This is a genomic window from Stenotrophomonas sp. (genome assembly GCF_050737075.1).
GTDB lineage: Bacteria > Pseudomonadota > Gammaproteobacteria > Xanthomonadales > Xanthomonadaceae > Stenotrophomonas.
This window is the reverse complement of sequence record NZ_JBOHXV010000005.1, coordinates 1-54,849: the sequence shown is the minus strand read 5'-3', so window position 1 is coordinate 54,849 and position 54,849 is coordinate 1. Positions and strand designations below refer to the sequence as shown.

The window sequence follows — 54,849 nt, the reverse complement described above, 5'->3', positions numbered from 1 at the left end:
GGGGCGGTCTGCTGCTGGTGAGCCAGTTCACCCTGGCTGCGGACACCGGCAGCGGGATGCGCCCGGGGTTCAGTACCGCTGCGCCGCCCGCCGAGGCTGAACGTGGATTCAACCGATTGGTGGAGATCTGCAGGCAAAAGCATGCCGTGGGGGTGGAAACGGGGCGGTTTGGCGCCCATATGGTTGTCAGCCTGGTCAACGATGGTCCAGTGACCTTCCTGCTCAGACCCTGACCCCCGGGACCACCGCCCGGGCCGGAGGGGCCTGGGGCTGGTATAATGCTAGGTTCTATTCCTAATCCCTGCCGGTGGCGCGAGCACTACATGGCCAACGAACGTCCTGCCCAGCAAAACGACATCAAGCTTCTGATCAGCAAGGGCCTGGAACAGGGCTACCTGACCTACGCCGAAGTCAATGACCACCTGCCCGACGACATTGTCGACCCGGAGCAGATCGAAGACATCATCGGCATGATCAACGGCATGGGCATCGATGTCCATGAAGTGGCGCCCGATGCCGAAACCCTGCTGCTCAACGACGGCAACACCGGTAACCGCGAAGTCGATGACACCGCGGCCGAAGAAGCTGCCGCCGCACTGAGCGCACTCGACACCGAAGGTGGCCGCACCACCGACCCGGTGCGCATGTACATGCGCGAAATGGGTACCGTCGAGCTGCTGACCCGCGAAGGCGAAATCGCCATCGCCAAGCGTATCGAAGAAGGTCTGGGCCAGGTCCAGGCCGCACTCGGCACCTTCCCGGTGTCGGTCGAATCGCTGCTGTCCGATTACGAAGCCCACAAGGAAGGCAAGAAGCGCCTGGCCGAAGTGATCGTTGGCTTCAACGACCTGGTGGAAGAAGTCCCGGCCCCGGCCGTGGCAGAAGACACCAGTGACGACGCTGACGAAGACGGCGACGACGACGAAGAAGACGGCGACGACGTCGAGGAAGAGGCCGGCCCGACCGGTCCGGATCCGGAAGAAGTCGCCCGCCGCATGCAGGCGCTTGCCGATGCCTACGCTGCCTTCAAGAAGGCGTCCACCAAGGCCGACCGCAAGCCGCTGACCAAGCTGCGCGACGACATGGCCGCCGTGTTCGTCACCCTGAAGCTGCCGTTGCCGCTGACCGACGTGCTGGTCAAGCAGCTGCGCGACGTCATGGCCGACATCAAGGGCCACGAGCGCCGCGTGCTGAACCTGGCCACCGTCACTGCCCGCATGCCGCGCAAGGACTTCATCCGCTCGTGGGAAGGCAACCAGACCAACCTGGAGTGGGTGGAAGACGCACTGAAGCGCAAGCAGAAGTGGTCCTCGGCCCTGCGTGACGTCAAGGACCAGATCATTGCCGAACAGCAGTCCACCATCGACATCGAGAAGAACACCTCGCTGGAGCTGGAAGAGCTGAAGGAAATCAGCCGGGCCATGGCCTACGGCGAAGCCAAGGCGCGCAAGGCCAAGAAGGAAATGGTCGAGGCCAACCTGCGTCTGGTGATCTCCATCGCCAAGAAGTACACCAACCGCGGCCTGCAGTTCCTCGACCTGATCCAGGAAGGCAACATCGGCCTGATGAAGGCCGTGGACAAGTTCGAGTACCGCCGCGGCTACAAGTTCTCCACGTATGCGACCTGGTGGATCCGCCAGGCCATCACCCGTTCGATCGCCGACCAGGCGCGCACCATCCGTATTCCGGTGCACATGATCGAAACGATCAACAAGTTGAACCGCATTTCCCGCCAGATGCTCCAGCAGTACGGCCGCGAGGCCACGCCGGAGGAGCTGGCCAAGGAAATGGACATGCCGGAAGACAAGATCCGCAAGGTGATGAAGATCGCCAAGGAGCCGATCTCGATGGAAACCCCGATCGGCGACGACGAGGATTCCCATCTGGGCGACTTCATCGAGGACACCAACGTGGAGTCCCCGATCGAGAACACCACCAACATCAATCTGTCTGAAACCGTGCGCGACGTGCTGGCCGGCCTCACCCCGAGGGAAGCCAAGGTGCTGCGCATGCGCTTCGGCATCGACATGAATACCGACCACACCCTTGAGGAAGTCGGCAAGCAGTTCGACGTCACCCGCGAGCGCATCCGCCAGATCGAAGCCAAGGCGCTGCGCAAGCTGCGTCACCCAAGCCGCTCCGAGCAGCTGCGCAGCTTCCTGGATATCGATTGATTTCCAGGTGGTCGCGTAAATGAAAAAACCCCGCTTCGGCGGGGTTTTTTCATGCCTGGTCCGGCGGCGGATGCGCAGCCGGGAGACGGCGCACCGCGCGGCGCGGTAGGGGCGGTTCCCTAGCGACTGCCGACTCTGCCCATCGGCACGGTAACGCATGACCCCAGGTGAAGATCGCCTGCATCCACGCCGCACCGACCTGGCGGCCGACGAGGCCGGTGACGCCAGACCCAGTAGCAAGCCCCGGCAGGCCTCCACTACACTGTGCACCCGCGCAGGGCCTATAGCTCAACGGTTAGAGCAGAGGACTCATAATCCTTTGGTTCCAGGTTCGAATCCTGGTGGGCCCACCACATAGACGTCCGCCGACGTCCAGCGAAATCCAAAATCCCCAAGTAAACGCTGAATTCGACTGGATCTACCGTCCATCGGCGTCTAGTGGGGTCCACTTGCATCCAGCGAAAAAGTGAGTCAGGATGTGAGTCAAGGGTAGGGAATTCCTGACCCTGACTCACTGGCGGATGACTCACATGCTCACCGACACCAAGCTGCGTGCACTGAAGCCGCAGGCGACGCCGTATCGCGTCGCTGACGCGAATGGCTTGTGCATCGAGGTCCGCCCAACGGGGTCCAAGGCCTGGCGCTACCGCTATCGGTACGCGGGCAAGGCGAGCATCGTCACCATCGACGAATACCCTTCGATGTCGCTCCAGCAGGCCCGTGCCGAGCGGGACAAGCTGCGCGCGTTGCTCCGTGGCGGCGCCAATCCGGCCCACGTGGCACGCGCCGAGCGCGCCGCCCATGCCGACAGGGTCAATAGCACCTTCGGTGCTATCGGCTTGGAGCTTCTGGCCAAGCGCGCGAAAGAGGGGCTTTCCCCCGGTTCGGTAAAGCGCGAGCGCCGCCTGATCGAGAAGGATCTGGCTGCCATTGCGGGTACGCCAATCTCCGAGGTCACTGCCCCCGTCCTGCTCGCTGCACTGCGCAAGCTGGAGCAACGAGGGGTGGTAGAAACTGCCCACCGGGCTCGCTCCCACGCGGGTCGCGTCTTCCGTTATGCCATCGCCACCGGACGGGCTGAAAGGAACCCAGCAGAGGATCTGGCCGGCGCCCTTGAGCAGCCCAAGACCAAGCATTTCGCCAGCGTCACAGACCCGCAGCAGATCGGTCCACTACTCCTCGCCCTGCATTCCTACCAAGGCTCCATGGTGACCCAGGCGGCGCTGAGGTTGGCCCCGCTGTTGTTCGTTCGCCCAGGCGAGCTGCGCAGCGCCAAATGGGCCGATATAGACCTGGCTGCCGGCGAGTGGCGGTACGTCACCAGCAAGACCAAGACTCCTCACATCGTGCCGCTGTCTGACCAGGCCGTACACGTGCTGACAGAGCTGCAGCCGCTTACCCACCGCAGCGAATACGTGTTTCCCGGGGTCCGGAGCGCAGCCCGCCCGATGAGCGAAAACACGATCAACGCCGCGCTGCGGAACCTGGGATTCGACGGGACGATGATCGTCGGGCATGGCTTCCGGGCCATGGCGCGCACCGTCCTGGACGAGGTGCTGGGCTTCCGCCCCGACTATATCGAGCACCAGTTGGCACACGCCGTGCGGGATCCGCTTGGCCGTGCCTATAACCGAGCAACCCATCTGCCCGAGCGTCGGAAGATGATGCAGGCGTGGGCAGACTACTTGGAAGACCTCCGCGAAACCAGCGGAAAAAAGGTTGTCCCGATGCGCAAGAACCGGGCCTGATGGCGCGCTAACGAAGTGGAGAGCAGAAGAGTAGTGACGTAGAAACAAAGCGGCCGAGAAAGGGGCTGGAACCCCTAGCTCGGCCTACCAAAACCGACTATTAGGAGTCGATCATGGATCGCAGCATTATAGAACTTGCGCGTGAACGGGCGCGCATTGCCGACGCAGTTCCCGGCACCCCTGGCATCCCGGGGACCTCTGGGCGCCCGACGTCCCCTCCGTCCCGCTGCCTGCAGCGCTGGCTGGCAATTGGCGGGGAATCCAACCTGTATTGGGCCTGCTGCCTCCTGTTTGCTACGGGCGTGCTACTGGCACTCTTGGGTGACCCCGTAGTGCCGGCCGCTGGGATCGAAGGAGGTGCCTGCCATGGCCCGCTCTGACCACCACCTGGAAGAACAGGACCCGGTAGACCGCCTGATCGCACGTGGAGTGCCGGTGCGCGCCTTGGTAGCGCTGGAACTGGGCGGGGTTGAGTGGCTTGCCCTGCATCAGGATGAGCGATTCCGCCTCTGCTATTACGATGAGAGCGGCGCGGTGGCCACGGAGGAAGTCGATGCAGTGGGGCTGGTGCTGCGGGCGCAAGAGTTGGGCTGGACGGCCATGAGGGATCTGGAGCCGGGCCCCAACCCCTGGATCTTCGACCAGGCGGCCTACCATGTCCTCCGCGGCGTCCATTGGTACGCATCGGCTACCGACAGGACCGATGAAATGCTGCCACTCGGGTTCCCGGCGGCGTTGCTGAAGCGCGCCGCCAAACAACAGGAGCGGGAAATGGCCGCAGCCCGGAAGGCCAGGGCGATCGCCGAGAAGGCTGCAGCCCGCTCACGTAGGCGGGAGAACAGGGAGGCCCGGGCATGGCTGATTGAGTACAGCGCGCAGAAGCACCTAGATAGGGCAAGATCGACCGGACAGCAGCTCACCGTGGGCCAAGCGCGAAAGACAGCCCGCGGCCTGGTAGATGCGGCGGTAGCCCGACTGAATTCACGGAAGCAGGAATAGGAGATCTTCAGATGGCTCGCAATAAAGCCCACAGTCGTGTCCCTAGCTGGTTCAACTTGGCTGCATACGACCGATTGGCCGGCATGGACGCGGCGGGCTGGCTGGAAGTCCTTGAGGCCCTGCTGATGCTACTTGACAGCGATGTAGAGGATCTCGTCGGTCATGCATCTGGATCCACTCCGGACCTAAGTGAACTTGAGAAGCCCTTCCTGCGGTTTCAGGCGAATCCGTCAAGGGGGAGGCTAAATCGCTGGAAACGGAAGTACTCAGTCAACCCGGCGGCCTACGAATTCGGCACTACGCGATCACTCAGCATTGGGGTGGTCGCAAGGATGGGGGCAACATTAGAGCATCTAGAGGGCGGCAAAAAATTCATGAGGGATATGCGGCTATTGGTCCGTAACGAGCAACAGGAGGAGTACTCCTTCGTTGGGATGAGGCGCGCCTACGAGCGATTGGGTGCCTCTCTTGAGCTCTCGGCCACCCCATTTTTTGTGGCACTCAGAGAGTCCTCTTTAAGGGGCGACTCCGGTCCGGGCTTGACGACCAATCGAGCAATTTCCGTAGACATGAGTGCGCCCGACGACATCATTGTGGAGGACTTTAGAAGCTGGCTGGCTGAGATGAGGAAACTGGAGCACCACCGGGCAGCAAGGAGGCGCTTCACCGCAACTGACTACCAGAAATGGGTGAGGAACGGTTATGTGCCCTTACTCGTTCTTGATAAATGGAAGAGGCTAACTGGTGCACGATTCACGTACCCCGACTTCTGCGACGCCGCGTTTCCCCAAGGTCTAAGGGTGGAGGTCGACGACCTAAGGAAGACGCTTTTTCCCAATGCGCGTGCCTGGGCATCGTCGGAGACGATAGAGGCATTGGCCGCACAGGCGGCGCGTGAATCCAATTCACTTAGTCCGGAAAAATAACTGGTATTACTTCTTCCGGAATTTCGGGTGTATCACCGACTTACGGAAATTGCGAGGGCCTGACGGGGCCCTTCATTCGCCCCGCCCCTATGCATACTTTTGTATCCGCCCGGACATTCCCGGGCGGGTGCGGACACCGGTTCGTACTCAGCTAACGGGTACGAACAATGGTCAACTCAACTAGCGCTCTCGACCCCCTGCTTCACCGCATCCCGGACGCTTGCCGCCGGCTGAGCGTCAGTAGGACTACGCTCTACGAACTCATCAAGTCGGGGGAGATCCGGTCAGTCAAGATCGGCAGCCGGTCATTGGTCCCGGAGGCCGACCTTCAGCGCGTTCTCGCCTCCAGGTTGGAGGCCGCGCGATGAGTGGTTTCGACTTTTCCAACCTCACTCCCGACCAAGTACGCCTCTTGGAGAGAGGCGGCTGGACGATGGACTTTCCGCATACCGAGTCCAAGCCGACCCGAAAGGATGCAGTTGGCCTAATTGAGCGCGGCCTGCTCATTGCCGTGAGCGTTCGTCGTCGTGATAGCTATGGCTCGTACACCATGACCGAGTACCGGGTGCCCAAGACGGCTCAACGGGCCTGGGCGCTGCAAAAGGGGGTCCCGCAATGAACGCGGAAAGGATCCCAGCAGGGAACGAGGCCAAGCAAGAGCGAATTCTTATGCGGCTGCCAGCGGTAAGGGGGGCGTGCGGTCTGTCCAGGGCATCTATCTATCAGTGGATCAGAGATGGGCGCTTCCCCGCTCCGATCAAGCTAGGAGCTCATATTTCCGTATGGGATTCGCTGGCAATAAGCGCGTGGATCGAGGCCCGTTGCATCAAGGAGGACGGTCCGAATGTCGAGTAGAACGTCAGAGCTCGTAAGGCATAGTCCGTCCGGCCTGCTAATCGATGTAGTCGGTGGGAAGGTGTTCGGTCCTTCCGGTAGTAGCGTCGAACGGGTGTCGCGTAATGACCCATACATCCGGGTGCTCCAGCGGCTGCCCCGTGGTCGTCTGAAGACTTGGTATGCGCACCGGCTGGTTTGGGAGGCCGCACACGACCTGATCGCCAGCGGGATGCAGATCGATCACCTTGACGGGGATCCCGCCAACAACGCCATTTGCAACCTTGCGCTCGTTACAGGTGCGGAGAACCGTCGCCGACAGCGCGAGCGGTGCCTAGCTAAGTACGGCACCTCCTCTATCAGCGGAAAGCTCACCGTCGAAGAGGTCGAAGCGATAAGAGCGACAGGCGGCGGTGTTCCTGCAGGAGCTTGGGCGCGACGCCTGGGGGTGGATGCCGCAACCATTCGTCGTATCCGGAAACGCGGCGGATAGAGCTGTTTTGATGAACTGGCAAGAGTATTCAGGCGTACTGACCTGGATACCCGCGAGCCCGTTGAACGCCCTTGGGGGGTATATGAAACGAGCAGACAAGTACCGGGTGCGCCCCAGTGGCCGAGGTGAGGGCTATGGGACGTGACCGTGCGCGACGAAGTTCCACCGACAGGCTCGTCAAGGCCAAGGGTCGGTCTGGCCACACCTTTATCCGGCTCAACCACAACATGCTGCGGTCCCCTCAATTCAGAGCATTGAGCGGCACGGCGGTGAAGGTTCTGCTGTTCCTGATGGACCAGTACAACGGAAGTAACAACGGCGACTTGAGCGCCACGGAAAGCATGGTCGAGGGATCTGGGCTGTGTAGCGGCGGCGCTGCTGCAAAAGCGCTTAAAGAGCTCAGGGAGGCGGGCTTCATTCTGCTAACCAGGACCGGGCATAGACGCCGATGCGCGCTTTACGCCGCCACTTGGCATGAAATTCATGAGTGCCCCGGGAAGTGTCTCGAGGTCGCCCTTTCGTTGGTGCCAAGTCACTTGTGGATGGCGAAATCCGTACCCCAAAAAACGGGCCTGTGTACCCCAAAAAAAGGGGTAAATGATCAATGAGCCTAGAGATATGCCGCAAAAAAAGGGGCATAAGTCCAGCTTTGCGCGATTTCTGTACCCCTAATTCTGGGGTCCCTTATATAAATCTACCAAGCGGAGCGGCTTGCGCACTGTCTCTGGCTGTTTTCTTGGAGCACTGCTTCCGGGAGGTCACCTCTTGGACCTGAAGGCAGACTCCGGCATGCGATCGCAATGCGATGGCACTGCGAACGAATCGACTGCGCCGGCTCCAGCCCCGAAGCAGGGCGGTCCCTGGCGGGATGGGTCGATGAACGTGGATCGCGCCTGCAGGGCAGTGGCCGCGGCCTACGGCTGTGGCGCCTGCATGGCGATGGTGTGGCAGGCGAGCTGGGTGGAGGTGCCTGTGGCGGAGGACGGTGCCTCAGATCCAGCGGGCTTAGCAATTCACACCCGAGGCGCCGTTGTGCACGACGCCAGGAAGTACCTGCCACGGGGACGCTCTGCGCGAGCGGCGGCCCTGTCCGCTTTCGATGCGGACAAAAAGCGGACCGTGGAAGAGTTCGACCACGCGACCAACATGCGTGCCGACGCGTCAAATCTAGAATTGCACGCGTCACGGACCCGACGGGTCCACGCCTGGAACAACAAAAAGTTCCCCGGCGTGGTGGTAATCCCGGCAGTTCGCCCTGTCCGGCCCGTCTTGATGGCGCTCGCTGATGCCGAGCTGGGCGGTCCCCTGGAGGATTGGTTGATGCTCTACGCGGCACAGCAGCTCTGGCGGTGGCCTAAGGTTGAGCCGTACTTGGTCGCGCTTGGCCACGATCCTGCGTTCGCCCGGGAGGCTGCAGCGCGATTGCTGGGGCGTGGCCGCAGCTACAAGGATGGTGCGATCAGCGCCGGCACACGCGAATCGGCATACCGCGAGAAGATCCGGGCAATTGAACGGGTCCTGTGGGACTGGCTGGAGCGGGGGAGCTACGCATTGCTGGAAGAGCTGGGCGGATCTGCATCGGAGAACTGGTCTGCTGGAGAGGGCTTGTTGAGCCATGGCGCAGGCAAGCCCATAGACGGAACCCAGATGTAACCCCTGGGTTCTTTGTCAGACGCTCGAAGGGGGATCAGAGGGGTGCCCGGCTCGTTCCGGAATTTCCGGGGCTGGGTCCGGTAATGCGCAACGAACGGTGCATTCGGCATTTCGGCCGGGAGCGGTTTACACCCGCCAAGCGGTGAAAGTAATAGGGGCTCCAACTACCCAAGGGCGGGCCCCGGCGGCGACCACTTCGGTGGCGCCGCCTTCCCTTTCCCGCGCATGTCACGCACCGCTCCGTGAGTACTCAGTGAGTCCTCGGCGAGTACTCGGCGAGCGATGCGCAACTTGAGCATAGGACACCACTTCATGAATTTCAGCCCCCGGAACTTCTTTGGCCGCATTACCCCTGGCTGGCAGGAAATGAGCGAGCAGGACCAAAGCGCGCTCACGCGCCGCGGCCTGCTGGCAGCCGGACTTGGGATGCTCAGCGCCAAGAATGGCGGCAACTTCGGCGCCTCTCTCAGCGACGGCATCCAGTCGGGTTTGCTCGCAGTCGATCAGAGCGTTCAGGGCATGGAGAACGCCCGGTACAAGAAGGAGATTCTTGCGCGCACCCGTCAGGGCATGGAGCGCAACACTGCGATCGAGCAGGCGCAGCAGGGGGCAATGAACCCGGACGGTACGCTTAACAGCGAGGCATGGGGCCGCTGGGCCCAGCTGGATCCGAATGGTGCTGTGGACTTCCGAAACAAGGCCCAGCCGCAGGCGAAGTGGGATCCGATGGAGATTGCCTACAAGAACCCGCGTACCGGTGAGCCTGGCTACCTGAGTGTTCTGCGCAACTTGGGCACGCAGGAGCTGCGGGACCTGCAGGGCAACGTCATTTCGCAAGGTTTCCTCTCTCAAGATCCGTTTGGCACTCAACAGCAGATGCCCACCAGCGGCCTCCTTGCCCAGGACATGGTCCCGACGCTGGAACAGGCTGTGATGCAGGTCGAGTCGGGCGGCAACCCCGCCGCGGTGTCGCCAAAGGGCGCCATGGGCACCATGCAGACGATGCCCGGCACTCTCCGCGATCCGGGCTATGGCGTGGCGCCCGCGCGCGATGGCTCGCCTGCAGAGATGGAGCGTGTGGGCAAGGATTACTTGTCCGCGATGATGAATCAGTACGGTGATCCGCGTCTGGCCTTGGCTGCATACAACTGGGGTCCCGGTAACGTGGACCGAGCGATGAAAACTCACGGTGGCAACGCAGAGGCTGTTCTGGCCAACGCGCCGGCCGAGACTCGGGACTACGTTCCCAAGGTCCTGGCACGCGCTCAGGGTGGGCAGGGCTCGCCCCAGATCGGGTGGAAGCCTGCAAAGGCAGACAAGGAACGCGAGAGCTACCGCACGCTCAAGGGCGACGAGATTGCATCCCTCGGTCTCCCGACTGGAACTGTGGCCCAGATGGGCCCCACCGGACAGATCCAGATTGTTAACAAGCCGCGCGACATGCCAGCAGGTGGTGCGGGACAGGTCATCGACAACGGGGACGGCACCACCACCTACATCCCCGCTGGTAAGACCAGCGAGGGCGAACGCAACGCGTCGGGCTTCTTTAACCGGATGATCGAAGCCAACGGTGAGATGCAGCGACTGGAGAAGGCGGGCTACGACGCAACCAATCGGCGTGATTACTACACGGCGGGTGGCGAGGTCTTGAACCCGTTGGCCTCGGATGAGGGTCAGCAGTACCGCCAGGCGCAGAACAACTGGGTTCGAGCCAACCTCCGCAAGGAATCCGGCGCAGCAATTGGCAAGGATGAGATGGAGCAGGAGCGCCGCACCTACTTCCCCATCCCGGGCGACTCGCCGGCAGTCATCGCTCAGAAAGCGCGAGCTCGCCAGGTCACTGAGCGCGCCATGCGGTCTGCCGCGGGCAGCGCCCTGCCGGCTCCTGCAGGGCAGGGGTCAAACAGCCCTGCACCGGGCACTGTGGAAGGAGGCTACCGCTTCAAGGGCGGCAACCCCGCTGACAAGAACAATTGGGAGCGCATCTGATGGCAGGTCCGTGGGAGAAGTACCAGCAGGCAGCGGAGGCTGCTGGTTTGCCTCGAGATCAGCTCGACCAAGGCACCGCCGAGGGACCGTGGGCCAACTACGCGGCTCAGGCAGACTCGGCGGGCAGCGAGCGGCCGATCACTGACCTTCCCGCCGTGCAGGCCCTGCGGCCTGACTTCAGCGGTGTAACGGCCACTGTTGACTCTACCGCGCAGGAAGTAGCGCCCGATGGCTGGGCGTACGGCGTTGGGCGCGACGCTGCATTCGGTGTGCGCTCGGCGATCCAGGGCGCGGGAAGCCTACTTGGGGCGGTTGGCGGCGATGCCTTCAACAACTACATCGTTAATCCGTTCGCGAGGGCGGTCGGACTGCAGGAAGCGCAACCGTATCGGGAGGAGGCGCGGGCGTTTGCCGATCGCGTCGGTCTTCCGCAGGCGCAGACTTCCGGCGACCGGATAATGGGGGATGTGGGCGAAGGCCTGACCGGCACTGCACTGACCTTGGGCGCAGGCGGCTTGGCTAGCGGGGGGCAGGGTCTTGTGCGGCAGGCGGGTCAGTTTTTTGCCTCCAACCCAATCTTGCAGACCGCGGCAACCACTACCGGGACCGCAGCAAGCTCAGGGGTCAAAGAGGCCGGCGGCGGCACTGGTGCCCAGTTGCTCGCTGGCCTTGTCGGCGGATTCGCGCCTGGCACGCTCGCTGCGACTGTTCCGGGAATGCGCGGTGGCATCGTTCCGGCAACTGTGGCGCAAGGCACGCGCGGTGCGTTGAGGGGACGGAACGCCCAAGGCGCGCCGGTCACGCCGACCGAAATCCAGCAGGCCCTTGCAGACTTCGCATCTGTGGGAGCCACCCCCAGCGTTGGGCAGGCCACTGGCGCGCGCTTTCCCCAGGCGATGGAAACCATGCTTGGAAATGTCCCGGGCGGTGCGGGTCCGATTGCGCGGTTGGGAGCAAAGCAAGCCACTGCCACGGGTCAGGCCGTCGAGCGCCGCGCAGAACAACTGTCTCCTCGCGGGCGCCCGATGAGCCCTGAGCAGGCCGGCAGGACCATCCTCGAAGGGATTGAGGGTAAGAGCCCTGTGGCGTTCGTACCGAAGACCGCGAAACGGGCGGAGGAACTGTACGACCGGGTGTCGAAGCAGATTCCCGCAGGCGCGCGGGTGCCGGTTGAAAACACCAAGCAGGCCCTGACCGAGCTCAATGCCTCCATTGAAGGCGCCCCCAACGTCGCCAAGCTTTTCCAGAACGCCCGGATCCAAGGAATCGAGTCGGCCCTGGAGAAGGACATTGGTGGTGCGGCCGCGGCGCTGCAACGGCCGGAGGTTCGTCAGCAGGCGGACGCCCTTCGCAAGCAACTCAACGCCCAGGCGCAGCAGGCAAGAGCGGAGAACATGCGTCTCCAAGCGCTGGGCATGCGTGCCTCGCAGCCGGTCGCAAGTCCTCAGCAGATCGACGAGCAGGTCAAGACGGCAATCGCGGGCATGGCGGACAACCAGATCCCGTACCAAGCGCTGACCAAGCTCCGCACGGTCGTGGGCAAGGAGCTGGACAACTACTCCTTGGCTGACAGCGTGCCTCGGGACAAGTGGAAGGCACTCTACGGCGCCCTGACACGCGATATGGAGGCGGCCGCGACCACCCCGGAGGCGCAACAGGCTTGGAAGCGAGCGAATGCCTACTACGCGGCCCGGAGCAATCGCATTGATGCCGTTGCCCATGTGGTGGACAAGAGTGGCGGACCAGAGGCCGTCTACAAGGCTGCTTTCGGCAACACGAAGGAGGGCGCGACCACGCTCCACGCTGTCATGCAGTCGCTTCCGAAAGAAGCGCAGCGGGAAGTGTCAGCGTCCTTTATCCGCCGAATGGGCCGGGCGACTGGTAGCCAGCAAAACGCCGACAACGACGTCTTCAGCATGGAAACTTTCCTGACGAACTGGGCAAACATGAGCCCAGAGGCAAAGCGGGTGTTGTTTGACCGCCACGGGTTCGGCTTCCGCCAGGACATGGACAAGATTGCTCGTATGACCGACAAGATCCGTCAGGGAAGTGCGGTATTCCGCAACCCCTCTGGTTCTGGCCGGCTCATCTCGCTAATCACCCAAACAGCAGGCACGGGCAGCAGCGCAGCAAGTGCCCTGGTGGCGGGGAGACCACTTTTGGCTGCGGGCATCGTCAGTAGCTCGGCCTCGCTTGCGGCGGCCTTCAACGGTCTAGGCCGCCTGATGACCAGTCCGGGCTTCGTACGGTGGGTGGCGCAGAACGGTGAGAAGCCTGTCGGCGAGCTGGTTTCCCAAGCGCAGACGCTTCGACGTATTGCCGAGTCGGAGGGAAATGACGACGTGGCGCAGTTCGCCGATCAGCTAGAGGCTACGAGGCAACCGCAAAACCCGCGTACGCAAGCGTGGCAAGCGCAATGAGCAGCACCGGGATGCCGACGACGAGCGACAGGAACGCTAGCCCGTAGCCGGCGCCCTTGCGGTCGTCAGATGCAGCCCCGCTGTCCCAAGACTGGGGCAGGGGGTACTGGGTCTTTTTCCAGGCGTCCATCGCAGTAGGTCCACGGGAGGGCGGGTCCAGCATACACCTGGCCCGTCCGATGAAATCAAAGACAAACACTGAATGGGCTCAACCTGTAGCCCAGGGAGATGCACGTGGCACAACGCAATTGGTTCGGCCAGGCGACCGGCAGGGCAGGGGAGCGCATCCTGTTGGGCTCGAACAACTATGACCCACGGACCGGGCAATACCGGAACGTGGTCCCGGGGCTTATTGGCCGCGCGGCGCAGACGGTGATCGGTGCCTTTGGGGGGCCGTTGATCGGCGCGGTAGCGGGTAGGGGCATCAGCAAGCTTGTCGATCGGTACGGGAAAGACCCTCAGTTCGTCCAGCCGGAAGCGATCCCGATTCCCGTGGACTGGGGCGCCCCGCAATCAGCAATGACCGCCTTCACTGCCCCGACCCCGATGGCTGCGCCCCCCACGAGCAACTTGGGCCTCGGTCCGCAGGCGCCCGGCAACACCTGGGCTGGATACCTGCAGAGTCAGGGCTCCGTCAACAACTTCGGCAACACGCAGTTCGGCAGCGGCATGGCCAGCGTTCCGGGCAGCTGGTCGCCTTCCAGTCAGTGGGGTCAGCAGATCACAGCGCAGCCCGCGGCGCCTGGCTCGAACCTGGGCTTCGGCAACAACGCCCAGCAGTTCGCTGGAGGTGGTGGCGGAGGCGGTGGTGGCGGCTCCTCCATGGGCGGTAGCCGTATGGGCGGCATCGTCGGTGGACGGCTGGCAAACGATTCGATGCTCGACGTCCAGAGGCGTTGGGCGAGCAAGTAGCTGCTCCTCGGCTGACGGCCAGTTGAGCGGATGAATTAAATCCAAGATTCAAGCGGGAGCGGACATGGCATCGCAGAGCACAGGGGAGGAACTCTCCCCGGACGCAGTGAAGGGGATCGCCGCAGTGCTGCTGCGGGCCAATGCCGGCAGGCGGGTTCACTTCGGCGGGCTGGACCTCACCGAGATGGCTGGGCGGTTCCTCGCTCGGCACGTCGAAGAGGTCGGTTTCGAGGCGGCTGATCGGACCTTTCGTAAGCAGGGCCTCGCATTAGTAACAATTGAAAACAATAGGTGAGAGCTATGCCATTTGCACCAGGGCAGTCGGGCAACCCGAACGGGCGGCCCAAGGTGGATTTCGAGGTCCGGAAACTGGCTCGGGAACACGGCCGGGAGGCGGTAGAGAAGCTGGTGGAGATCATGCGGGGCGAGAACCTGCCTTTGGCCCGCGCGGCCTGTGAGTCGCTGCTGGATCGCGGCTTCGGGAAGCCGGTGCAGGCTGTGGGCCTCGAAGCCGGCGGTGTCCCGATCCAAGGCATTACGGTGACCTTCGTGAAGCCAGACGGCTCGGAAGTGGAGGATGGCCGTGGCTGAGGACCAGGAACCCATTTCTACTGTAGAAGTAGATAGCTCCATGGAGGGCTGGGACGGGGTCACCTACGTCATCTTCGCGGCCGAGCGGCAGTGCCTGCCGGAGGACTACGAGGGGCGTTTAGCCGTCGCCACACAGGCCATAGGCCAGCCATGGCGCCACTTCGACCTCCACGACCCCACATGCCCCAGGATCGACGGCGGTCCCTGCTGCTGCGGCTTGGTGAGCGTCTTCACGAACGATCGGTGGGTGGCCTATGTAGACATGTCCCACGCGGTACAGGCGGTCCACTCCATTCAATGAGCCAGTTTGGGGTATGGCCAGATGGCACCGGGCGCTTGACAGCGTGGTGCAAGGGTATGGAAGCTACGCCGACGTGAGGAATGGAGCTCCTATGTACGAGTATCAAAAGTCGCTGGATGAATGCTCGGCGCTCGGGGCGACTTGCCCGCCTGCAAACGCGCTGAGCAAAGATGCGACTGCATGGCGTTGGGTGCGAAATCCGATGACTGACGAATGCTTCTTGCCACTGGCCGAGCGAAACCCGAAAAGGTTGCACCAGCTCAACTCGTCGGCGCAGGTGTGCTTGTCCTGGGGGCTTTCGGTGTATGACACGGAGGCGCACGGGATATCTGCATTCCAGGCTCTTGAAAAAACGATTAAGAAGGCCCGATCGCATATAGGCGACCATTTGGCAGTTGCGAACCTCGTTCCGGCGCATGGGTCCACAACTCCCCCATCCGGTCAGAACGGTCATTTCACATTTTTCTCAATGAAAGGAGTCAATGTGAAATCGGTCTTCCAGCTCCATGGGCAAATACCATGAGCAAATTGCCGGTCCTCCCGGGCGCTCTCATCCCGAAGAACGAGAAGTTGAACTTCATCTGGAATGCGGACTTAGTCTTCTATGACGGCCCGCTGGTGAGTCTGTTCAAAAAGGACGACGACGACTTCATCTTCTTCTGGGTAGACGCGGATTCCCGGCATAACAGGTGGGTGGTGACACCCGTTGGGCGAGCTGACCTTGCCCAATATTTGGAGAAGACCCTTTCTCTAAGGTCCATCATCGATAGGGCGGAACTACTACTAGTCTTCGAGGCAACTAAGCAGGCTCAAAGGAAGAACGCACGAACCATAGTGCCGTCCAAACTCCTGCAGGAGTATCTGCCAGATCAAGACTCATTTCTTTACGACAATATTGCGACCGACGCGGCTTTGCAGCTGGCGTCTGCCGACGTAGGAAAGTACAGAATCGGCTTGGATGGAGAGCTCTACATCGATGACATCGCCGCCGTGCCTCGTGTTTACCAGCAGCTTTACTCTTTCCATTACGGCCTCGGTAATTTAGACCGTGCGGCAGTGCGCTCTGCGCTCAACCGGTTTCTCACATCTTGGAAGGGCGGCATCAACGCCGTCAACATGTTTACGGGCCTGCGGGGTGTCACCCCCTCGATCCATCGGGCGCGTGTGCTCGAATTGCACTACGCCTCACCAGGCCATATTGAGTTGGAGCTGCTGAAGGAGTTCGCAGCGGACATCGCGCGGACCTGTCAGCAGATCGTGCCCGCAGCAAGCTATGGGAAATCCGAAAAGCTGTACTCGGATATCTATGTGTACTTCCGAAAGGAACAGCTCAGTGGGTTCGATTCAGATGGCGGTTCCGCCTCCCAGCGCTTGACGTCGATGCAACGGAAGGCACTTTCGAAGTTCGTTGATCAGTACTTCGAGATTGTAAATTGGGCGCACTACAAGGACGAGTTTCAGGGATTGGGGCTCGATCCGCTTACACAGTTGCGAATGCTGCTTGCCTACTACCGGAGGCTACGCGTGCTTCGCCGCTACTCTGTGGAGGGCAAGATATCCCTGGTATAGCGTCGCACCCAGTACGCCGATAGGAGGAGGTAGAGGTGAAAGGTTTTCACCCATTTTGCGGTTTGCCGGTGATCGTTACGCTGGTCGGGTGCTCGCTTGGGAACGGGGACGCTCAGCGGAACGAGGGCCGCTTGGCCGATCTTGAGAGGCGCACCGCGGTACTGGAGTCTCAGTCAAAAAGCCTGGACACTAGGCTGACGACATACATTCAGCTCAACGGGGACCACAAAGCGTACCTAGACCCGTCTGGCAACGGCGGGTACGGCGCGGTGCAGACCAATGTCGGAATTTTGCTTGTCTCCGTGTCCCGCGTTTCGCCGAAGGCTGATGGTACGGAGCTTGTTCTAGAGATTGGCAATCCGTCATCCGCAATCTACGTAGGTGCAGAGGCTCAGATTGACTACAACGTTAGGTACGTGGGCTCGGCAGAGTGGAGGAACGGTCTGCGAACGACGAGGACGAAGATCCTAAAGCCCCTCCTCCCCGCGTCCTGGAACACAATCACGACCAGCTTGCCCGGTATCAGACCGGATGAGCTGGGCTACTTGGCTGTCAATGTTGACCCGGACGAAGTGCGGCTGAACAAATCAATCGAATGAGGGCCTTGCCGTTGGGCGAGCCGTAGCTAGTGCCCAGCAACCGTTGCAGAACAGTTGCAAAACGGTTCCGGCGCCAGCACTTCGCCAATAGAGTCACCGCTACGGCACGCTTTGACGCGGCGCCCCCCCTAAAGAGTTGATGCGATGGCGTAAGTAGCCCTCGGCCTGAATACAAATGGATGGACCCGAATGCAAATAATTGAGCGGAGTAGCAGTGCTAGCATTTCCGTGATCGCGGTCAGTGGGAAAAAAGGGTTTCGCGACGCCCTAAAGCTCGTTGCGGCCATCCGTTATGGAAGCTCTGTCCGTCCTGCGGTGAAGACGGTGCGGACGTCAAATGGAGAAGAGGTTGTGGTTGAGTGGCGTTTCGATTGGCATAACACGGATGACCGAATTTTTGCCAGAGATCTCATTCGAGGCGTAACCGTCAATTCTGGGAATGACTCCCGCGTCACAGACAAAGGAAGGAAGAGGCTTGATGCCATCCAAGGGCGAGAATGGATGCGTGTTGGGAAGTGGCCCGATGGCGTTCTTCCGGACATACCTTGAGGACCAACGCGACCTCGAGGCCACGCTGGCCCTCTCCCCGGGCAACTGCTGGCCATATTGACGGGCCCAGACTGCGGTTGCGAAGCCAGCGTTGAATGGACTGGGGCGATACTGCTTCGTTTGGGGAGCAGTCGCAGGGCTCCCGCGATTCCTGCGAATGGAGGACCCCAAGCAATTGAGGAGCTGGGCCGTGTTCTCATTGCCTTCACTGTTGCAGAGCGATCGTTGCCCCGACAACGGGGGAGACGCCGCCCAACGTGGGCGGGCTCCAGCTGGACGCGGCGCGGATCCGCAGGGCGAGGTCGGTAACAGATTCGGCCTTTTTCCTGCGGGTCCGCGGCTCGGACTAGGTTTGTGCCCCTGTCGCAGGATCTGAGAGCCGGATCAGTAGGATTCCGCGCCATGCTCCCTCCCGACTTCCACTGGCGTTCCGTTGCCTCCCGCCCTGACGGGAAGGACGACAGCGTATTCTGCGATGGCATCCAAGTGCTGCGGCTCTGCCAGCGCATCAACGGCGGCGGTTGGTTCGTAGACCTCAACACCCAGCGGCCCGAGAGGGCGCACTGGACGGTTCGGGAATGCAGCGGCTACGAGAAGGGGGCTATGGGCGCCGAGATGTGGGTTTCCCGCTACCAGGACCGTCTGAGGGCAGAGATTGACCGGCTGCGAGCCCAGCGGTCCATACCCAGATGTGACCCACATGCGGCTGCGCCGCGCTGGTAGAGGTCCAACGGTGCTGTCGCAGACCGCCCTAGCTCTGGCCCTTCGCCGCGGCAGTCTTCTTGGTGGATGACTTCGTCGTGGTGCGCGCCTTTGCGCCTCCAATGCCGAGGAGTTTTGCGATACGTTCGTCCGCCGTGTCCAACGGAATATGGAGCGGGGAAGGCTCGGGGAACGAGGGCTACGGCACCACCACTCTAGACAGTGCCCACCACGCCTCCAGGTCGTTGGGGTGAATTCTGTCGGACTTGGCACCCTGTCCGAGGCGGCAGGCCTGCAGCTGCCCAGCATCGATTGCCCGACGCAGCGTCTTGGTGGAGCAGGCGGAAAGCTCGGCTGCCTGGGCCACGGTTAGCAGCTTCCCGGCTTCACTCATTTCCGCCTTCCCATAGTCAGGCCCTTCTTTCTTTCGTACCGCGCCAGCCTGGCCATCGCGTCTGCAAGGTCAGAGGAGATTGGAGCAGGGGGGAGTCCTTGCCGCGTTCCTCTTGCCCAAGGCGTAGCGTCGTAGATCGCCCGGTACAGAGCGGCCTTCTCGTACAGCTTTTTGCCCATGAAATTGCGCGGCGCCAAACCGAGCTCTGGTGCCTTGGCGTAGAACTGCGCCACACTGACGCCGCAGTAGAACGAGGCCTCCTCGACGGTCAGCCAGTCCTTGCCCGAGAGGTTGACCCGGAACACCGCCAGCTCCTTGCGTAGGCTTGCGATCTCTTCCTCAAGTGAGCGGGCAGGCGATGAGGTGTCCATGGGCTCTCCTGGGCGGTATAGCCGAGACTACCTCGACACAGGCATGATTGGCAGGGTCCCTCGTCTGGATAGCTGATGGCCGGAGAATTCCTTTCGCGCGATGAAGTCGAAGAGCTCTGCAGGACGCCGATCAGGGCGCGCCAACTGGCATTCTTTGAGCGGAACAAGATCCGGCATCGCATAGACGAGTACAACCGCGTCATCGTTCTTCGGACGGCGGTCGGAGCACCGGTGCGCCCTGACTCTCCCCGACCAGTTTGGCGTTCCAACAAGGAAGTGCGCTGATGTCAGACAAGCTCTGCTTGACCCGCGACGAGATCAAAGCGATGGCCCGCAGCCCACTGAAGGAGCGCCAGCTCCGCTTCCTCCGGCAAAATGGGATCCGACACTACATCGACGGCAAGGGCTGGCCAGTGGTATTGCGTGCGGCGGTGGGAGCTGATCCTGAGCCGCCGCCGCAGCCGAAAGTGCCCAAGTGGCAGCCCAATAAGGCTTAGCCCGGCTAAGCCCCAGGTAAGTGAATTTCAAACCCATAACACGATAGGGAGAGGCAGCAGCCTCTCTTCTATGCCGGCGCAATGCCGGCTCCCTACTGTCTAGGAGACTATCGTGTTCAACGAACGACCCACCCCCCCCCTTGAGTACCTGGCCGCCTTCGCGGTCGTCTTCCTGGTCGGCCTATTGGTGCAGTCTAAGCTGGATTGATACACCGCGGGGCCCGCCTGCCGGGCTCCGTTCCCACTGAAAGTTGGTTCCCCCCAAAGAAAGCTAGTTCCCCCTCGCAATGAATGGGGACCACGATTCAATGACTTAGGTGGTTTCGGGCACGTATTCGCCCTTGAGGTCTGGCGGGGGTGGCAGTTCTGTTCGTACGCTGGCCTCACTTCCTCCACGCAATGAAGCGCAATGGACAAGCCCTCAACAACAACCCTTCGCATGCTCCGCAGAGCAGAGGTGCAAGCACGGCTGGGCATCGCGCGGTCGACGCTCTATGCGTACCTGGACGAACGCTCGTCCAGCCATATTCCGGAGTTCCCGAAGCCTGTTCGGCTTGGCTCAACGATAGCGTTTCTTGAGCACGAAATCGATTCGTTTGTCATCGGCTTGATGCAGGCCAGGGAGGTCACGCGCGAGCGCTAACTTTCCGTCCAAACGACAGTGAAAAGTCGCTGGAAATGACAAATATTCTTGAGTTTCTAAGGGGTGATGTGGCGAATCGCGGCGGGCGCGATGTAGGAATGAACACTGTTGTATGGAGCTGTATGGGACTGAGTTGTACATGGAACTAACAGGTGTGACGGATGAACAAGGCTAAGGCTAGCGGGCTAATGCATCAGCGGGCATACGTCTGGGGTGAAGATGGAACGATGTACATCACTCATCAGATGACCCACGTGATGGAAGTAAAGCGCATCGTCGACATGATGGCGAAGCTAATCAGGAGCAAAGGGCCGCTATTTAAGGCGGTAGAGATGAGTACGAAGAAGTTTGTTCAGCGTACCCAACTGGGCGACTCGATTCTCCTCTGCATGAAAGCAGACCTTCGGGCTATCGACGAGCATTTCCCGCGTCATCGCCACAGTCCGCTGTACACGCTCTTCAAGCGCTTCTTCGGTCGACTTCAGCTGATGGGGGAGGGTGTGTACCCCGAAGAGCTGCCTCGGGTGAATGAAGCCATCGCGAAGGTGAGGGCCTTCGCGAAGGGCAAGGCGCTTGGCGTACACCTGAAGGATCTGAAGCGCAGCGAGCGCAAGAACGCGGTGGCCTGTAAGGAGCTCCTCGACGATCTGCGAAAGCACTACTCGAAGGTCCTCGCGCTCCGGATCGACTTCGGGTACATCTCGACCTTCTGTCCCAGGGTCGGATTCAGGGGCCAGGCTATGACGTTTGAGCAGGCCAAGGTGCACCGCGACAAGCTGCTCAAGTTTGTGCGGAAGGGGCCGTACTCGAAGCACCTGGCTGGCTACATGTGGAAGATGGAGTACGGCTTTGAGAAGGGCTACCACTTCCACATGGCCTTCTTCTTCGATGGCCAACAACTCCTGAAGGACATCAGCATTGCGGATGCCATTGGTGCGCACTGGAGGGACGAGGTAACTGAAGGGAAGGGGATGTACTTCAACTGCAACAAGAAGAAGGAGGCGTACGAGCACTGCGGCATCGGCATGGTTGCCCGCACTGACGACACCAAGTGGGCATACCTAGAGGAAGCCATGCGCTACCTCACCAAGGTGGACCTGTACCTGCGCTTCCGTGCGGGGGCGCGCGCCCGTACCTTCGGCTGCAGTAACGGCACCTACGGAGGGATCAAGACCCCGCGCCAGGCCACCTTTGCTCCGCAGTTCCGAGTCGCACTCTGACCTGCCGAGCATCTTGGGTTTCTCGCTGCAGCCGACTCAGGGCGCCGATAGGCCCCCTGCCCATCCCAGGCCGCCGAAGCTGACGCTCGGCGGCCTTTTTTATCGCCACCGGGCGACGTCCTCCCACCGCAGCGACCGCCTCTACTGCGGTAACGGCTCGGGCGGGCCTGCCCCATGCCTTTAGGGAAGTGAGTCGAAATGCGAGTCAATCGCCGGAGTGGAAGTCAAGAAAGGTATGTAAATCAGGTCGATAGCGTCATATTGCGGTTGCTGGTGGGCCACCACATTCCCATGCGGTGCAACCGGCGTCAGGCATCACAGCCACGGCGCCTCGTCCTCCACCACCTTCTTGTAATAGCTGATGTTGGCGCGGATGGCGTAGACGGCGCTGAAGCCCATTCCCAGCGCCCGGATCACCTTGTCCAGGCCGAGCGCGTCGAGCATCAGCACCAGCGCAATGCTGATCAGCACGTAGGCAATGGCCTGGCGCCAGAGACCCTTGGCCAGGAAGTAAAGAGGCCCGAAAATGAAGGCCAGCCAGTTGAACTGGATGGAACTGCGCTCGCTAAAGGACAGCTTTTGAAAGTGCGGCAGGCTGGGGCCGCCGGCACGCTCGATCACCCTGAACCGGTCCTTCCATTTGTCCGAGACATCCAGCCCTGAGATCGCATCACGGGTGGGCCGTGCAGGGGGTGCTGCAACAACGGGGGCGGGCACGGTGGGCCCTTGGTACGAGTTGTATGGATCCGTCATGTAACTCTCCGATGGAATGCTCTGCACCTGATCAATCAGGCCCGGCCCATGAGCAATATCCGTGCTCCTGTCCGGGCGTGTGGCACCGCCAGGGTGGCCGGAGAATCGGCAGCCTCGGAAGCGTCAACGCGTCGCGTTGGGCAGCTTAGACAAGCCGCAGGACCTTGAACAGGGGGTGGGTGACGGCCCCTGCGGGAACCCATGTTCGGTGGTCGCGCCATCCCACAACGCGTTCACGACCGGGATTCCACACTGCCTCCAGCCAATCGGCCCGTCCCGGAGAAAGTGCCATGCGTCTGCCCACCCACCTCGCAGTCCTCATTGCCAGCCTTGCGGTCGCCGCAGCGGCCGGGTGTTCCCAGCAGAGCCAGGAGACGCGCGAGAACGGGGTCCGCACCGGCATGGCCAATCCGGCATCTGAGCACTGCGTAAAGCGCGGTGGCAAGGTCGTCATCGAAAAAGATGAGAACGGCGGCGAACGGGGTATCTGCCACCTGCCGAACGGTGACAAGATCGATGAGTGGGAGCTGTTCCGTCGGGACGCTCCGCAGAAGTAGCGTTGATCCCATCCGCCGCAACTCCGGAATGCCATGCGTGCCAGATGCAGTCTCCCCCTCCGCTCGGCTGCACTGCTTGCCATCGCGCCACTGCTGGTTGTTGGATGTGGGAGGACAAGCCACGAGCAGGTGTTTTCGTCAGGCCCGCTGAAGGTGGTGGCGGTGACGGAAAGCACGCTGGACATCAACGTCAGCAAGTACCGGCACTACACCTCTTATGCGCTGTACCTCGATGGTGACAAGCTGTCGGACGAGGGCTTTGCCACGCTGCTGCGAGAACCGGACGCGGCCAACGAACAGTTCGTGCATGACGAAGCGATCGTGCTCGATCCCACGTCGGTTCTGCTGGCATCCAGGACCAGGGACGGCACGCGCTGCTGGAGCACGCGACTGACCGCCAGTGGCGGAACTGCAACGGCGGAAACCATCGACAAGGGCAGCATCGACTGCACCACCCGCACCGCGCCACGCGGATGGCGGGCGCTGTATGACGCGTCCAGCAATCTGTTGTTGGTGCGCGAGCAGCCCTTCCATGTCTACACGATGGCGGGCTACTGGTACCCGCTGTGGATCGAGGGTGACGTGGTCGCGCTGTACCAGGAGCAGAAGGAGCGCGAGCGCCTCGTCGTAAAGCTCGCGCGGATATCCTCTGGCGAGATGCTGGCAGAGCAGCTGCTGCCCATGTCGCAGTTTGCCGAGCCCGAGCTGCTGCGCGCTTCGGCCGAGGAGCGGCAACAGTGGCTGCTCGACAACTTCACAGTGTCCGCGGCACCGACCGCTTCGATCCGCCTTCGCCCCGACAATAAGCTCAAGACGATTTCGCCCGAGACGTGGGCGGCGTACCAAGAGATCGATCGCCACAACCGCGAGGAAGACGCCCGCGCCCGTGCCGCCGGCGAGGCCTGGCACCGGGCGCAGCGCGAGGAGCTGATGAGGGAGGAGGCGGCACGGCAGGGCACTCCGCAATGATTTGCCGGACCAACGGTCCGGCGCGCAGGAGCACGGTGTTGGCGCTCAGGCCACAGGGATGGTGGGGGTGGTCTCCGGCCTACATGGGCGATACTGTGCTTCGCGCCCATCCCCCAGCTGTCGTCAGCTCCGCATGCTTTCGCTCGCCGTCCAGTCTGTTGCCACGCCAGTCCGCTGCCTGACCTGCCGCCATGCGCGCAACCAAGATCGCGCATAGCGCCGGTTCGCTGCTCGGCGCGATCACGCGCGAACTCGGCTCGCGCGAGCGATGGCCACAGCGTGGTCTGGACGAACTCGAAGCGCTGTTGTCGGTGCTGCTTGCCATCGTCATCGCGCATGCGATCGGCGCGAGCAACATCGGCTGGGCGGCCTTCACCGGTTATATGGTGATGCGCGCGCAACTGGCCGAGACCCTGGCACGCAGCACGCTGCGGCTGCTGGGCACGGTATTGGGGGCGGGGCTGGCCTGGGGACTGATCGTGCATGCGGCGGATACCCCGCTGGTTGTGGCGGCGGCGCTGATGGCGGTCGGTTCGGCCACGTTGTACGCAGCGATCGCGCGGCGACACAGCCACGCATGGCTGTTCACCGGATTGACCTTTGCGATGGTGGTGCTGGACAGCCTCAAGGAACCGCACGCAGCAGTGCATGCGTTCGCGCTGACCCGTGTACTGGAGGTTGCGGCCGGTACCGCCGCCGGGATCCTGGTCAACCTGGCCTCGGCATGGACGGTGCGCCCGCGCATCCAGGGTGCACAGCACTTCTTCGCGCGTAGCGTCGCCGCCGATGTGGATGTCTGGCAACCGGCAGTGGCCAGGCACGCGTTGCTGGCGGGTGGCGTACTTGCCCTGTTGCCACTGCTCACACCGTGGCTGAGCGCGGGCGCGCTGACCCAGGCGGCAATCACCATCATGGCCGTGATGACCGTGCCACTGGCCGCGCTGGGTGGCGATGCCAGCGTGGTGGGCACCCGTGTCGCGCATCGCTTTCTTGGCTGTGCGCTGGGAGCCCTGGCGGCCGCGTTTGCACTGTTCGTTTCCCGGCACCATGTACCCACCGCAGTGGCGCTGTTGTGCATCGGTGTGTGGGCGGGCCGCCACATTGAAAACAGCGGCATGTCCTTCGCATATGTGGGTACACAGTTCGCGCTGGTCTTCCTGGTGGTATTCGTTCCCGATGACTACCACCAGCTGGGTAGCGCACCGGGCTGGGAGCGGCTCAGCGGCATCGTGCTGGGCATTGCGCTGTTGCTGCCGGCGCGGGCAGTGGCCCAACAGTTGAAGCGTCGCGGCTGACGGCGTCGGTTCCGAAAGACTACCGCCAGCTCGGTAGTGCGCCAGGGCGGGAGCGGCCCAGTGGCGGACGAAGTCTTGTGCCCCGCACAAAACAAGCTGATTAAATCGATCTAAACTGCAGGCTCATCGAGGCAGTGGAGGCAGGGCATGGTGAAGCGCAGGATGATGATGGCGGCCGTGTTGGCGGCGGCGGTTCCGTTCGCGGCGCTGTCCGCGCCGCCCAGGGATGATGTCCAGATCAGGCAGACGTCCGGCAACCCGATCCTGCCGGGCTGGTACGCCGATCCGGAGGCGGCCGTATTCGGCGACACCTACTGGATCTACCCCACCACCTCCAAGCCCTACGCAGAGCAGGTCGGGTTCGACGCGTTCTCCTCACCCGACCTGGTCCACTGGACCCGGCACCCCAACGTGCTGTCGATGGCGTCCATTCGCTGGGCCAAGCAGGCGCTATGGGCACCGGCAGTGGTGGAGAAAGACGGCAGGTACTACGTCTTCTTCTCCGCCAACGATATCCAGAACGACAACGAGGTGGGTGGCATCGGCGTGGCCGTCGCCGACCGGCCCGAGGGGCCGTACCGCGACCTGCTGGGCAAGCCATTGATCGGCGAGTTCCACAACGGCGCGCAGCCCATCGACCAGTTCGTGTTCAAGGATGACGACGGCACCTGGTACATGATCTACGGTGGATGGCGGCACGCCAACATGGTGCGGCTCAAAGACGATTTCAGCGGCATAGTGCCGATGGCAGATGGCAGCCTCTACAAGGAAATCACCCCGGCGCCGGAGTACGTGGAGGGCTCGCTGATGTTCAAGCGCGACGGCCGCTATTACTTCATGTGGTCGGAAGGCGGCTGGGGTGAGCCGGAGTATTCGGTGGCCTACGCGATCGCCGAGTCACCGACCGGGCCGTTCAAGCGCATCGGCAAGATCCTGCAGCAGGACCCGGAGATCGCCACCAGCGCCGGCCATCATTCGCTTATCCACGCCCCGGGCAGCGACAACTGGTACATCGTCTACCACCGTCGCCCGCTCGGCGAGACCGACCGCAACCACCGGGTTACCGCAATCGACCGCATGGTCTTCGATGCGCAGGGGCACATCCTGCCGGTGAAGATGACCCGCGAAGGCGTCCCGGCAGATCCGATGCGTTCGACGGAGCTTATGCGCCGCCCTGCATCGCGGCCTTGACTCCCGCAAGCAGGTCTTCAATCCGGAAGGGCTTGGCGACGAACGGCACGTCCCGGTGGCGCTGGGGCACCATCTGCGAGTACACCGCAGACGCGAACAGGAACGGCGTGCCCAGCTCCGCCAGGCGGTCGGCGACCGGGAAGACCGTGCCATCGCGTAGTTCGATATCCAGTACCGCCGCATCGAAGTGCTGTTGCGACAGCACGCCCAGCGCGTCCGAAAGCGAATAAGTGGGCACGGCGGTGTAACCGGCGTCTGTGATCACCTCGACGAACAGTCTGGACAGTTCGATTTCGTCCTCGACCACGAGGACATTGCCCTGGAAGTCGGGTATGCCGACAATGCCGCTCACGCGTCCTTGCCCGGCTGCCGTGCGACGCGCACGCGATGATGGCGATGGAACATGCCGATATAGGGCATAGGGTAAGCCTCAGCACGCGGCTCAACGTGGTCAGTGCTGGGTCATATGCTTTATTGCCGTATCAACGATAGAACGGCGCAATGTCAGCATACGGGGCTGCCCGTGAGCCGGAGGTGTTCAAGCCTGCAAAGGCAGGGTCTGATTCCGCAAGACGTTTCAACGTTGGCACGCCATCACCGGGATGGCGTGCCTGTATGAACCTCCATCGCCCATCAGGCTTTCGAGGTGTCGCCCACTTTCTTCACCAGCGCCGCTGCCGCTTCGGCGGACGAGGCCGGGTTCTGGCCGGTGATCAGCAGGCCATCGTTGACCACGTACGAGCCCCAGTCCGGTCCCTTCGAGTACAGGCCGCCGGCGGCCTTGAGTTCGTCCTCCACCAGGAAGGGCACCACGTCGGTCAGGCCTACGCCTTCTTCTTCGCTGTTGGTGAAGCCGGTGACCTTCTTTCCCTGCACCATCGGAGTGCCGTTGGCGGCCTTCACGTGGCGCAGCACGCCCGGTGCATGGCAGACCAGTGCGACCGGCTTGCCGGCTTCGATGAACGATTCGATCAGCGCGATGGAATGAGTATCTTCGGCAAGGTCCCACAGCGGGCCATGGCCGCCGGGATAGAAGACGGTATCGAAGTCGGCCTGGGTCACGCTGTCCAGACGCACGGTGTTGGCAAGCTGGGCCGTGGCGGCGGCATCGGCCTCGAAGCGGCGCGTGTGCTCGGTCTGGGACTCGGGCTCATTGCTCTTCGGGTCCAGCGGCGGTTGCCCGCCTTTGGGTGAGGCCAGCACGATCTCCGCGCCGGCATCCTTGAAGGTGTAGTACGGCGCGGCCAGCTCTTCCAGCCAGAAGCCGGTCTTGCGGCCGGTGTCGCCGAGTTTGTCGTGGGAGGTCAGAATGATGAGGACTTTCATGCGCGATTCCTTGGGTGGGCGGGTAACAGTAGACCGGTCGTCTAGAAACAGATCGTGAAAAAAGGCACTGCAGTACGTGAAGTGCCGAGCGGGTGTTGCTGTCAGGGAGAAAGATTCAGGATCGCGGCGGTGGTGCGCCACGCGTTGTCGAACGGCTGGGGGGTACGCACGATCTTGACCATGATGCTGACACCCAGCCAGAGCTGGTACAGACTCTGCGCCAACGTGTCAGGCGCATCGTCCAAGGTCAGCGAGCCTTCTTCGATGCCCTGCTGGATCGCCTGTGCGAGCCGCGCGGTGATACCCGCAGTGCCACGCTTCAGCGCGGCGCGCATGTTCGCCGAGAGGTCCGCCACCTCGGCCCCCAGTTTCACGGCAAGGCATTTGCCTTGGCAGTCCTCGAAGGACTGGTTGTCTTTCCATGCCTGGAAATAGGCAGTCAGCTGCTGGGCCTTGGTCTGGCCGGGGTGACTGAAGGTGCGGTCCATATCGGCCAGGTACGACGTGAAGTAGTCCTCCAGCAGTGCCTCGCCGAAGGCGTCCTTGGAACCGAAGTAGTGATAGAACGATCCCTTCGGTACCCCGGCGGCAGTCAGCACCTCGTTCAACCCCACCGCCGAAAAGCCTTTGCCGCCCATGATCCGTTGGCCCGTGGCCAGGATCTTTTCGCGGACATCGCTGGATTCAGGGGCGGAGGCGGAGTTCATGGGGCGCATTCTACGCTCAATTAGACCGGTCGTCTAGAGTGGGTCAGGGGTCAGCGGCCAACCACGCGCAACACCGCCTCATGCAGCAGCGCGCGGACCACGTCCGGTGCGAGATCCGGGTCGCGCACCGCGCGCATCGCCAGCCCCTCCACGGTGATGCGGAACAGCAGCGTGCGCTGCCAAAGGGCGGCCTCGTCGATCGGCACGCCGCGCGCCCGGTCGTGCGTGCGCAACCACGCGCAGACGCCCTCGGTGGTGAGCTTGTCGTGCCGGCGCAGCACCTCGGCCACCATCGGATCGCGCTGCGCCTCGGCGGTGATCTCCGCATACAGCGCGACGCTGGCAATGGCGGTGTCGTGTCGACTGATCGACTCCCCACGCGCCCATATCTGGTAGCAGGCCAGCAGCGATTCGACCAGATCGACCGATGCCGGCATCTGCCCGATCGAACGCTGGTCCGCGTCGAGCTGGCGCTCGATCAGCGCAAGAATCATGGCCCGCTTGTTCTCGAAGTAGCGGTACATCAGCCCCTGGCTGATGCCGGCTTCGATGGCGATGCCGCTGACCGAGGCGGCGTGGAATCCGCTCGCCACGAAGCAGCGCTGGGCGGCGTCGAGGATGCGGTGGCGCTGTGCTTCGGCGCGGGCGGCAGCGCCATTCTCGGGTGATGGGGTGAGCGGTTCGGTAGGCGTCATTGTCGGTCTGTGCGGTCATCCATGCGGATAGGGTAGTACACCAGAAAAGAGAATGAACGGTCATTCATTTGTCATCGGGGGTGCGCAGACTGCGCCGGCTTGCCCACCCTTCACGTGACCGGACCCTCATGCGTCTCTCCCTTTCCCGTGTCGCCCTGCGCCCGCAGGTGCTTGCCCTTTCCATCAGCGCGTTGCTGCCCTCGCTGGCCTTTGCCGAGGCGGCGGTGCCGGCCGATGCGGCCGCCGAAGCGAGCGCCGACGCCCGCGACGTCGTCGCACTGGACCAGGTAGTCGTCACCGCCCAGAAGCGCGCCACCAATCTGCAGGAAACGCCGATCTCGGTCAGCGTCATCGACGCCGGCATGCTCAAGGATCGCAGCGCGATCTCGCTGGCCAGCTTCGCGGACGGCTCGATTCCCTCGCTGCGGATCACCCCGTTCGCCACGCGCAGCTCGGCCCTGAACATCGGTATCCGCGGCATCGGTGCCTCAAGCGATGCCAACCAGCCCGCGCGCGATGCCGGCGTGGGCGTGTACGTCGACGGCGTATTCCTCGGGCGCTCGCAGGGCCTGGGTACGATGCTCTACGACGTGGACCGCATCGAAGTGCTGAAGGGCCCGCAGGGAACGCTGTTCGGCCGCAACACGGAAGGCGGTGCGATCAGCATCGTGACCAAAGCGCCCACGGGTGAGTTTGGGGGCACGGTAAATGCCGGTGTGTCCAACTACAGCGGCTATACCAGCGGTCTCCATCTGGACCTGCCCAAAGTGGGCGACGTCAGCGTCAAGATCGACGCGGTGCAGGCCAAACGCGGCGGCACCACCGACAACCCGATGCGCGGCGAGGAAGACTTCAACAGCTACAACAAGCGCGGCGCGCGGATCAGTGCGCTGTGGCAGCCGAGCGACACCTTCTCCGCGTTGTACGCGTTCGACCGCTCCTACGACGCCACCACGCCGTACCACACGCAGGTGCTGGTCCCGGGCCCCTACCTGAGCCCGCTGCAGAAGGCCGGGGCCAGCGAAGACCGCCGCGAAAGCTCGATCCTGGGTGGCCCGCAGGAAGAAAACATCGGGCGCACCAGCGGCCATCTGCTCAACCTGGGCTGGACGCTGGGCGAGAACCTGGAATTCAAATCGATCAGCTCCTACCGCGAACTGGAGCAGGGCCAGTTCGACATGGGCCTGGTCGATGCCATTTCCGCTTACGGCGGCGCCAATACCCCATTCGGCCGCTACAGTCTGGCGCAGGTCTACCAGCACCAGTACAGCCAGGAGTTCCAACTGATTGGCAACACCTCGCAGGTGCAATATCTGGTCGGTGCGTTCTACTACCACGAGACCGCCGGCGACAATGCGCAGACCCCGAACATGCTGCTCTGGGGACCGGGAGGGAACAGCTACACGCTCAATCCGGCCACCAACCCGCTGAACCTGGCCAACGTGCGGATCGACCGCGCCAGCAAGGCCTGGACCGACAGTCTCGGCATCTTCGGCCAGGCCACCTGGACGCCCGCCGCGCTGCCCGACCTGCACCTCACCGCGGGCGGGCGTTATACCCGCGACGAGAAGAACGGCAGCCTGTACACCGTCAACGGTGCCGCCACTGACCTGACCTTCGACGACGCGTGGGGCCGCTTCGACCCGATGGTCAACGTGGCCTACGACGTCGGCGACAACGCGATGGTCTATGCGAAGTACAGCACCGGCTTCAAGGCAGGTGGCGCCAATTCGCGTTCCACCACCTACACCGCGTTCGACCCGGAAGAAGTCACCGCGTACGAGCTTGGTTTCAAGTCGCAGTTCTGGGACAACCGCGCGCGCTTCAACGTGGCCCTGTTCGATTCGAAGATCGACCACAAGCAGATGGACTTCACCTTGCCGTTCGATCCGAACAGCGGCGAGACGCGCACCACCATGGTGACCACCAACGCCAAGGGCAGCACCACCTCGCGGGGCGCGGAGCTGGAGTTCAGCATCATGCCGGTGGACAACCTCACCGTCGGCTTCACCCACGCCTATACCGAGATCGACGCGCTGACCACGCAGGATCCCTTCGGCGCAGGCGTGGAAGTCACCGTGCAGCCGCTGCTCGCGCCCAAGCATGCCAGCAGCCTGGCGCTCGACTACTGGGTGCCGTTCGCGAACATGTCGGCGCTGAAGTTCCACCTGGACGGCAATTGGTCCGATGGCTTCTTCACCAGCGAATACGACCAGATGCTCACCGACAGCTCATTCGTGGTGAACGCGCGCGTGGCCCTGGTCGACGTGCCGCTCAACGCCGACGGCGCCACCCTCGACGTTTCGCTGTGGGCCCGCAACCTGCTGGACGAAGAGCACCTGTTCTACAAGCTCAACAACGCCTCGCTCGGCCAGTCCGGCATCTTCAACGACCCGCGCACCTATGGCCTGGAACTGGCCGTGCGCTTCTGACCTCCTGGAGCCTACCCATGAATGCTTCGCATCCCGTAACCCTGAGTGTGGCCATCGCGCTGGCGCTGTCTTCCTGGATCGCTGCGGCCAGTCCGCAGGCGGCCGCAGCGGCCCCCACCACGGCGCCGCAGAGCGCCGCGCCGGCCGTACGTAACGTGCAGCCGCTTGCCGATGACGCGCAACGCGTGCTGGCACTGGAAGGCGCCTGGAACGTGCGCACCTTCGCGGGCCTGCAGGGGCGCAACGGACCCATTCCGGCCATGGCCTTCGTCCGTACCGCGGACCTCAGCCGCCTGACCGACGCCGACAAGGACAGGCTCGCCGCCGCGGGCGTTGCGCTGGACATCGACCTGCGCACTGGTGACGAGGAGCAGCAGTCGCCCGACGTGCTCGCAAAGGATCCGCGTTTCGACTACCAGCGCATCTCGTTGATGGGCACCGAGAAGATGGACCTGCAGAAGATGATGACCAGCTTCCCGGACACGCTGGGCGCGGCCTACGTGCAGTGGCTGGGCAGCAACCAGCCGCAGTTCCGCGAGGTGTTCCAGCGCATGGCCGCGCAGCGCGATGGCGCGGTGCTGTTCCATTGCACGGCCGGCAAGGACCGCACCGGCATCATCTCCGGCATCCTCCTGGACCTGGCCGGCGTGCCGCGCGCGGACATCGTGCACAACTACGCGGTGTCGGCGCACTACCTGGAGGGGCAGCCCAAGGACAGCGCCATGAACGTGCAGATGATGGCGCTGCTGAAGCAGCATCCGGAGATCGCACGGAAGATGGCCGGCATGGGTGGTACCGCGCCGGAGAACATGGAGATGTTCCTCGACACCCTGCACCAGCAGTACGGCGGCGCGGCGGGCTTCCTGAAGGAAGTCGGCTTGAGCGAGGCTGAAATCCACAGCCTGCAGGTGCGACTGGGCCAGGCCGGCTGAGTCGAACAGGGCAGGTGCCGACCAACGGTCGGCACCTGCCGCCGGTGGCGCTATTCCGATGCGTCCCGTAGCGAACCGCGGATCGAACGCGCCAGGTCGCTGCGGGTGAAGGGCTTGGGCAGGATCGCGATGCTCTTGCCCACCGCGCCGCTGGCATCGATGTCGCGCGGGTAGCCGGAGGTGAACAGCACGCGCAGGTCGCGCTTGTGCGCCAATGCGCGTCGGGCCAGCTCCCAGCCGGACATGCCCGGCATCACGATGTCGGAGAACAGCAGGTCCACGCTCACGTCGGTGCGCTCGAGCAGACGCATCGCCGATGCGCCGTCATGTGCCTCCAGCACGCGGTAGCCCAGCTGGCGCAGGGTCTCGACCGTGTAGGCGCGCACATCGTCGTTGTCTTCGGCGACCAGCACCGTGGCCTCGTCCTGCATCTCGTAGCCGGCCAGGCCGCGGGTCTCCGTCTTGCCGTCCTGCGGCAGCTCGGCGGCCGAGCGCGGGAACAACAGGGTAATGGTGGTACCTACGCCCACCGTTGAATCCACCAGCACATGGCCACCGGACTGCTTGGCGAAGCCGTAGACCATGGACAGCCCCAGCCCGGTGCCGCGGCCGACCTCCTTGGTGGTGAAGAACGGCTCGAACACCCGCGTGAGGGTCTCGGCGGACATGCCGTGGCCGGTGTCCTTCACCCGCAGCATCGCGTAGTGACCCGGTGGCACATCCGGGTTCTGGACGCTGAAGTCATCGTCCAGGTGTGCGTTGTCCACCTCGATGATCAGGCGGCCACCCTCGGGCATCGCATCGCGTGCGTTGACCGCCAGGTTCAGTACCGAGGCCTCGAGCTGGCTGGGGTCGACCTCCACGCACCAGATGTCCGGGCTGTGCACCATCTCCAGCTGGACCAGTTCGCCAAGCGCGCGCTGCAGCATGTCCTGCATGTCGCGCACCTGCGCGTTGAGGTCCACCGGCATGCTTTTCAGCGGCTGGCGGCGCGAGAAGGCCAGCAGCCGCTGGGTCACGTTGGCCGCGCGCATCACGCCCTTCAGCGCGTTGTCCAGGGCGCGCGACGAGTTGCCCGCCGCATCGCCGAGGCGCTCGGTCAGCATCTTGGCGTATTCGACGTTGCCGGCGATCACGGTGAGGATGTTGTTGAAGTCGTGGGCGATGCCGCCGGTCAGCTGGCCCACCGCCTCGATCTTCTGGCTCTGCCGCAGCGCTTCCTCGGCCTGGCGGCGGGCGGTGGTTTCGACCGCCTCGGACACCACCGCAGTGATGGTTCCTTGATGGTCGAGCAGCGGGCGGAACGAGAATTCGAAGGCGCGCTTGCCGGTGGGCAGGCGCAGCTCGAGCTCGTGCCGCGAGGCATTGCCGGCCGCGGCCTCCAGCACCGCCTGGCAGACGATGGCGGGCACGCCCTCGGTATCGGCAAACCAGGCCGACTCGCAGTAGACCGCACCGCGCACGTCCTCCTTCGTGGCCAGAATGGCGGCCAGCGAGGCGGAGTTGGTGTCGATGATGCGCCCATCCAGCGTGAGCAGGTTCTGGTGTTGGAAACTGGATTCGAACAGCGCCTGCAGCCGGCTCTCGCTGCGGTGCAGGGCCGAGGTGCGCTCGTTGACCTGGCGTTCCAGCGATTCGTTGCTGGCCTTCAGCAACGACTGTGCCTGCTTGAGTTCGCTGATGTCGCGGGCCATGGCGTAGTAACCCAGCACCGCGCCTTCGGCGTCCAGCTCGGGCACGAAGTCCACCTGTGCGTAGCGCGGCGGACCGGCGCGACGGGGGGCCAGCGTTTCAAAACTCACCCGCTGGCCGCGCAGCACGGTGTCGAACTGTTCCTGCAGGCCGGCAAAGCCGTCGTCGCCGACCAGCTCGCGGGCATGTTTGCCGACCACGTCTTCAGGCGCCAGGCCATGCCATTCCACATACGCCTGGTTGGCGAAGCGGTAGTGATGGTCGCGGTCGAGGTAGGCGATCAGCGCCGGCAATGAGTCGGTGATCAGGCGCAGGCGCTGGTGGCTTCCGCGCAGTTCGTTCTCCACCTCGAGCAGCCGGCGCCGCTCCTCGCCCTCCTTGATGGCGCGCAGGATGGCATCGGGCAGCCGCTGCAGCCGCGCCTTGACCACGTAGTCGCGCGCGCCACGCTTCAGCGCTTCCACGGCGAGCTCTTCGCTCAACGTGCCGGACACGAAGATGAAGGGCACCCCGGGCGCCAGCTCGCAGGCCAGCTCCAGCGCGCGGTCGCCGCTGAACCCGGGCAGCACGTGGTCGGCGAGGATGACGTCGAAGTCATGCGCGGCCAGGGCGTCACGCATGCCTTGGTCGGACCAGGTGCGTTCGACGGTAAACGGCAGGCCGGCGCGGCGCAGCTGCAGGGTGATCAGCTCCGCGTCCAGTGCACTGTCTTCGACCATCAGAACCCGGATCGATCTACCCGATGAAGCTTCAGCCATCGTTGCGACTCTTGGCGCCGAACAGGGTGCCGTGCGGCGGTGGTTGGTTGGTGATGCCCCAGAACATGCCCAGGCCCTGGATGGCTTCCAGGAATTCCTTGAAGTCCACCGGCTTCACCACGAAGGCATTCACGCCCAGTTCGTAGCTGCGCACCAGGTCCTGCTCTTCGCGCGAGGAGGTGAGCATCACCACCGGCGTACTGCTGATCGTGGCATCGGTACGGATTTCCTTCAGCACTTCCAGCCCGTTGAGCTTGGGCAGTTTCAGGTCCAGCAGCACCACTACCGGGCCGCCGTGCATGGCGCCGGCGTAGCGGCCCTGGGTGCGCAGGTACTCCAGCGCTTCCACGCCGTCGCGCACGTGGGTCACTTCGTTCAGCAGCTGGCAGCGCGCCAGTGCAGCCAGTGTCAGCTCGGCATCCTTGGGGTTGTCTTCCACGAGCAGAATCGGCCGCAGATCTCTCATACGTTGTCTCCAGTAACAAAGGGAATGGTGAAGAAGAATTTGGCGCCCACTCCCAACTGCCCTTCGGCCCACGTCCTGCCGCCGTGGCGGGTGATGATGCGGTGTACGTTGGCCAGGCCGATGCCGGTGCCCTCGTATTCGTCAGCATGGTGCAGGCGCTGGAACACGCCGAACAGCTTGTCCACGTAGCGCATGTCGAAACCGCAGCCATTGTCCTGGACGAAAAACACGTGCTCGGTGTCCGTGCGGTAGTGACCCACCTCGATGCTGGGGTGGGCGGTGTCGCGGGTGAACTTGATCGCGTTGGACAGCAGGTTCTGCCAGACCAGGCGCAGCATGCCCGGGTCGGCCTGCACGCGCGGCAGATGACGGATCGTCCAGTGGATGGTCCGACCCTCGTATTCCATGTCCAGCTTGTGCCGTACGTCTTCGACCAGGGCGGTCATGTCCATGGCGATCTGCCCCATCGTGGACCTGCCCATCTGCGAGAAGCTGAGCAGGTCGTCCACCAGTGTTCCGGCCGATTGTGCAGACTCGACGATGGTGTCGAGAAATCTCTTTTCTGAATCGTTTAGCCTTTCGCCGGCCGAGGCCCAGAGCAGTTCCGAATAGCCCACGATGTGGCGGAACGGCGCACGCAGGTCATGGCTCACCGAATAGGAGAACGCTTCAAGCTCCTTGTTGCTGCGCAGCAGCTGCTCGTTGAGCACGGCCATCTCCTCGGCCTTGCGCAGCACGATGTCCACGATGGCGGTGCGCAGTTCCAGCGCGGCATCGCGGTCGACATCGTTCCACGGCAGCGACTGCCGGCGAACCGTCTGCTTCCAGCCCTCGAACGAGGTGCGCGGCGACAACGGCTTGCCGGTGTCTTCCTTGCGTGGGTCGCCGCCCCAGCGCACCGTGCGCACGACTTCCGGGCGGAACCACAGCACGAAACTGTCGTGGATCTGGGAGATGGAAATGGCCAGCACGCCGCTGGCGACGTCGGCGAAGGCGTCCGCTACGTTCCAGTCCAGCGGCAGCCGGTCGGTGCAGAACAGATCGCCCTCCTGCTGCTGGACGGTCAGCCATTGCACCAGTTGCATCACCTGCTCCTGGCTGGGGCAATCGCCATGCAGGATGCATTCGCCGCGGTGCACGATGGCCGCACCGCCGGACTGGGTCAACGAGAGCAGGTTCTGATGATCGCGGCCCAGCGCGGCCATGAAGTCCGTGTCGCCGGCCATGCGGCCCAGCAGCCGCACCTGGATGGCGCGGCGCGCGACGCGCTCTTCGACCACGGCGGCGCGTTCCTTCAGCGCGATCTGCAGCGACAGGATCTGCCCGATGAACTCGCAGGCGGTACGTACGTGGTAGGGCACGCGCTTGGGCGTTTCGTTGTGGCAGGAGATCAGCCCCCACAGCTCACCTTCGCGCAGCAGCGAGACCGACATCGAGGCGCCGGTGCCCATGTTGCGCATGTACTGCAGGTGTACGGGCGAGACGCTGCGCAGCATCGCCGGGCTCAGGTCCGTCGGCGGCGCGTCCGCGTTGGCGGCGCTGCGCACCAGTGGCACCGCGCGGTAGTCGCTGTCGGCGATCAGGCGCACCCGGTTCTGCCGGTACAGCGCACGCGCCTGGGCCGGGATGTCCGATTCGGGGAAGCGCAGGTCCAGGTAGCTGGGCAGCACGCCATTGCCATCCTCGGCCACCACCGCGCCGTTCCATTCCGGGTCGAACTGGTAGACCAGGGTGCGGTCGAAGCCGGTCAACTCCCGGATCTGCACCGCCGCCAGCTCGCACAGCTCGCGGGTGGTGGCCACCCGCTCGATCGCGCCCATGAAGCGGCGGATGGCCGGGTAAAGGTCTTCCAGCGAGCCGGGCTCGCCCGGTACCGGCTCTTCGAGTTCGATGATCAGATCGTCGCCGATGCGGTGCGCGACCACGTGGTGGCCCCCATGGCTGCCGATGGGGTGGGCACCCAGGAAGTGGGACGTGTCCGGCGCGAGCGCTTCGAGCGCCGGCCTGCAGCTGATCAACGCCGCGCCCAGCGCTACGTCAATGGGCTGGCCCAGTGGATCGCCCAGCGTTTCCAGCAGGTCCGCGCGTGCGACCGCGCGCTCCTTCACGTGGAGGGTCTGTGGATCCAGTACCAGGATGAGGCCGTAAGGTTGGATGGCGCCTGGGGTACGTATTGGTTCTCTGGCACAGCTGTTGAGATCCAAGGCGTTTTCTTTCGTGTTCCAGGACGACATTCGTTGATTTTCCCCAGCAGGCGCGTGCTTGCGCCAATAGCTTGGCATATCCGTGGCACTTCCTTCGTGAGGAAGTGATGGATCTGGACGCAGGGACAACCCTCGGCGATGCCGCCTTCGTTGGCGATCTTCGGCAGGCGGTCACGCGCTCGAAGAGGCGGTTTTATGAACTAGTCAGGATTGTGCATTCGGCCTTCACGCGATAGCCGTTGTCGTGATGGTTCGTCTACCTGAATTCATTTAAGCTCAGGCGCACACAAGCCCTGTCGCGCCGTTGCGCCGGGGCTTTCCCACTTTTTCCTTGCAGGAATCACCCCCATGGCGGCATTGCAGCAGCGCACGATCGACCTTCTTCGCGCCCATCAGGACACCGTGGTGGTGCAGTGGGCCCAGCAGTTGGCCGCCCAAGGCCAGGACGGGCGTCTGGGCGCGCGCGAACTGGACAGCCAGGTGCGCGAGTTCTGGCGCCTGTTCCAGGCCGCCTTGTCCACCGCCACTTCGGGCAGCAGCGTGGCCGGCAACGAATGGCAGGACATCCGCCAGTTCCTGGAACAGCTCTCCCGCGACCGCGTGCTCAAGGGATTCAGCTCCGCAGAGACCGCCAGCTTCCTGTTCTCGCTCAAGCGCCCGTTGTTCGAGCTGATCCAGCAGAACTTCGCCGATGACCCCAAGGCCTTGGGCGATCAGCTGTGGGTGGTCTCCGAACTGATCGATACCCTTGGCCTGCACAGCGTGAAGGTGTTCCAGAAGACCCGCGAGGAAGTGATCCAGCGCCAGCAGGAAGAAATGCTGGAACTGTCCACCCCGGTCGTGAAGCTGTGGGAGGGCGTGCTGGCCCTGCCGATGATCGGCACGCTCGATTCCCAGCGCACCCAGGTGGTCATGGAGTCGCTGCTGCAGCGGATCGTCGACACGGGTTCGGAGATCGCCATCATCGACATCACCGGCGTGCCCACCGTGGACACGCTGGTGGCCCAACACCTGCTCAAGACCGTTACCGCGATCCGCCTGATGGGCGCCGATGCGATCATCAGTGGCGTGCGTCCGCAGATCGCACAGACCATCGTGCACCTGGGCCTGGACCTGCAGGGCATCGTCACCAAGGCCAACCTGGCCGATGCACTGGCGTTGGCGCTCAAGCGCACCGGCCAGACGGTGACCAAGGTCGCCCGCTGAAATGGACCGCATCCCTATCCTGCAGATGGGCGATCTGCTGCTGGTGACCATCCAGGTGGACATGCACGACCAGCTTGCGCTGACCCTGCAGGACGACCTGACCGAGAAGATCCGGCTGACCTCCGCGCGTGGTGTGCTGATCGACATCTCCGCGCTGGATATCGTCGATTCGTTCATCGGCCGCATGATTTCCACCATTTCCTCGCTGTCGCGGATCATGGACGCCACCACCGTGGTGGTGGGCATGCAGCCGGCCGTGGCGATCACGTTGGTGGAGCTGGGGCTTACCCTCACCGGCGTGCGTACCGCGCTCAACGTCGAGCGTGGCATGCACCTGCTGCGGCAGCCTGACGAAGAGGCGCCATGACCAGCGTGAGTGGATCGCTGCCGATCCGCGTCGAACAGGACGTGGTGCTGGCCCGCCAGGCCGCCCGCCAGGCGGCCGTGGCCTGCAAGCTGCGGCTGATCGACCAGACCAAGCTGGTCACGGCGGCCAGTGAGCTGGCCCGTAATGCCGTGATCTACGGCGGCGGTGGCGAGATGACCTGGGACGTGGTGGACAGCGGCGTGCGTCGTGGCCTGCGCCTGGTGTTCTCGGACAACGGCCCGGGCATTCCCGATGTCGCCCAGGCGCTGACCGATGGCTGGACCTCCGGGAACGGCATGGGGCTGGGCCTGTCCGGTTCGAAACGGCTGGTGGATGTGTTTGAACTGGAGAGTGCGCCCGGCCAAGGCACGCGGGTCGCCATCACCAAATGGATCTGAACTTTGCCGGCCGCGTCACCCGGGTCGTGGTTGTGGAGGAAGTGTCGCAGGTGGGCCAGGCCCGTCGCGAAGCGCTGTCCATGGCCGATGCCATCGGCTTCGATGAGATGGATGCGGGCCGTGTGGCCCTGGCGGCCACCGAGCTGGCCACCAACGTGCTCAAGCACGGACGCGGCGGGCGCATGTACCTGTCCGTGGTGTGCGGGCGTGGCGGTGAGGGCATTGAACTGTGCACGCTGGACGCCGGGCCGGGCTTCTCGCTGGCCGAGGCCATGCCGGACGGCTATTCGACCGGGGGCACCCAGGGCCTCGGGCTGGGCGCGATCCGGCGCCAGGCCACGGTGCTCGATGCCTGGTCGGACGACAAGGGCAGTGTGGTGGTGGCACGCATCTACGCCAGCCGCGCGGCCCGCGATGTGGATGTCCCGTACGGCGCCCTGCGCCTGGCGATGCGGCACGAGGTGGCCTGTGGCGACGCCTGGCACCTGCGTGCGGACAGCCAGTCCGTGGGGGTGACCCTGATCGACGGCCTCGGCCACGGGCTGCCCGCCTCGGATGCGGCGCAGGCCGGTGTGGCCGCTGCGGCCGAGCGTGGCAATGCTGCGGCGGCGGACGTGATTGGTGCGCTGCATGCGGCCATGTCCGGTACCCGCGGCGGCGCCGCGGCCGTCGCCACCGTGAATGTGGGCAGCGGCTCCCTGGAGTTTGCCGGGATCGGCAACATCTCGGCCACCCTGTGCGAACCGACCACCACCCGCGGCCTGGCCTCGCACCCGGGCATCGTCGGGGTGCAATTCCGCAAGGCCCAGCCATTCCATTTTCACGCGGCCGCAGGCACGCTGCTGCTCATGCACAGTGATGGACTGCAGGCGCGCTGGAGCCTGCGCGCTTACCCCGGCCTGTTCCACCGCCACCCGGCCCTGATCGTGGCGGTGTTGCAGCGCGATTTCGATCGCGGCCGCGACGACACCGGCATCATCGCCCTGCGGCTTGGAGACCTGCATTGAACGCGCTTTCACCCGAACAGGAACTCGACCAGCTGCGCGCGCAGGCAGAGGCGCTGCGCACCGAGCTGGAAGAAACCAACCAGGGCGTGCTCGCCCTGTACGCCGAACTGGACCAGCAGGCCGAACAGCTGCGCGAAGTGTCCGAGCTGAAGAGCCGGTTCCTGTCCTACATGAGCCATGAGTTCCGCACCCCGCTGGGCTCGATCCTGAGCATGACCCGGCTGCTGGAAGACGGCATGGACGGCCCGCTGACCGACGAGCAGCGCCGCCAGGTGCGCTTCATCAGCGGCTCGGCCAGCGAGCTGTGCGAGATGGTCGACGACCTGCTGGACCTGGCCAAGATCGAAGCCGGGCGCATCACCATCTCGCCGGCCTGGTTCGACCTGATGGACCTGTTCTCCGCCCTGCGCGGCATGTTCCGCCCGCTGGTCGAAGGCAACCAGGTGGACCTGCTGTTCGAGGACCCGCCGCCGTTGCCGTTGCTGTATACCGACGACAAGAAGCTGGCGCAGATTCTGCGCAACTTCATTTCCAATGCGCTCAAGTTCACCCCGAACGGGCAGGTGGTGGTGTCGGCCCGGCTGGTGGACGACCACTCGGTGCGCTTCAGTGTGCGCGATACCGGTGTCGGCATTCCGCAGGACGTATTGCCCACCCTGTTCGAGGACTTCGTGCAGGTCGATTCGCCGCTGCAGAAGCGCCTGCGCGGCACCGGCCTTGGCTTGTCGTTGTGCAAGCGCTTCGCCGAGCTGCTGGGCGGGCGGGTTGGCGTGGTCAGCGCGGTCGGCGTCGGCTCGGAATTCCATGTCATCCTGCCGCTCAACCTGGCCGCGGAGACCGTCGATGCCGATGCGTGACACGATCCTGGTGGTGGACGACAACGCGGCCACCCGTTACTCGGTGCGCCGGGTGCTGGAACATCACGGCTTCAGCGTCGAGGAGGCCGGTACCGGCGGCGAAGGCCTGCTGCGGCTGGCCGAGCAGGACTTCGGTGCGCTGGTGCTGGACGTCAATCTGCCCGACACGAGCGGCTTCGACGTGGTCCGTCAGCTGCGCGCCGATCCGCGCATGCAGCTGCTCCCGGTGGTGCATGTGTCGGCGGCGTCCATCGCCACCGGCGATCTCATCACCGGTCTGAACGCCGGCGCCGATGCGTACCTGATCCACCCGGTGGACCCGGATGTGCTGCTGGCCACGCTGCGCAGCCTGTTGCGCGCGCGCCGTGCCGAAGAGGCATTGCGGGAGGCCGAAGCACGCTTCGGCGAGATCTTCCGCCAGATCTATGCGCCGATCGGTGTGCTCGATGCGCAGTTGCAGGTGCATGAGGCCAACGACGCGTTCAAGCGCCTGCTCGGCGATGACCTGGGTACCGGGCGGGTCGAGTCGCTGCTCGAAAACCAGGTCGCGCCGCTGAGCGCGTTGAAGGTCGCGCTGGCCGAAGGCGAGCGCTGGCAGGGCACGTTCGCGCTGCAGGTGCAGGGTAGCCGGCGCGTGACCGAATGGCGGGTGACGCCCTACAGCGCGCCCGGGCTGGGCCTGGTGCTGGTCGAGGACATCACCGAGCGCCACGTGCGCGAACTGGAGCAGCGCCAGGAACTGGAGAGCGCCACCAGCGAACTGGCGTTCCAGATCGCCGAACGCGAACGCACCGAGATGGAGCTGATGCAGTCGCAGAAGATGGACTCGCTGGGTCAGCTCACCGGCGGCATCGCGCACGACTTCAACAACCTGCTGACCACCATCATTTCCGGGCTGGACATGATCGAGATGTCGGCCAGCGCCGGCAAGTGGGACAAGACCGCGCGCTATGTGGATATCGCGACCGCATCGGCGCACCGCGCGGCGGCGCTGACCCAGCGCATGCTGGCCTTCGCCCGCAAGCAGCCCCTGGACCCGCAGGCCTTCGACGTGGTGGCCCGGGTGCGTTCGCTGGAAGACATGCTGCGGCGGTCGATCGGCGAGAACATCGAACTGGAACTAGAGCTGGGGACGGAACCGCTGGTGGCGGTGGCCGACCCCAACCAGTTCGAGAACGTGATGCTCAACCTGGTCATCAATGCACGCGATGCCTTGGCCGGTTCGGGCCTGATCCGGATCCGCGCCGGGCGCACCCTGATCGAGCGCGACCATGAGCTTTCGCCGGGGCAGTACATCAGCGTCAAGGTGATCGACAACGGCAGCGGTATCCCGCTGGAGTTGCTGGGCAAGGTGTTCGAGCCGTTCTTCACCACCAAGCCGCAGGGCGAGGGCACCGGCCTGGGGCTGTCGATGACCTACGGGTTCGCCCGCCAGTCCGGCGGCAGCGCCCGCATCGCCAGCGAACAGGGCGAAGGCGCCGAGATCGAACTGCTGCTGCCCGAAGGCCAACAGCAGATGAAGGAAGAGGCGGCGTCGCCGCTGCAGGTGCAGCGCGGCCAGGCCGAGCGCATCCTGCTGGTGGACGACACCGACTCGGTGCGCATGATGGTGCGCGAGATGCTGATCGAATCCGGCTACCAGGTGGTGGAGGCGATGAACGCCCAGCAGGCGCTGCTCGAACTGCATTCGGACCGCGAGGTGCAGCTGCTGCTGTCCGATGTCGGCCTGCCGGGCATGAACGGCCGCGAGCTGGCCGATGCCGCGCGCGCGCTGCGCCCGACGCTGCCGGTGCTGTTCATCACCGGCTACACGGAAAGCGCCGCGGTGCGGCACGAGTTCCTCGGCGAGGGCATGTCGCTGCTGCCCAAGCCGTTCAGCGTGCACGAGCTGCTGCGCAGCGTGCGCGCGATGTTCGGTCCGGCGTGATCGCGTAGCGGCCCCAGTGGGGCCGCACTGCCGTCAGTCGCCTGCGGCCAGCCCATGGCCTCCCACCGGCTCGGTCTCGAAGCGCTCGCCGAAACCGGTGATATGCGGCCGGGCGCGGGCAATGGCCTGCTGCACGCCGGGCAACGCCAGCGACGCATGGTGCAGCTCTGCGCTGTCCCAGACTTCGCTGATCCAGATGGCATCGGCGTCGGCGGGATCCTTTGCCACCACATAGCTCCGGCACCCCGGCATGGCCTGGGTACCCTCCAGCAGGATCGCGATGACCCCGTCGCGCTCGCCGGGAGCGATGTTCATCTTGCCGATCAGTCCATACATGGGCGTGCGCCTGCCTGCGGAAGAACGCGCAGCGTGCGCCGCCCGGGTGCGACGGTCAATGCGCGGCAACCTTCGCTGAACCGGGTCAGGATTCGGCGCTCAACATTGCCATGACAGGGCCGTTACCAGCTGATGTCCCGGCCCGCCGGGCCGCAATGGACTGCGTGACGTAGTAGCGGCGCCCACGGCGCGCGCTGTTCTGTACTCCTGCCTGGAACACCCCCATGTCCGCGTCCCGCTCGACCGCTTCCAAGCGCCCCGGCAGCATCGCCAACCGGCTGATGCTGGGCACCGCCCTGATTGCCATGCTCTGCTTCGGCGTGACCGCCGCCCTCAGTTACCGCGAGGCCAGCCAGGCGCTGCTCGACGCCTCCCGGCGGACCATGGAAAGCCAGGCCGAGGCCGAGTCGCGCCGGGTGGGCGCAGACCTGGCGGCGGCGTTCGCCACCAGCCATGCGCTGGCCGACAGCCTGGTGGTGCAGCATCGTGCCGGCGGCCTGTCGCGCGTGACCGCCGCGCAGGTACTTCAGCAGCAGCTGCAGTCCCATCCGGAATGGGTGGGCATGGGCACGCTGTGGGAGCCGGAGGCCTTCGATGGCAAGGACGCGGACTTCGTCGGCACCGAGGCCCACGACGAAACCGGCCGCTTCATGAGCTACTGGGCCTGGCAGAGTGGCACGCCGGTGCAGGATGTCCTGAAGGGTTACGACGTGCCCGGCGATGGCGACTGGTACCTGCGTCCGCGTGCGCTCAAGCGGCAGACAGTGAGCGAGCCGTACGAGTATGAGATCGCGGGCAAGAAGGTACTGATGACCACCCTGTCCACGCCGGTGCTCGACAACAGCGAGTTCCTCGGCGCGGTCACCGTCGACTTCGGCCTGGCGGCATTGCAGGAGCGTCTCGCCGCGCTGCGCCCGATGGGCGAGGGCCATGTGGAACTGATCTCGCCCGGCGGCATCGTGCTGGCTGCACAGGATGCCAAGCAGATTGGCCAGCGCCGCGACGATGCGCTGACTGCGCAGGTGCTGGCGGCGGTCGCCAAAGACCAGCGCTTCGAAGCCTTCACGCCCGATGCCGCCGGCAACGTGAAGGCCTACGTGCCACTGCGCATCGGGGCGAGCGAAGAACGCTTCGCCCTGGGCGTGATCGTGCCGTACGCATTGATTACCGCACAGGCGCGCGCGCTGCTGTGGATCATCCTCGCCGTGGGCTTTGGCGCCGCCCTGGTGCTCAGTGCGAGCGTGTACGTGCTGCTGCGCCGCCAGGCGATCCGCCCTCTGGCCGATGCAGTACGGCTGTCGGCCGAAGTGGCCGAAGGCCGCCTGGACACGCCGCTGCCGCCGCCGCGCGATGACGAGGTCGGCCGGTTGCTCGAATCCATGCAGCGCATGCGCGGACAGTTGCGTGCGGTGATGGCCGCGCAGGGCGAGATGGCGCACCGCCACGACGCCGGCGAGCTGGGCTATCGCATGGACGCACAGGCCTTCCCCGGCGAATACGGGCGCATGGTCGAAGACACCAACCAACTGGTTGGCGCCAACATCGCCGTGACGCGTCGCCTGGTCGAGGTGATGCAGCGGTACGCGGTGGGCGACCTGTCGCAGGACATGGACCGCCTCCCCGGCGAGCAGGCCGTTTTCACTGATGCCATGGATACCACCAAGGCCAACCTGCGCGCGATCAACACCCAGATCCGCGAGCTGGCCGGCGCGGCGGCGCTGGGCGACTTCACCCAGCGCGGCGACGTGGTCCGCTTCGACCATGACTTCCGTGCCATGGTGGAGAACCTCAACACCATGATGCAGGTCAGCGACGACAACCTGCAGCAGATCTCCGCGCTGTTGCGCGCCATCGCCGCCGGCGACCTCACGGCGCGCATGCAGGGGCAGTTCCACGGGGTGTTCGCGCGGATGCGTGACGATGCCGATACCACCGTGACCCAGCTGACCAACATCGTCGGCCGCATCCAGCAGGCCACCGCCAGCATCAACCTGGCCGCCGGCGAGATCGCCTCGGGCAACAGCGATCTGTCGCGTCGTACGGAACAGCAGGCGGCCAGCCTGGAAGAGACCGCGGCGTCGATGGAAGAGCTGACGTCCACCGTGCGCCAGAACGCCGATCACGCTGTGCAGGCCAACCGGCTGGCGGCCGGTGCGGCGGACGTGGCCGAACAGGGCGGGCAGGTCGTGGGCCGGGTAGTGAACACCATGCTGGGCATCGAAGCGTCGTCGAAGCGGATCGCCGAAATCATCTCGGTGATCGATGGCATTGCCTTCCAGACCAACATCCTGGCGCTCAATGCCGCCGTGGAAGCGGCGCGTGCGGGGGAGCAGGGGCGCGGCTTTGCGGTGGTGGCCAGCGAGGTGCGCGCACTGGCGCAGCGCTCGGCGGGCGCCGCCAAGGAGACCAAGCACCTGATCGACGACTCGGTCGCGCAGGTGACAGAGGGCTCGGCGCTGGTGCAGACCGCCGGAAACACCATGCAGGAGATCGTGACCGGCGTGCGCCGGGTCAACGACATCATGGCCGAGATCTCCGCGGCCTCGAAGGAGCAGTCCGCCGGCATCGAGCAGGTCAACCAGACCATCACCCAGATGGACGAAACCACGCAGCAGAACGCGGCGCTGGTGGAAGAAGCCACTGCCGCCGCCCGTGCCATGGAAGAGCAGGCCCAGCATCTGGGCACCGCCGTGGCGAGCTTCCGCACGGCCGCGGCTGCGCCTGCTGCAGTTCGGTTGGCGTCAGCCGCCTGAGCAACAAAAAAGCCCGGTCTTTCGACCGGGCCCTTTTGGGTGATTCCAGCGGCACCGCTTACCAGCGGATGCCCTGGAAGGGATTCCAGCTGGTGTCACCCTTCACCTGTTCCAGGTAGTAGTTGTAGTTGGTGGTCAGCGCGATCAACAACGACCATGCGATGGCGACGCCGCGGCCGATCGCATCAGGCAGGAATGCCACCACCACGGCCAGCACGACGGTCAGGCCGACGATCGTCAGCGCTTTTCGCCACATGCCCAGGATGAAGAGGTAGATGCAGCCAAAGAACAGCGCGAAGAAGTTGAAGTTGACCTTGATCTTCTGGCCGAACGGCAGTGCCTTGTAGGCCGCCTTGAACGCGGGCGAGTTGGGCGCGCCGTGGGTGTTGAAGAAGTCGAAACGGAACTGCCACTTGGGGCTGCGGGGTGAGGCGATGTTGGAATCCATATCCACTTAGCTAGTTTGAAAACGTTTACATGATAGTCGTTGGCTATCAGTTGGCGCCAGTTCTCTGACGCCAGTCAGCGGTGAGATCCCGCCGCCAGGACGACGTCACACATTCGTCCGAAAATTCATATAGGGTTCGCATTCCGCGCGGCAGGGAGCCCCGCGGCGTATTTGGAATGCCACGAGAAACCAGACCATGTCGAGTGTAGTGATCTACCCTGAGCGCCCTCAGGCCGGCCCGCGGATCGCGCCGTGCCCGATCGCCACCCAGGCGCAGCATCTGCTGGCACAGCTGCAGTATTCCCACGTCGGTTCGCGCGCGTTGGCGCGGCCGCCGGTTGAAACCGACGTCGCCGTCGAGGTCACCCCGGCCTGACGCGTGCGCGGGCCGGCGTGCGGCCTGTTGCCGGTCCAGCTGCCCCGGCGATCGGGGTGCAGCCGGCCGGTTCGGCAGGCCCGCATTGCGCAGGGCAGGGGACGCCGTGATCGCGGCGGCTCTCCGGCTCGCCCCTGCGCCGCCACCGGTGCAGCGCACCTGGGCGGGGCGTGCTGAATAGGGAAATCCTTATGCCGCAAGGCCTGCGGCCAATTGTCGCAACTGGCTCCGCCGGCCGTCCGGTTGAATTTGCTGAATGGGGAGAAATCGCCGAGAGACCCCTTCGCGCCCACCTTACATTTGCCCCCCTATGCTGGGCCGCATTTTTCGTCCCAAGCGGTTGGAGAGTTCGTGGGTTCCGGTAGTCACAGACATCAGCGGGGCGCCGACCACGGCCAGGCCCGCGCAGGACACAGCAGCGCCCACTGGATTTGCGCCACGCAGGGTAACCGCGCATGAGTGTGCAGACAGTCAACGCCACGCTCGACGCGGGGCGCTCGGTGCTGCCCGCCGAATCCCCCTTGGGCATGCCCGAACAGACCTTCCGCGACGGGCGGCTGCAGGTACCGCGCCAGCGCACCGCGCCGCGCATGATCGCGCTGCGTCGCTTCTATATCTTCGGCGGCACTGCGGCGATGACCGCGGCCGCCACCCACATGATGTGGAAGGTGCTGTCCATCAACGGCCTCTCCGTACTGGAAGGCTGCCTGCTGGTGCTGTTCGTGGCCCTGTTCGCCTGGATCGCGCTTTCTTTTGCCGGTGCCGTCGCGGGCTTCCTCACGGCCGTGTTCGACCGGGGCTACAAGCTGGGCATCGATCCGGACCAGCCGCTGCCGCAGGTGCACACCCGCACCGCGCTGCTGATGCCGACCTACAACGAAGACCCGCGCCGGCTGCTCGCCGGCCTGCAGGCCATCTACGAATCGGTGGCCAGTACCGGGCAGCTGGAACAGTTCGACTTCTTCGTGCTCAGCGACACCCGGCGCGACGACATCGGCGCCGCCGAAGAGCAGGCGTTCGATGAGCTGTGCGCCGCCGTCGGCGGGCATGAGCGCCTGTTCTATCGCCGCCGTGGCGACAACACTGGCCGCAAGGCCGGCAACATCGCCGACTGGGTGCGCCGCTTCGGTGCCGGCTACCCGCAGATGCTGATCCTGGACGCCGACAGCCTGATGACCGGCGACACCATCGTGCGGCTGGTCGCCGGCATGGAGCACAACCCCGACGTCGGCCTGATCCAGACGCTGCCGGCGGTGATTGGCGGGCGCACCCTGTTCGCCCGCATGCAGCAGTTCGGCGGGCGCGTGTATGGCCCGGTGATCGGCCGCGGCGTGGCCTGGTGGCATGGCGCGGAAAGCAACTACTGGGGCCACAACGCGGTCATCCGCACCGAGGCGTTCGCCGACAACGCCGGGCTGCCGCCGCTGCCCGGCCGGCAGCCGTTCGGTGGCCACGTGCTCAGCCATGATTTCGTGGAAGCGGCGCTGATGCGCCGCGGCGGTTGGGCCACGCACATGGTGCCCTACCTGCGCGGCAGCTATGAAGAAGGCCCGCCGACCCTGACCGACATGCTGGTGCGTGACCGCCGCTGGTGCCAAGGCAACCTGCAGCACGCCAAGGTAGTGGGCTCCAAGGGCCTGCACTGGGTCAGCCGCATGCATATGATGATCGGCATCGGCCACTACTTCACCGCGCCGATGTGGGCGATGCTGATGCTGATCGGCATCGCCATTCCGCTGTTCCAGGGCGGTATCGACTTCAGCGAGATGCTGCACCTCTCGCCGGGCGTGTACTGGCGCCAGCAGGACGAGACCCAGGTGATCCGCATGTTCGCCATCACCATGGCGGTGCTGCTGCTGCCCAAGGTGCTGGGGTACTTCGCGATGCTGCTGGACCCGGTCGAGCGGCGCGGGTGCGGCGGTGGTATCCGCGCATTCGTGTCGATGCTGCTGGAAACCGTGCTGGCGGCCTTGATGGCGCCGGTGGTGATGTACGTGCAGTCGCGCGGCGTGGCCGAAGTGCTGGCCGGCAAGGACTCGGGCTGGGACGCGCAGCAGCGCGATGACGGCGGAATTTCCTGGCCAGCGTTGATCAAGGGCTACGGTGGCCTGAGCGTGTTCGGTCTGTTCATGGGCATACTGGCGTATGCCGTATCGCCGGCCCTGGCCGCGTGGATGGCGCCGGTGGTGATCGGCATGGTGCTGGCCATTCCGGTGGTCGCGCTCACCTCCGGCCGTCGTGCCGGCGATCTGCTGCATCGCCTGGGACTGATGGACATTCCCGAGGAGTCGGCCCCGCCGACCATCCTGGTGCGTGCGGCGCAGCTGCGCCGCGCCGCCGCCGAACGCGCCGCCCACTGATCCGCGCAGGCGACTGGCGACGGTTACCGCCTCGCGCTTGTAGAGCCACGCCATGCGTGGCTGTGCTCCAGGACGCATAATGCGGCCAGAACGTACTGGAGCCGCACGATGTCGCAAACGCTGGAAACCGTAGTCAACGAAACCGCCGCCAACCCCCAATGGGCCGTGCTCTGGCTGCATGGGCTGGGTGCGGACGGCAACGACTTCGCGCCGATCGTGCCCGAGCTGCTGCGCCCGCACTGGCCGGCGATCCGCTTCGTGTTTCCGCATGCGCCGGTGCAGCCGATCACCATCAACAATGGCGTGCGCATGCGCGCGTGGTACGACATCGTCAGCATGGATTTCCGCTCGCGCGCCGATGCCGCCGGCGTAGATGCCTCGGTGCAGGCGCTGGACGCATTGATCGATGCCGAAGTGGCGCGCGGCATTCCTGTCGAACGCATCCTGCTGGCCGGCTTCTCGCAGGGCGGGGCGGTCATCCTCAGCGCTGCATTGCGCTCGACCCGGCCCATCGCGGGCTTGATCGCCTTGTCCACATACCTGCCGGACCCGCAGGCGGCTATCGATGCGGCAAGGCCCAACGGTGCCCGCCCGCCAGTGTTCATGGCCCACGGCATGCAGGATCCGGTGATTCCGCACGCCATCGCTGACGACACCGCCCAACGCATGAAGAACGCGGGCTTCCCGCTGGAGTGGCATTCCTATCCCATGGCCCACCAGGTCTGCGCCGAGGAACTGCAGGCGCTGGGCGACTGGCTGGACGCGCGCTTCAAGGCTCCCTGAGCCATGAACGACCTGCGCCAGCAACCCTGGCTGCCCGACCTGTGCCGACTGCCGCGGCTGGCGGCGATGCTCGGCCTGGCCGAGCTGGTGGTCGTGGTGGTGGCGCTGGTGCCGGATGGCAGCCGGCACTGGGGCGTTTCCGGTTTCCTGTCCGCCAGCGGCCTGGCGTTGTGGTTGGCACTGGCCGTGACAGTGTGTCTGTGCGCGGCACGCGCCACGCTGTCGCGCCTGCCCGAAATGCTGGGCACCGCGCTGGCGGTTGGCATGGCCGCGCTGATCGCGGCGCTCTGCACCGGCATCGTGCACGCGCTGTATGCGGTGCTGGACGTGCAGGGCTTCGCCGGTGTCATCGGCTTCTGGCGGTTCACGCTGGGCTGCGCGACGGTCACCGCATTGATTGTGGCGCTGGCGCTGCGCTACTTCTATGTCAGCGACCGCTGGGGCGCGCAGACCGTGGCCAATGCGCGCGCGCAGGCCGACGCGCTGCAGGCGCGCATCCGCCCGCATTTCCTGTTCAACAGCATGAATCTCATCGCCAGCCTGGTGCGACGCGATCCGGTGGTTGCCGAACGCGCGGTGCTGGACCTGTCGGACCTGTTCCGCGCCGCGCTGGGCGCGGGCGAGGGCGATTCCACGTTGCAGGCCGAGTGCGAACTGGCCGAGGCCTATCTGTCGATCGAATCGCTGCGCCTGGGCGAGCGCCTGCAGGTGCAGTGGCAGCGCGAGGAACCCCTGCCGTGGACGCTGGCGATGCCGCGCCTGGTGCTGCAGCCGCTGGTGGAAAATGCCGTGCTGCATGGCATTTCGCGGTTGCCCGACGGCGGCACCATCGTCATCGCGCTGTCCTGCGACGGCGGCACGCTGCATGTGCGCATCCAGAATCCGGCGCCGGACCCGGACGCCCGCGCGTTGCCGCTGATGCAGGGCGCCGGCCACGCCCAGCGCAACATCGCCCACCGTCTGGCCTGGCGGTTCGGGCCGGCGGCGCGGATGACGGGGGCATGGGACGGCGGCTACTATGCCTGCGACATCTTCGTGCCCGTCCAGTGAGGAAGCCTGCTTGAAAGTGGTGATCGCCGACGACGAGCCCCTCGCACGCGAGCGCCTGCGCAGCCTGCTGGCCGAACAGCCCGGCGTGGAGGTGGTGGCGGAGGCCGAGAACGGCGAACAGGCCCTGCATGCCTGCGCCGAGCTGCAGCCGGACCTGGTGCTGCTGGACATCGCCATGCCCGGGTTGGATGGACTGGAGGCGGCGCGCCACCTGGCTACCTTCGATCCGCGCCCGGCCGTGGTGTTCTGCACCGCTTACGACGCGCACGCGCTGTCCGCGTTCGAGGCGGCCGCCATCGATTACCTGATGAAGCCGGTGCGTCCCGAGCGCCTGGCCGCTGCGCTGGAGCGCGCGCGGACTTTCCTGGCCGGGCGCAATGGCCAGCCCAGCACGCCCAGTCAGCAGGCCCGCACGTTGTTGTGCGCGCGCCTGCGCGGCAGCCTGCGGTTGATCCCGATCGACGATATCCACTACATGCAGGCCGAGGAAAAGTACGTGGTGGTCCATCACGCGCGCGGCGAGGACCTGATCGAGGAGTCGCTGAAATCGCTGGAGGAGGAATTCGCCAGCCGCTTCGTGCGGATCCATCGCAACTGCCTGGTGGCGCGCCACGAACTGGTCGAGCTGCGACGGAATGGCGCAGGCCAGGTCCAGGCCGTGCTGCGGCATGGCAAGGCCCCGCTGGAAGTCAGCCGGCGCTGCGTGGCGAGCCTGAAGCAGGATCTGAAACACCTGTAATAATGGGCGCATGAACACCCTGCGCATCGCCACCCGAAAGAGCCCGCTTGCCTTGTGGCAGAGCGAACACGTCGCCGATCGCCTGCGCCAGGCCCACCCGGGGCTGGACGTGGTGCTGGTGCCGATGAGCACGCGCGGCGATGAAGTCCTGGACCGCTCGCTGGCCGCCATTGGTGGCAAGGGCCTGTTCCTCAAGGAACTGGAACTGGCCATGCTGCGTGGCGATGCGGACTGCGCGGTGCATTCGCTCAAGGACGTGCCGATGGAGCTGGACGCGCCGTTCGCGCTGCCGGCCATGCTGACCCGCCACGACCCTGCCGACGGCTTCATCTCCAACCTCTATGCCTCGCTGGATGCGCTGCCGATCGGCGCGCGCGTAGGCACGTCCTCGCTGCGCCGCCAAGCCCAGCTGCGCGCGCTGCGCCCGGACCTGCAGCTGCTCGACCTGCGCGGCAACGTCAACACGCGCCTGGCCAAGCTGGACAACGGCGGCTACGACGCCATCGTGCTGGCCGTGGCCGGGCTGGAGCGGCTGGGCCTGGGCGGGCGCATCGTGGCGCGGCTGGCGGCGCCGGACTGGCTGCCGGCGCCGGCGCAGGGCGCGGTCACGGTGGAATGCAATGGCGACGATGCCCAGGTGATGGCGTTGTTTGCCGCCCTCGACGATGCCCGCACGCGTGCCTGTGTGGAGGCCGAGCGCGCCATGAATCGCGCGCTGCACGGCAGCTGCCACGTGCCGGTTGCCGGCTACGCGCAATGGGAAGGCGAGAGCCTGTTCCTGCAGGGGCTGGTCGGCGGCGTGGCCGATGGCCGCCTGATCCGCGCCGAGGCGCGCGGCCCGGGAACAGATCCGGACGCGCTCGGTAAGGCGGTAGCGCAGGGTCTGTTGGACGGGGGCGCCGGCGAACTGCTCGCCGTTTAGAGCGCACCGACCAACGGTCGGTACCTACCAACAAAAACGCCGGCCAGAGGCCGGCGCTACGTTTCGGTGCGCTTCGCGTCGGTTATTTGAATTTGTAAACCACGTTCATCGTGGTCAACGTATCGGTCTTGCGCTTGTCTTCGGCCACGTCGCTGTTGTAACGCGCCTGCCAGCCGGCCTTCAGCGCCAGATGTGCGTTCATGCTCACCGACACGCCGAAATCGTTCTGGCCGAAGGTGTTGTACGAGCCCGATTCCACCAGCAGGGTGTTGACCAGGTCGGTGTTCGGGGTCAGCGAATACTTCACATCGAACAGCCCGCGGCCGATCAGGCCGGTGCGGGTTTCATCGTCTTCGGTGTTGTGCGTGCGGCGCACACCCGGGCCGATCTGGGCGTCCATGTAGAAGCGGTCACCTTCCACGAGCCGGGTGCCGTAACCCAGACCGAACGAGCCCTGGCGGTCGTAGGTGGCGAAATCGTCGCGCTCGTAACGCACCGTGGCGGTCAGCTGGCGGTGTTCGCCCAGCTGCAGCGCGCTGCCGGCGCTGCCGGTGTAACGGTTGGCGGTGGTGTTGCTGCGCTTGGTGACGGTGCCGTCGTCGTTGGTTTCGGTGTATTCCGAACGCGAACGCAGGCCGAACAGGTCCAGGCTGTGCACCCAGTCGTCGTCGGTGTAACGCAGGCGCAGGCGGCCGTTGGCGCTTTCGGTGTTGCTGTTGCCGCGGGCCGAGGCGAATCCGAATTCGCCGCCGCTGCCGCTCCACGGCGAGGTCATCGCGGCCGGATCGATGGTGTCCTGTGCAAAGGCCACCGGGGCACTCAGCAACAGGGAGGCAAGCAACGTCACGCGCAGGAACATCAACGGTTCTCCGGATCAGACAGGGGGGAGGAGCAACGGGTGATGATACTTGATGCCTTCACGCCGTTTTTCCATCTCGCCCCCTCGCTTTAGCAGAGGTTCGGACTCCACGCCTGTTCAGGGGACATCGATGCGCAGGCCGGGATCGTTGAAGCGCGAATAGTCCACCGTGGCCTGGAAGGCCTGTCCGTTGGTCTGGCCCTGCCGTTCGATCCGCACCGGCAAGCCCGCTCCGTTGATCCAGTACAGCAGGCCATCCGGCGCCGCCGTGGCGTGCCGGACGCGGTACTTGCGCGCCTGTTGGCCGGCCAAGCGCTCGCTGCCGAGATCCTCGACCTGCAGGTCGGCGGGCGCGGCGTCGGCCGGCAGCGGGCTGCGCCACTGGGCAAGCAGGCCCGGCGGTACCGGCACCTGGCGGACCTCGCCGGCACGCTGCAGGAAGAAGGTGCCGCCGATGATGGTCTGCACGCCCTCGTCGGTCTCGAGCCGGTAGCGGTCGGGCGCCACGAAGTCCATGGCCACCTTCAGCGTACGTGGGCCCTGCATCTGCAGGGTGGCGTGGAAGCTGCGCAGTTCGCCGAAGCGCTGGCTGGCTGCCAGCACCGCCTGGACCGGATCGGCTGCGGGCGGGACCTGCGTCGGCGCGGACAGAGGCGCAGCGCCGGCAGGGGGCGCCGGCGCGCGTTCGCAGGCGGACAGCAACAGGGACAGCACAACGGCAGCAGGCAACAGGCGCATGGTGGGGAAGGGGCGGGGGGCGGTAGCGGGCCTTCACGATAGCCGAAGATGGTGTCAGGTGTGCAGGGGTGAGATATATCAGGGGGACGCACCGAGATATCTAGCCGGAAGAACCCGGAAGAAGACGGTCATGGGCGGAACACCATGAAACGACATTGCGCC

Annotated in this window: 56 protein-coding genes and 1 tRNA gene (1 of these 57 only partly in view); 43 read left to right on the top strand and 14 right to left on the bottom strand. The window is 64.5% G+C overall.

Annotated elements, in window-relative coordinates:
• The 20 genes from dtd to ACREPD_RS02010 form a co-directional block, all read left to right on the top strand.
• Positions 1-233, top strand: partial view of a D-aminoacyl-tRNA deacylase gene (gene dtd, locus ACREPD_RS02105; protein WP_431597753.1) — the 3' portion only. The gene continues 208 nt to the left of window position 1, outside the view; the window shows 233 of its 441 coding nt (coding positions 209-441); its start codon lies off the left edge, out of view; its stop codon occupies positions 231-233.
• A gap of 90 nt (positions 234-323) precedes the next feature.
• Entirely contained in the window at positions 324-2,174 is a 1,851-nt protein-coding gene (gene rpoD, locus ACREPD_RS02100) for an RNA polymerase sigma factor RpoD (RefSeq protein ID WP_431597752.1), read from the top strand.
• 277 nt (positions 2,175-2,451) lie between these two features.
• Positions 2,452-2,527, top strand: a tRNA-Ile gene (locus ACREPD_RS02095).
• Positions 2,528-2,704: 177 nt separating this feature from the next.
• Positions 2,705-3,922 (top strand): tyrosine-type recombinase/integrase, encoded by a 1,218-nt coding sequence (locus ACREPD_RS02090; RefSeq protein ID WP_431597751.1) that lies wholly within the window; start codon positions 2,705-2,707, stop codon positions 3,920-3,922.
• A 366-nt stretch (positions 3,923-4,288) separates the two neighbouring features.
• Complete coding sequence (locus ACREPD_RS02085; protein WP_431597750.1) at positions 4,289-4,921, top strand: hypothetical protein; 633 nt, start codon at positions 4,289-4,291, stop codon at positions 4,919-4,921.
• A gap of 11 nt (positions 4,922-4,932) precedes the next feature.
• Positions 4,933-5,847, top strand: coding sequence for a DUF6387 family protein (locus tag ACREPD_RS02080; protein WP_431597749.1), 915 nt, complete (start codon positions 4,933-4,935; stop codon positions 5,845-5,847).
• 167 nt (positions 5,848-6,014) lie between these two features.
• Complete coding sequence (locus tag ACREPD_RS02075; protein ID WP_431597748.1) at positions 6,015-6,215, top strand: helix-turn-helix transcriptional regulator; 201 nt, start codon at positions 6,015-6,017, stop codon at positions 6,213-6,215.
• Positions 6,212-6,466: a hypothetical protein gene (locus ACREPD_RS02070; protein WP_431597747.1), complete on the top strand. Its 255-nt coding sequence runs from the start codon at positions 6,212-6,214 to the stop codon at positions 6,464-6,466. Before ACREPD_RS02075 ends, ACREPD_RS02070 begins: the two co-directional genes overlap by 4 nt.
• Complete coding sequence (locus ACREPD_RS02065) at positions 6,463-6,702, top strand: helix-turn-helix transcriptional regulator (protein ID WP_431597746.1); 240 nt, start codon at positions 6,463-6,465, stop codon at positions 6,700-6,702. Before ACREPD_RS02070 ends, ACREPD_RS02065 begins: the two co-directional genes overlap by 4 nt.
• The gene (locus tag ACREPD_RS02060; protein WP_431597745.1) at positions 6,692-7,174 is read left to right on the top strand and encodes an HNH endonuclease signature motif containing protein; all 483 of its coding nucleotides are present in this window, start codon (positions 6,692-6,694) and stop codon (positions 7,172-7,174) included. Before ACREPD_RS02065 ends, ACREPD_RS02060 begins: the two co-directional genes overlap by 11 nt.
• An 876-nt stretch (positions 7,175-8,050) precedes the next feature.
• Positions 8,051-8,827 carry a hypothetical protein gene (locus tag ACREPD_RS02055; protein ID WP_431597744.1) on the top strand — a complete coding sequence of 259 codons (777 nt, stop codon included), beginning with the start codon at positions 8,051-8,053 and terminating at the stop codon, positions 8,825-8,827.
• Between the two features lie 312 nt (positions 8,828-9,139).
• A complete protein-coding gene (locus tag ACREPD_RS02050; protein ID WP_431597743.1) occupies positions 9,140-10,816 on the top strand; it encodes a lytic transglycosylase domain-containing protein in 1,677 nt (558 codons plus the stop codon).
• Positions 10,816-13,236: a hypothetical protein gene (locus tag ACREPD_RS02045; RefSeq protein ID WP_431597742.1), complete on the top strand. Its 2,421-nt coding sequence runs from the start codon at positions 10,816-10,818 to the stop codon at positions 13,234-13,236. The genes ACREPD_RS02050 and ACREPD_RS02045 overlap by 1 nt, the downstream gene beginning before the upstream one ends.
• A 234-nt stretch (positions 13,237-13,470) precedes the next feature.
• The gene (locus tag ACREPD_RS02040) at positions 13,471-14,148 is read left to right on the top strand and encodes a hypothetical protein (RefSeq protein WP_431597741.1); all 678 of its coding nucleotides are present in this window, start codon (positions 13,471-13,473) and stop codon (positions 14,146-14,148) included.
• A gap of 64 nt (positions 14,149-14,212) precedes the next feature.
• Positions 14,213-14,443 (top strand): hypothetical protein, encoded by a 231-nt coding sequence (locus ACREPD_RS02035; RefSeq protein ID WP_431597740.1) that lies wholly within the window; start codon positions 14,213-14,215, stop codon positions 14,441-14,443.
• A gap of 5 nt (positions 14,444-14,448) precedes the next feature.
• Complete coding sequence (locus ACREPD_RS02030; protein ID WP_431597739.1) at positions 14,449-14,739, top strand: DUF5681 domain-containing protein; 291 nt, start codon at positions 14,449-14,451, stop codon at positions 14,737-14,739.
• Positions 14,726-15,040, top strand: a complete 315-nt coding sequence (locus tag ACREPD_RS02025; protein ID WP_431597738.1) for a hypothetical protein — start codon at positions 14,726-14,728, stop codon at positions 15,038-15,040. Before ACREPD_RS02030 ends, ACREPD_RS02025 begins: the two co-directional genes overlap by 14 nt.
• Positions 15,041-15,131: 91 nt before the next feature.
• Entirely contained in the window at positions 15,132-15,563 is a 432-nt protein-coding gene (locus ACREPD_RS02020; RefSeq protein WP_431597737.1) for a hypothetical protein, read from the top strand.
• Positions 15,560-16,609, top strand: coding sequence for a hypothetical protein (locus tag ACREPD_RS02015; protein ID WP_431597736.1), 1,050 nt, complete (start codon positions 15,560-15,562; stop codon positions 16,607-16,609). The genes ACREPD_RS02020 and ACREPD_RS02015 overlap by 4 nt, the downstream gene beginning before the upstream one ends.
• 131 nt (positions 16,610-16,740) lie before the next feature.
• The gene (locus ACREPD_RS02010) at positions 16,741-17,208 is read left to right on the top strand and encodes a DUF3251 domain-containing protein (RefSeq protein ID WP_431597735.1); all 468 of its coding nucleotides are present in this window, start codon (positions 16,741-16,743) and stop codon (positions 17,206-17,208) included.
• A 1,450-nt stretch (positions 17,209-18,658) separates the two neighbouring features.
• Here ACREPD_RS02010 and ACREPD_RS02005 read toward each other — a convergent pair.
• A complete protein-coding gene (locus tag ACREPD_RS02005; protein WP_431597734.1) occupies positions 18,659-18,853 on the bottom strand; it encodes a helix-turn-helix domain-containing protein in 195 nt (64 codons plus the stop codon).
• Positions 18,850-19,224 carry a hypothetical protein gene (locus ACREPD_RS02000; protein ID WP_431597733.1) on the bottom strand — a complete coding sequence of 125 codons (375 nt, stop codon included), beginning with the start codon at positions 19,222-19,224 and terminating at the stop codon, positions 18,850-18,852. The genes ACREPD_RS02005 and ACREPD_RS02000 overlap by 4 nt, the downstream gene beginning before the upstream one ends.
• A 75-nt stretch (positions 19,225-19,299) precedes the next feature.
• Here ACREPD_RS02000 and ACREPD_RS01995 point away from each other — a divergent pair, with 75 nt between their 5' ends.
• The 4 genes from ACREPD_RS01995 (at position 19,300) to ACREPD_RS01980 (ending at position 21,584) form a co-directional block, all read left to right on the top strand.
• The gene (locus tag ACREPD_RS01995) at positions 19,300-19,509 is read left to right on the top strand and encodes a DUF4224 domain-containing protein (RefSeq protein ID WP_431597732.1); all 210 of its coding nucleotides are present in this window, start codon (positions 19,300-19,302) and stop codon (positions 19,507-19,509) included.
• Positions 19,509-19,721, top strand: a complete 213-nt coding sequence (locus ACREPD_RS01990) for a DUF4224 domain-containing protein (protein WP_431597731.1) — start codon at positions 19,509-19,511, stop codon at positions 19,719-19,721. Before ACREPD_RS01995 ends, ACREPD_RS01990 begins: the two co-directional genes overlap by 1 nt.
• A gap of 409 nt (positions 19,722-20,130) precedes the next feature.
• The gene (locus tag ACREPD_RS01985; RefSeq protein WP_431597730.1) at positions 20,131-20,364 is read left to right on the top strand and encodes a helix-turn-helix transcriptional regulator; all 234 of its coding nucleotides are present in this window, start codon (positions 20,131-20,133) and stop codon (positions 20,362-20,364) included.
• A gap of 161 nt (positions 20,365-20,525) precedes the next feature.
• Complete coding sequence (locus ACREPD_RS01980; protein ID WP_431597729.1) at positions 20,526-21,584, top strand: YagK/YfjJ domain-containing protein; 1,059 nt, start codon at positions 20,526-20,528, stop codon at positions 21,582-21,584.
• A 315-nt stretch (positions 21,585-21,899) separates the two neighbouring features.
• Here ACREPD_RS01980 and ACREPD_RS01975 read toward each other — a convergent pair whose 3' ends face one another.
• Complete coding sequence (locus ACREPD_RS01975) at positions 21,900-22,205, bottom strand: DUF2628 domain-containing protein (RefSeq protein WP_431597728.1); 306 nt, start codon at positions 22,203-22,205, stop codon at positions 21,900-21,902.
• Between the two features lie 422 nt (positions 22,206-22,627).
• Between ACREPD_RS01975 and ACREPD_RS01970 the strand changes: the two genes are divergently transcribed.
• The 4 genes from ACREPD_RS01970 (at position 22,628) to ACREPD_RS01955 (ending at position 26,349) form a co-directional block, all read left to right on the top strand.
• Positions 22,628-22,894, top strand: a complete 267-nt coding sequence (locus tag ACREPD_RS01970) for a putative hemolysin (RefSeq protein WP_431597727.1) — start codon at positions 22,628-22,630, stop codon at positions 22,892-22,894.
• Positions 22,895-23,056: 162 nt separating this feature from the next.
• The gene (locus ACREPD_RS01965; RefSeq protein WP_431597726.1) at positions 23,057-23,863 is read left to right on the top strand and encodes a hypothetical protein; all 807 of its coding nucleotides are present in this window, start codon (positions 23,057-23,059) and stop codon (positions 23,861-23,863) included.
• Positions 23,864-24,054: 191 nt separating this feature from the next.
• Positions 24,055-25,158 carry an FUSC family protein gene (locus ACREPD_RS01960; protein WP_431597725.1) on the top strand — a complete coding sequence of 368 codons (1,104 nt, stop codon included), beginning with the start codon at positions 24,055-24,057 and terminating at the stop codon, positions 25,156-25,158.
• 147 nt (positions 25,159-25,305) lie between these two features.
• Positions 25,306-26,349, top strand: a complete 1,044-nt coding sequence (locus tag ACREPD_RS01955; protein ID WP_431597724.1) for a glycoside hydrolase family 43 protein — start codon at positions 25,306-25,308, stop codon at positions 26,347-26,349.
• On the opposite strand, the gene ACREPD_RS01950 is transcribed toward ACREPD_RS01955, so the two are convergent.
• The 4 genes from ACREPD_RS01950 to ACREPD_RS01935 all read right to left on the bottom strand — a co-directional run bounded on the left by ACREPD_RS01950 (position 26,321) and on the right by ACREPD_RS01935 (position 29,077).
• Complete coding sequence (locus tag ACREPD_RS01950) at positions 26,321-26,701, bottom strand: response regulator (protein WP_431597723.1); 381 nt, start codon at positions 26,699-26,701, stop codon at positions 26,321-26,323. The two genes, ACREPD_RS01955 and ACREPD_RS01950, sit on opposite strands and share 29 nt — an antisense overlap.
• A gap of 281 nt (positions 26,702-26,982) precedes the next feature.
• Complete coding sequence (locus tag ACREPD_RS01945; RefSeq protein WP_431597722.1) at positions 26,983-27,675, bottom strand: type 1 glutamine amidotransferase domain-containing protein; 693 nt, start codon at positions 27,673-27,675, stop codon at positions 26,983-26,985.
• 101 nt (positions 27,676-27,776) lie between these two features.
• Positions 27,777-28,382, bottom strand: a complete 606-nt coding sequence (locus tag ACREPD_RS01940; protein ID WP_431597721.1) for a TetR/AcrR family transcriptional regulator — start codon at positions 28,380-28,382, stop codon at positions 27,777-27,779.
• A 50-nt stretch (positions 28,383-28,432) separates the two neighbouring features.
• Positions 28,433-29,077: a TetR/AcrR family transcriptional regulator gene (locus ACREPD_RS01935; protein WP_431597720.1), complete on the bottom strand. Its 645-nt coding sequence runs from the start codon at positions 29,075-29,077 to the stop codon at positions 28,433-28,435.
• Positions 29,078-29,205: 128 nt separating this feature from the next.
• On the opposite strand from ACREPD_RS01935, the gene ACREPD_RS01930 reads away from it, so the two are divergent.
• On the top strand, positions 29,206-31,509 hold the full coding sequence (locus ACREPD_RS01930; RefSeq protein ID WP_431597719.1) for a TonB-dependent receptor: 2,304 nt from the start codon (positions 29,206-29,208) through the stop codon (positions 31,507-31,509).
• A gap of 17 nt (positions 31,510-31,526) precedes the next feature.
• On the top strand, positions 31,527-32,441 hold the full coding sequence (locus ACREPD_RS01925) for a tyrosine-protein phosphatase (RefSeq protein WP_431597718.1): 915 nt from the start codon (positions 31,527-31,529) through the stop codon (positions 32,439-32,441).
• A 50-nt stretch (positions 32,442-32,491) separates the two neighbouring features.
• On the opposite strand, the gene ACREPD_RS01920 is transcribed toward ACREPD_RS01925, so the two are convergent.
• The 3 genes from ACREPD_RS01920 to ACREPD_RS01910 are packed head-to-tail and all read right to left on the bottom strand — an operon-like array spanning position 32,492 to position 37,591.
• Positions 32,492-34,891 carry a PAS domain-containing protein gene (locus ACREPD_RS01920; RefSeq protein WP_431597717.1) on the bottom strand — a complete coding sequence of 800 codons (2,400 nt, stop codon included), beginning with the start codon at positions 34,889-34,891 and terminating at the stop codon, positions 32,492-32,494.
• Complete coding sequence (locus ACREPD_RS01915; RefSeq protein ID WP_431597716.1) at positions 34,884-35,357, bottom strand: response regulator; 474 nt, start codon at positions 35,355-35,357, stop codon at positions 34,884-34,886. The genes ACREPD_RS01920 and ACREPD_RS01915 overlap by 8 nt, the downstream gene beginning before the upstream one ends.
• The gene (locus ACREPD_RS01910; protein ID WP_431597715.1) at positions 35,354-37,591 is read right to left on the bottom strand and encodes an ATP-binding protein; all 2,238 of its coding nucleotides are present in this window, start codon (positions 37,589-37,591) and stop codon (positions 35,354-35,356) included. The genes ACREPD_RS01915 and ACREPD_RS01910 overlap by 4 nt, the downstream gene beginning before the upstream one ends.
• Positions 37,592-37,909: 318 nt before the next feature.
• On the opposite strand from ACREPD_RS01910, the gene ACREPD_RS01905 reads away from it, so the two are divergent.
• The 6 genes from ACREPD_RS01905 to ACREPD_RS01880 are packed head-to-tail and all read left to right on the top strand — an operon-like array spanning position 37,910 to position 43,323.
• Positions 37,910-38,767 carry an STAS domain-containing protein gene (locus ACREPD_RS01905; RefSeq protein ID WP_431597714.1) on the top strand — a complete coding sequence of 286 codons (858 nt, stop codon included), beginning with the start codon at positions 37,910-37,912 and terminating at the stop codon, positions 38,765-38,767.
• A gap of 1 nt (position 38,768) precedes the next feature.
• Entirely contained in the window at positions 38,769-39,134 is a 366-nt protein-coding gene (locus ACREPD_RS01900) for an STAS domain-containing protein (protein ID WP_431597713.1), read from the top strand.
• A complete protein-coding gene (locus tag ACREPD_RS01895) occupies positions 39,131-39,532 on the top strand; it encodes an anti-sigma regulatory factor (RefSeq protein WP_431597712.1) in 402 nt (133 codons plus the stop codon). The genes ACREPD_RS01900 and ACREPD_RS01895 overlap by 4 nt, the downstream gene beginning before the upstream one ends.
• Entirely contained in the window at positions 39,523-40,539 is a 1,017-nt protein-coding gene (locus ACREPD_RS01890; protein ID WP_431597711.1) for an ATP-binding protein, read from the top strand. Before ACREPD_RS01895 ends, ACREPD_RS01890 begins: the two co-directional genes overlap by 10 nt.
• The gene (locus ACREPD_RS01885) at positions 40,536-41,396 is read left to right on the top strand and encodes a sensor histidine kinase (RefSeq protein ID WP_431597710.1); all 861 of its coding nucleotides are present in this window, start codon (positions 40,536-40,538) and stop codon (positions 41,394-41,396) included. The genes ACREPD_RS01890 and ACREPD_RS01885 overlap by 4 nt, the downstream gene beginning before the upstream one ends.
• Positions 41,383-43,323: a response regulator gene (locus ACREPD_RS01880; RefSeq protein ID WP_431597709.1), complete on the top strand. Its 1,941-nt coding sequence runs from the start codon at positions 41,383-41,385 to the stop codon at positions 43,321-43,323. The genes ACREPD_RS01885 and ACREPD_RS01880 overlap by 14 nt, the downstream gene beginning before the upstream one ends.
• 33 nt (positions 43,324-43,356) lie before the next feature.
• Here ACREPD_RS01880 and ACREPD_RS01875 read toward each other — a convergent pair whose 3' ends face one another.
• Positions 43,357-43,659: a putative quinol monooxygenase gene (locus ACREPD_RS01875; protein WP_431597708.1), complete on the bottom strand. Its 303-nt coding sequence runs from the start codon at positions 43,657-43,659 to the stop codon at positions 43,357-43,359.
• Between the two features lie 224 nt (positions 43,660-43,883).
• Between ACREPD_RS01875 and ACREPD_RS01870 the strand changes: the two genes are divergently transcribed.
• A complete protein-coding gene (locus ACREPD_RS01870; RefSeq protein WP_431597707.1) occupies positions 43,884-46,412 on the top strand; it encodes a methyl-accepting chemotaxis protein in 2,529 nt (842 codons plus the stop codon).
• A gap of 58 nt (positions 46,413-46,470) precedes the next feature.
• On the opposite strand, the gene ACREPD_RS01865 is transcribed toward ACREPD_RS01870, so the two are convergent.
• On the bottom strand, positions 46,471-46,860 hold the full coding sequence (locus ACREPD_RS01865; protein WP_431597706.1) for a DUF2628 domain-containing protein: 390 nt from the start codon (positions 46,858-46,860) through the stop codon (positions 46,471-46,473).
• Positions 46,861-47,056: 196 nt separating this feature from the next.
• On the opposite strand from ACREPD_RS01865, the gene ACREPD_RS01860 reads away from it, so the two are divergent.
• From ACREPD_RS01860 to hemC, 6 genes are all read left to right on the top strand, one after another.
• A complete protein-coding gene (locus ACREPD_RS01860; RefSeq protein ID WP_431597705.1) occupies positions 47,057-47,236 on the top strand; it encodes a hypothetical protein in 180 nt (59 codons plus the stop codon).
• Between the two features lie 455 nt (positions 47,237-47,691).
• A complete protein-coding gene (gene mdoH / locus ACREPD_RS01855; protein ID WP_431597704.1) occupies positions 47,692-49,596 on the top strand; it encodes a glucans biosynthesis glucosyltransferase MdoH in 1,905 nt (634 codons plus the stop codon).
• A 108-nt stretch (positions 49,597-49,704) separates the two neighbouring features.
• The gene (locus tag ACREPD_RS01850) at positions 49,705-50,379 is read left to right on the top strand and encodes an alpha/beta hydrolase (RefSeq protein ID WP_431597703.1); all 675 of its coding nucleotides are present in this window, start codon (positions 49,705-49,707) and stop codon (positions 50,377-50,379) included.
• A gap of 3 nt (positions 50,380-50,382) precedes the next feature.
• Positions 50,383-51,429 carry a sensor histidine kinase gene (locus ACREPD_RS01845; protein ID WP_421569723.1) on the top strand — a complete coding sequence of 349 codons (1,047 nt, stop codon included), beginning with the start codon at positions 50,383-50,385 and terminating at the stop codon, positions 51,427-51,429.
• Positions 51,430-51,439: 10 nt separating this feature from the next.
• Positions 51,440-52,168 carry a LytR/AlgR family response regulator transcription factor gene (locus ACREPD_RS01840; RefSeq protein WP_431597702.1) on the top strand — a complete coding sequence of 243 codons (729 nt, stop codon included), beginning with the start codon at positions 51,440-51,442 and terminating at the stop codon, positions 52,166-52,168.
• A 10-nt stretch (positions 52,169-52,178) separates the two neighbouring features.
• Positions 52,179-53,090: a hydroxymethylbilane synthase gene (gene hemC, locus ACREPD_RS01835; RefSeq protein WP_431597701.1), complete on the top strand. Its 912-nt coding sequence runs from the start codon at positions 52,179-52,181 to the stop codon at positions 53,088-53,090.
• A gap of 82 nt (positions 53,091-53,172) precedes the next feature.
• Here the strand turns inward: hemC and ACREPD_RS01830 are convergent, their stop codons facing one another.
• Entirely contained in the window at positions 53,173-53,949 is a 777-nt protein-coding gene (locus ACREPD_RS01830) for a DUF481 domain-containing protein (RefSeq protein ID WP_431597700.1), read from the bottom strand.
• Positions 53,950-54,066: 117 nt separating this feature from the next.
• On the bottom strand, positions 54,067-54,687 hold the full coding sequence (locus tag ACREPD_RS01825) for a hypothetical protein (protein ID WP_431597699.1): 621 nt from the start codon (positions 54,685-54,687) through the stop codon (positions 54,067-54,069).
• Between the last annotated feature and the right edge of the window lie 162 nt (positions 54,688-54,849).

Excerpts from the sequence above, each read along its gene's own strand:
- ACREPD_RS01865 (WP_431597706.1), bottom strand. The coding sequence starts at position 46,860 with ATGGATTCCAACATCGCCTCACCCCGCAGCCCCAAGTGGCAGTTCCGT.
- ACREPD_RS01845 (WP_421569723.1), top strand. The coding sequence starts at position 50,383 with ATGAACGACCTGCGCCAGCAACCCTGGCTGCCCGACCTGTGCCGACTG.
- ACREPD_RS02005 (WP_431597734.1), bottom strand. The coding sequence starts at position 18,853 with ATGAGTGAAGCCGGGAAGCTGCTAACCGTGGCCCAGGCAGCCGAGCTT.
- rpoD (WP_431597752.1), top strand. The coding sequence starts at position 324 with ATGGCCAACGAACGTCCTGCCCAGCAAAACGACATCAAGCTTCTGATC.
- ACREPD_RS02085 (WP_431597750.1), top strand. The coding sequence starts at position 4,289 with ATGGCCCGCTCTGACCACCACCTGGAAGAACAGGACCCGGTAGACCGC.
- ACREPD_RS01995 (WP_431597732.1), top strand. The coding sequence starts at position 19,300 with ATGGCCGGAGAATTCCTTTCGCGCGATGAAGTCGAAGAGCTCTGCAGG.
- ACREPD_RS01870 (WP_431597707.1), top strand. The coding sequence starts at position 43,884 with ATGTCCGCGTCCCGCTCGACCGCTTCCAAGCGCCCCGGCAGCATCGCC.
- hemC (WP_431597701.1), top strand. The coding sequence starts at position 52,179 with ATGAACACCCTGCGCATCGCCACCCGAAAGAGCCCGCTTGCCTTGTGG.
- ACREPD_RS01895 (WP_431597712.1), top strand. The coding sequence starts at position 39,131 with ATGACCAGCGTGAGTGGATCGCTGCCGATCCGCGTCGAACAGGACGTG.
- ACREPD_RS01915 (WP_431597716.1), bottom strand. The coding sequence starts at position 35,357 with ATGAGAGATCTGCGGCCGATTCTGCTCGTGGAAGACAACCCCAAGGAT.
- ACREPD_RS02035 (WP_431597740.1), top strand. The coding sequence starts at position 14,213 with ATGGCATCGCAGAGCACAGGGGAGGAACTCTCCCCGGACGCAGTGAAG.
- ACREPD_RS01935 (WP_431597720.1), bottom strand. The coding sequence starts at position 29,077 with ATGACGCCTACCGAACCGCTCACCCCATCACCCGAGAATGGCGCTGCC.
- ACREPD_RS02020 (WP_431597737.1), top strand. The coding sequence starts at position 15,132 with ATGTACGAGTATCAAAAGTCGCTGGATGAATGCTCGGCGCTCGGGGCG.
- ACREPD_RS02015 (WP_431597736.1), top strand. The coding sequence starts at position 15,560 with ATGAGCAAATTGCCGGTCCTCCCGGGCGCTCTCATCCCGAAGAACGAG.
- ACREPD_RS01850 (WP_431597703.1), top strand. The coding sequence starts at position 49,705 with ATGTCGCAAACGCTGGAAACCGTAGTCAACGAAACCGCCGCCAACCCC.
- ACREPD_RS02070 (WP_431597747.1), top strand. The coding sequence starts at position 6,212 with ATGAGTGGTTTCGACTTTTCCAACCTCACTCCCGACCAAGTACGCCTC.
- ACREPD_RS01880 (WP_431597709.1), top strand. The coding sequence starts at position 41,383 with ATGCCGATGCGTGACACGATCCTGGTGGTGGACGACAACGCGGCCACC.
- ACREPD_RS02060 (WP_431597745.1), top strand. The coding sequence starts at position 6,692 with ATGTCGAGTAGAACGTCAGAGCTCGTAAGGCATAGTCCGTCCGGCCTG.
- ACREPD_RS01930 (WP_431597719.1), top strand. The coding sequence starts at position 29,206 with ATGCGTCTCTCCCTTTCCCGTGTCGCCCTGCGCCCGCAGGTGCTTGCC.
- ACREPD_RS01875 (WP_431597708.1), bottom strand. The coding sequence starts at position 43,659 with ATGTATGGACTGATCGGCAAGATGAACATCGCTCCCGGCGAGCGCGAC.
- ACREPD_RS02090 (WP_431597751.1), top strand. The coding sequence starts at position 2,705 with ATGCTCACCGACACCAAGCTGCGTGCACTGAAGCCGCAGGCGACGCCG.
- ACREPD_RS01890 (WP_431597711.1), top strand. The coding sequence starts at position 39,523 with ATGGATCTGAACTTTGCCGGCCGCGTCACCCGGGTCGTGGTTGTGGAG.
- ACREPD_RS01955 (WP_431597724.1), top strand. The coding sequence starts at position 25,306 with ATGGTGAAGCGCAGGATGATGATGGCGGCCGTGTTGGCGGCGGCGGTT.
- ACREPD_RS02045 (WP_431597742.1), top strand. The coding sequence starts at position 10,816 with ATGGCAGGTCCGTGGGAGAAGTACCAGCAGGCAGCGGAGGCTGCTGGT.
- ACREPD_RS02075 (WP_431597748.1), top strand. The coding sequence starts at position 6,015 with ATGGTCAACTCAACTAGCGCTCTCGACCCCCTGCTTCACCGCATCCCG.
- ACREPD_RS01910 (WP_431597715.1), bottom strand. The coding sequence starts at position 37,591 with ATGTCGTCCTGGAACACGAAAGAAAACGCCTTGGATCTCAACAGCTGT.
- ACREPD_RS01940 (WP_431597721.1), bottom strand. The coding sequence starts at position 28,382 with ATGAACTCCGCCTCCGCCCCTGAATCCAGCGATGTCCGCGAAAAGATC.
- ACREPD_RS01970 (WP_431597727.1), top strand. The coding sequence starts at position 22,628 with ATGCGTCTGCCCACCCACCTCGCAGTCCTCATTGCCAGCCTTGCGGTC.
- ACREPD_RS02065 (WP_431597746.1), top strand. The coding sequence starts at position 6,463 with ATGAACGCGGAAAGGATCCCAGCAGGGAACGAGGCCAAGCAAGAGCGA.
- ACREPD_RS01860 (WP_431597705.1), top strand. The coding sequence starts at position 47,057 with ATGTCGAGTGTAGTGATCTACCCTGAGCGCCCTCAGGCCGGCCCGCGG.
- ACREPD_RS01825 (WP_431597699.1), bottom strand. The coding sequence starts at position 54,687 with ATGCGCCTGTTGCCTGCTGCCGTTGTGCTGTCCCTGTTGCTGTCCGCC.
- ACREPD_RS01925 (WP_431597718.1), top strand. The coding sequence starts at position 31,527 with ATGAATGCTTCGCATCCCGTAACCCTGAGTGTGGCCATCGCGCTGGCG.
- ACREPD_RS02055 (WP_431597744.1), top strand. The coding sequence starts at position 8,051 with ATGAACGTGGATCGCGCCTGCAGGGCAGTGGCCGCGGCCTACGGCTGT.
- mdoH (WP_431597704.1), top strand. The coding sequence starts at position 47,692 with ATGAGTGTGCAGACAGTCAACGCCACGCTCGACGCGGGGCGCTCGGTG.
- ACREPD_RS01985 (WP_431597730.1), top strand. The coding sequence starts at position 20,131 with ATGGACAAGCCCTCAACAACAACCCTTCGCATGCTCCGCAGAGCAGAG.
- ACREPD_RS01980 (WP_431597729.1), top strand. The coding sequence starts at position 20,526 with ATGAACAAGGCTAAGGCTAGCGGGCTAATGCATCAGCGGGCATACGTC.
- ACREPD_RS01960 (WP_431597725.1), top strand. The coding sequence starts at position 24,055 with ATGCGCGCAACCAAGATCGCGCATAGCGCCGGTTCGCTGCTCGGCGCG.
- ACREPD_RS01920 (WP_431597717.1), bottom strand. The coding sequence starts at position 34,891 with ATGGCTGAAGCTTCATCGGGTAGATCGATCCGGGTTCTGATGGTCGAA.
- ACREPD_RS01900 (WP_431597713.1), top strand. The coding sequence starts at position 38,769 with ATGGACCGCATCCCTATCCTGCAGATGGGCGATCTGCTGCTGGTGACC.
- ACREPD_RS01905 (WP_431597714.1), top strand. The coding sequence starts at position 37,910 with ATGGCGGCATTGCAGCAGCGCACGATCGACCTTCTTCGCGCCCATCAG.
- ACREPD_RS01990 (WP_431597731.1), top strand. The coding sequence starts at position 19,509 with ATGTCAGACAAGCTCTGCTTGACCCGCGACGAGATCAAAGCGATGGCC.
- ACREPD_RS02030 (WP_431597739.1), top strand. The coding sequence starts at position 14,449 with ATGCCATTTGCACCAGGGCAGTCGGGCAACCCGAACGGGCGGCCCAAG.
- ACREPD_RS02050 (WP_431597743.1), top strand. The coding sequence starts at position 9,140 with ATGAATTTCAGCCCCCGGAACTTCTTTGGCCGCATTACCCCTGGCTGG.
- ACREPD_RS01830 (WP_431597700.1), bottom strand. The coding sequence starts at position 53,949 with ATGTTCCTGCGCGTGACGTTGCTTGCCTCCCTGTTGCTGAGTGCCCCG.
- ACREPD_RS02080 (WP_431597749.1), top strand. The coding sequence starts at position 4,933 with ATGGCTCGCAATAAAGCCCACAGTCGTGTCCCTAGCTGGTTCAACTTG.
- ACREPD_RS01945 (WP_431597722.1), bottom strand. The coding sequence starts at position 27,675 with ATGAAAGTCCTCATCATTCTGACCTCCCACGACAAACTCGGCGACACC.
- ACREPD_RS02025 (WP_431597738.1), top strand. The coding sequence starts at position 14,726 with ATGGCCGTGGCTGAGGACCAGGAACCCATTTCTACTGTAGAAGTAGAT.
- ACREPD_RS02000 (WP_431597733.1), bottom strand. The coding sequence starts at position 19,224 with ATGGACACCTCATCGCCTGCCCGCTCACTTGAGGAAGAGATCGCAAGC.